This window comes from Mycolicibacter sinensis (assembly GCF_001667945.1).
Taxonomy (GTDB): Bacteria; Actinomycetota; Actinomycetes; order Mycobacteriales; family Mycobacteriaceae; genus Mycobacterium; species Mycobacterium sinense_B.
Map to the genome: position 1 here is coordinate 1 of NZ_LZJK01000029.1, position 49,577 is coordinate 49,577.

Here is a 49,577-nt window from a genome sequence, read left to right on the forward strand (position 1 = left end):
GGTGGAAAAGTAGGACACCGCCGAACACAATTTAAAAGCCCTGTGGCCCCCAAACAACTTGGGGGCCACAGGCATTTACACCGCACGCCCACGAATAGCGGGCGATCATTTGTGCCGACGACCCGCGGGGCAGGCATTCCTGGTCAGCCGGCAGCTCGGCACGCGGTTCGGGGATCGGTGCAGTCGGCGGAGAAATGCCGGCGGCCCGTATCCTTACACGAGGTTTTAGGCGCGAAAGGTTTCCGTGGTCGACAACAGAGCAAGTGGCGGGCGTGGTCAGCCGCGCGGGGGCACCGGAAGTGGCCAACGCGGTCCGCAGCAAAGGCGGGGAGCCGGCGATCAGCGGCGCACACCACCCACCGGCGATCAGCGCCGAACGCCTCGGGGCCCCAGACCGGACCGGGACCGTCGTACCGCGCCTCGGCGTGATCACGACGGCGGTTCACGGCCGCCGCGGCCAGCCGGCGAGGAACCCACCCCGCGCTACGACGACCCGCCGCTTCCCGCCGGGATCGAACCCAAACAGCTGGCCCCGGAAGTGCGTCGGGAACTGAGCACGCTGAGCCGGTCCGCCGCCGACGGCGTGGCCTGCCACCTGGTGGCCGCCGGCATGCTGCTCGACGACGACCCGCAGGCCGCCTTGCGGCACGCCCAGGCGGCCCGGGCGCGCTCGACACGGATCACCGCCGTACGCGAGGCGGTCGGGATCGCGGCCTACCACTGCGGCGACTGGACACAGGCGCTGGCCGAGCTGCGCGCCGCGCGCCGGATGGGCAGCAAATCCGCGCTGCTGCCGTTGATCGCCGACTGTGAACGCGGCCTGGGCCGGCCGCAGCGGGCGATCGAACTGGCCGCCAGCCCCGAAGCCGCCCAACTGGAGGGCGACGAGGCTGACGAACTGCGGATCGTCGTCGCCGGCGCCCGCGCCGACCTGGGCCAGCTGGAGCAGGCGCTGACGGTGCTGGCGGCGGCGCCGACCGACCCCGAACGCACCGGGTCGACGGTGGCCCGGCTGCACTACGCCCACGCCGAGACCCTGGTGGCCCTGGGCCGCGACGCCGAGGCGCTGGACTGGTTCCTCAAGGCCGCGGCAGCCGACACCGAAGGCGTGACCGATGTCGAGGAGCGGATCGCCGAACTGGGCGGCTCCGCCACACTGGCAGACGAATACGACTGTCTGCTACTCGATCTCGACGGCACGGTGTTCCGCGGTGGCGAACCCACCGTGGGAGCCGTCGAGACCCTGGCGCAGGTGCAGAGCCGCGGGCTGTTCATCACCAACAACTCCTCTCGGGGCGCCGCCGAAGTAGCCGAGCACCTGCGTCAACTGGGCTTCACCGCGGCCGCCGAGGACGTGGCCACCAGCGCCCAGATCGCGGCACACCTGCTCGCCGGGCAACTGCCCGCCGGATCGCGGGTGCTGGTAGTCGGCACCGAATCGCTGGCCGCCGAAATCGCCGCCGCCGGTTTGGAACCGGTGCGGCTGGCGGCCGACGAGCCGGCCGCGGTGGTGCAGGGACTGTCCACCGAGACCGGCTGGGCTGAGCTGGCCGAGGCGGCCCTGGCGATCCGGGCCGGAGCGATGTGGATGGCCACCAACGTCGACAAGACCCTGCCGTCCGAGCGCGGCCTGCTGCCCGGCAACGGATCGATGGTGGCCGCGCTGCGGGCCGCCACCGATGCCGAACCCCAGGTGGCGGGCAAGCCCGGCCCGGGACTGCTCACCGAGGCGCTGACCCGCGGCGAGTTCTATGCCCCGCTGGTCGTCGGTGACCGGCTGGACACCGACATCGCCGCCGCCAACGCCGCCGCGCTGCCGAGCCTGATGGTGCTCACCGGCGTCAACTCGGCACGCGACGCCGTCGGCGCCGTAGCCGAGCAACGCCCCACCTACATCGGCCACGATCTGCGATCGCTGCATCTCGACGCCAACCGGGCGGCCATCGGCCCGCAGCCGCAATGGCAGATCAGCGTCGACGGTACGACGATCACCGTCGCCACCGCGCAGCCCGAAGACGACGACGCCGATGGGCTGTCGATCGTGCGTGGCCTCGCCAGTGCGGTGGCCGACGCCGACCTGGCCGGGCGCGCGTTTTCCGTCGAGTCCGCCGACGACACCGCCGGCAAGGCTCTGCAACAGTGGTCCCTGCTCGGCCCCTGGCCGTAAGGGGCCCCACCTGGCATGGTCTAGCGTTGGTGGCACCCATGAACACTGAGATTGATGATGTCCGGGAGCGCATCGCGGCGTTACTGGCCGAGCTGCCCGGGGAAGCCGAGCTGGCCGAACTGCCGGCCCATAGCGATCTCAACGCGTTGGCGCAGCGGCTCGAAGAAGCCCATGAGGTCTTGGTGGCCGCTCTGGAGTCGGTGGAGAAGGGCTGAGGGCAGATGTCGCGGCGCGCTCGCGTTGACGCCGAGCTGGTCCGGCGCGGACTGGCGCGCTCGCGCCAGCAGGCCGCCGAATTGATCGGCGCCGGCAAGGTGACCATCGACGGCATCCCGGCAGTCAAACCGGCCACCGCGGTGACACTCACCGCCGCCTTGGCCGTCGTCGATGATGGCGAACGCAGCTGGGTGTCGCGCGGGGCGCACAAGCTGATCGGTGCCCTGGACACCTTCGGCATCACCGTCGCCGCCCGGCACTGCCTGGATGCCGGCGCATCGACCGGCGGATTCACCGAAGTGCTGCTGGACCGGGGCGCGGCCCGGGTGATCGCCGTCGACGTCGGCTACGGCCAGTTGGCCTGGGCGCTGCGCACCGACCCGCGCGTCGTCGTCGTCGAACGCACCAACGTCCGGGGCCTGACGCCCGAGGCCATCGGTGGCCCCGTCGACTTGATCGTCGCCGACCTGTCGTTCATCTCGCTGGCCACCGTGTTGCCCGCGCTGGCTGGCTGCGCGTCACCGGGCGCCGATATCGTTCCGATGGTGAAGCCGCAGTTCGAGGTGGGACGAGAACAGGTGGGTGCCGGCGGGGTGGTGTCTGACCCGGGCCTGCGCGCTGACGCGGTGCGCGCGGTGGCGCATCGGGCGGCAGACCTCGGGTGGAACACCGTCGCGGTCACGGCCAGTCCGCTGCCGGGCCCGTCGGGCAACGTCGAATACTTTCTGCATCTGCGTGCCGCCGCCGCACCGCTGACCGGTGATGCGTTGGATGCAGCCGTCAAGGAAGCCGTCGCGAAGGGACCCCAGTGACTATCGGGAGCCAACAGCGCACCGTTCTGCTGGTGGTGCACACCGGGCGTGAAGAGGCCACCGACACCGCCCGCCGCGTCGAGAAGGTGTTGGGTGACCACGGCATCACGCTGCGGGTGCTGACCGCCGAAGCCGTCGACAAGGGCTCGCTGCACCTGGCCCCGGACGACATGCGTGAACTCGGCGTCGAGATCGACGTGGTGGACCCGGACACCCGGGCCGCCGAGGGCTGCGAACTGGTGCTGGTCCTCGGCGGCGACGGCAGCTTCCTGCGGGCCGCCGAACTGGCCCGCAGCGCCGACATCCCGGTGCTGGGAGTCAATCTGGGTCGGATCGGCTTCCTGGCCGAGGCCGAAGCCGACCACATCGACCGGGTCCTCGACCACATCATCGCCCGGGACTACCGGGTGGAGGACCGGATGACGCTGGACGTGGTGGTGCGCGCCGACGGGCAGATCATCGACCGCGGCTGGGCGCTCAACGAGGCGAGCATGGAGAAGGGCCCGCGGCTAGGCGTGCTCGGCGTGGTCGTCGAGGTGGACGGCCGGCCGGTGTCGACGTTCGGCTGCGACGGCATGTTGATCTCGACACCGACCGGCTCCACCGCCTATGCGTTCTCCGCGGGCGGGCCGGTGCTCTGGCCCGACTTGGACGCGATCCTGGTGGTGCCCAACAACGCCCACGCTTTGTTCGCCCGGCCGATGGTCACCAGCCCCGAGTCCACGATCGCGATCGAAGTCGAGAGCGATGGGCACAATGCGCTGGTGTTCTGCGACGGCCGGCGCAAGATGCTGGTGCCCGCGGGTGGCCGCCTCGAGGTGCAACGCGGGGTCACCCCGGTCAAATGGGCGCGGCTGGGGCGGTCCCCGTTCACCGACCGGCTGGTGCGCAAATTCCGGCTGCCGGTGACCGGCTGGCGCGGGCAGTAGTCGAGTGCTGACGGAGATCCGCATTGAGTCGCTGGGTGCGATCCGCGCGGCGACCGCCGAATTCGACCGTGGACTGACCGTATTGACCGGGGAGACCGGTACCGGCAAGACGATGGTCGTCACCGGGCTGCACCTGCTCGGGGGCGCCCGCGCCGACGCCACCAGGGTGCGCTCGGGGGCGGCCCGCGCGGTGGTGGAGGGCCGGTTCTGCACCGCCGATCTGGCGCCGGCGGCCGCCGCGCAGATCGACGAGATCCTGGAGGCCTCCGGCGCCGAGCGCGACGAGGACGGCAGCGTGATCGCCGCGCGCTCAGTCAGCGCCGACGGCCCGTCGCGGGCCTACCTCGGCGGTCGCGGGGTGCCCGCCAAGTCGCTGAGCGGTTTCACCGGCGGGCTGCTGACCCTGCACGGCCAGAACGACCAGCTGCGGTTGATGCGCCCGGAGGAGCAGCGCGCGGCGCTGGACCGGTTCGCCGCGGTCGGCGCCCGGCTGGAGCGCTACCGCAGCGCCCGGGAGGCCTGGTTGGCGGCGCGACGCGAACTCGTCGATCGCGGCAACCGTGCCCGGGAACTGGCCCAGGAAGCCGACCGCCTCACCTTCGCGCTGCGGGAGATCGACGCCGTCGATCCGCACCCCGGAGAGGACGACGCACTGACGGTCGAGATCCGTCGGCTCTCCGAGCTCGACGCGCTGCGCGCCGCGGCGTCGGGGGCGCGGGCCGCACTGGACGGCGCCGATGACGAGATGGTGGCGTCCTCGGCCACCGACCGGCTCGGGCAGGCCAAGGCGGCGCTGACCGCCACCGACGACACCGCCCTGCAGGCGCTGGGCGAACAGCTCGGCGAGGCGCTCACGGTGGTCGGCGATGTGGCCCGCGAACTCGGCGGCTACCTCGACGAGCTGCCCACCGGCGCCGACGCGCTGGACGCCAAGCTGGCGCGGCAGGCCGAGCTGCGCATCCTGACCCGCAAATACGCCGCCGACATCGATGGGGTGCTGGCCTGGGCGGCGCAGTCGCGGGACCGGCTGGCTCAGCTCGACGTCTCCGAAGAAGCGCTCGCCGGGCTGGCCCGCCGCGTCGACGAGCTCGCCGAGCAGGTGGTGAAGACGGCCACCGAGCTCAGCGCCGCGCGCGGCAAAGCGGCTCGCGGGTTGGCCAAGGCGGTCAGCGCCGAGCTGTCCGGGCTGGCGATGGCCGACGCGGAATTCAGCATCCGGGTGAGCCACAGCCCGGCCGCCGACGACGACCCGGCCGCCCTGCGGTTGCCGTCCGGGCAGACCGTGCATGCCGGCGCCGACGGTATCGACGACGTCGAGTTCGGGCTGGCCGCGCACCGGGGCATGACGGTGCTACCGCTGGCCAAGAGCGCCTCCGGGGGCGAGCTGTCCCGGGTGATGTTGGCCCTGGAGGTGGTGCTGGCCACCTCGTCGTTGTCGTCGGCGCGCAGCTCGGCCGGCACCACGATGGTGTTCGACGAGGTCGACGCCGGCGTGGGCGGCCGCGCGGCCGTGCAGATCGGGCGCCGGCTGGCCCGGCTGGCCCGCACGCACCAGGTCATCGTGGTGACGCACCTGCCGCAGGTGGCGGCCTATGCCGATGTGCACCTGATGGTGGAGCCCACCGGCCGGGACGGCGCCAGCGGGGTACGGCGGCTGGACGGCGAGGACCGGGTGGCCGAATTGGCCCGGATGCTGGCCGGGCTGGGCGAGACCGACACGGCCCGCGCCCACGCGCGGGAACTCCTCAATGCGGCCCGCGAAGACGGCGACGCGGACCGCGCCACCCCGGCCACAACCGTGTGACTGGTGTGACTGTTCGTAACTAGTGGTGCTGTTGTTACGGCGCGCCTCCCCGATTTCGGGGATTTCCCGGACACAATCGCGGACATGAAGATGCCTGCGCTGCTGTCTCGTAACACCTCCCGGCCTGGTGTCGTCGGCACGGCCCGCGTCGATCACGACATCGACCGGTTGCTGCGGCGGGTGGGGCCCGGTGACATCGTGGTGCTCGACATTCTCGACCTGGACCGGATCACCGCCGACGCCCTGGTGGAAGCCGAGATCGCCGGGGTCGTCAACGCCTCGGCGTCCATCTCCGGGCGCTATCCCAACCTCGGGCCGGAGGTGCTGGTCGCCAACGGCGTCACCCTGATCGATGAAGCCGGGCCGACGGTGTTCAAGAAGATTCGCGACGGCGCCAAGGTCCGGCTGCACAACGGCGCCGTCTACTCCGGCGACCGGCGGTTGGCGCGCGGCGTGGAACGCAACGATGTCGAGATCGCCGACCTGATGCTCGAGGCCAAGACCGGACTGGTGGCTCACCTGGAGTCCTTCGCCGGCAACACCATCGAGTTCATCCGCAGCGAGAGCCCGCTGCTGATCGACGGGATCGGGATCCCCGAGATCGATGTCGACCTGCGCCGCCGGCACGTCGTGCTGGTGGGCGACGAACCCGATGCCGCCGACGACCTCAAGTGTCTCAAGCCGTTCATCAAGGAGTACCAGCCCGTGCTGATCGGGATCGGTGCCGGCGCCGACGTGCTGCGCAAGGCGGGATACCGCCCGCAGCTGATCGTCGGCGACCCCGACCAGATGAGCGCGGAGGTGCTGCGGTGCGGTTCGCAGGTGGTGCTGCCCGCCGACGCCGACGGTCACGCGCCGGGCCTGGAGCGCATCCAGGACCTGGGTGTGGGGGCGATGACGTTCCCGGCCGCCGGTTCCGCCATGGACCTGGCGCTGCTGCTGGCCGACCACCATGGTGCGGCGCTGCTGGTGACGGCGGGGCACACCGCCAACATCGAGACGTTCTTCGACCGGACCCGTCAGCTGACGAATCCGTCGATGTTCCTGACCCGGCTCAAGGTCGGCGAGAAGCTGGTCGACGCCCGCGCCGTCGCCACGCTGTACCGCAATCGGGTCTCCGCGGGAGCGATTGCACTGCTGGTGCTGTCGATGCTGATGGCGGTCATCGTGGCGCTGTGGGTCTCGCAGACCGACGCCGTGGTGCTCGACTGGCTCAGCAACTACTGGCATCACCTGACGCAGTGGCTGCAGCACTGGGTGACCTAAGGGAACTGCGATGATCACCCCGCGCTACCACGCGATGTCGCTGACCGCGGTGCTGCTGGCACTGGTGCTCGGCGTCGTGCTGGGCTCCGGGCTGCTGTCGGGGCGGGTGTTGGGCAGCCTGCAGTCCGATAAGCAGGAGTTGCGCGCGCAGATCGACGCGCTGCACGCACAGCGCAGCGCACTGGACGAGCGGCTCGGCAACGCCAACGATTTCGATGCGGCAATGGCACCCCGGATCGTGCATGACGCGCTGACCGGCAAGTCCACGGTGATCTTTGCGACCCCCGACGCCGCCGCCGACGACGTCGAGGCGGTGGCACGCATCATCGGCCAGGCGGGCGGATCCGTCACCGGCACGGTCGCTCTGACGGAGCAGTTCGTCGGCGGCAACGCCGAGGAGAAGTTGCGTGCGGTGGTGGAATCCGGGATCGTGCCGGCCGGTGCCCAACTGAGCACCACGCTCATCGACCCGGGCGCCCAGGCCGGCGACCTACTGGGTATCGCGCTGCTGATCAACTCGCGCCATCCCGACCCGGCTGCTCGGCCCGGCCCCCCCGTCGATGACGCCCAGCGCGGCACCGTCCTGGCGGCGCTGCGCGACACCGGTTTCATCACCTACCGTGACCAACGGTTCGCGCCGGCCGATGCGGCCGTGGTGGTCACCGGGGGAGCGCTGCCCGACGACGCCGGCAGCAGTGGCGTGAGCGTGGCCCGGTTCGCGGCGGCCCTGGCCCCGCACGGCTCGGCGACGGTGCTGGCCGGCCGGGACGGCTGCGCCTCGGGCACCGCGGCCGTCGCGATGGCCCGCACCGATTCGGCGGTCGCCGAAGCGGTCAGCACCGTCGACGACGTCGACCTCGAGGCCGGCCGGATCACCACCGTCATGGCGGTGAGCAGCCTGCTCAACGGCGGGCACCCCGGGCAGTACGGCATCGGCCACGGCGCCGGCTCGGTCACGCTGGCGCAGTAGAGCACACGGCGCGGCCGGCGTGGCCGGGCGTGGCCGGGCGTGTCAGCGGCCGGGGGCCGCTGACGATGTTAGGGTGAGATTCCGTGGGTCGGCAGGCCCTCAATCCTGCGCCGTCGTCACGGAGGTTGGTGTTGCCACCACTGCGAAAGCATCCGCAAACCGAGCCGAAGCACCTCTTCGTCACCGGTGGAGTTGCATCCTCGCTGGGTAAGGGTTTGACCGCCAGCAGCCTCGGTCAGTTGCTGATCGCCCGCGGCCTGCAGGTCACCATGCAGAAGCTCGACCCCTACCTCAACGTCGACCCGGGAACGATGAATCCGTTCCAGCACGGTGAGGTCTTCGTCACCGAAGACGGCGCCGAGACCGACCTCGATGTCGGCCACTACGAGCGGTTCCTGGACCGCGATCTGCCCGGGTCGGCGAATGTGACCACCGGGCAGGTGTATTCGACGGTCATCGCCAAGGAACGCCGCGGCGAGTACCTCGGCGACACCGTGCAGGTGATCCCGCACATCACCGACGAGATCAAGCGGCGCATCCTGGCGATGTCCGAGCCGGACGCCGAGGGGCGGCGCCCCGACGTCGTCATCACCGAGATCGGCGGCACCGTCGGCGACATCGAATCGCAGCCGTTCCTGGAAGCTGCCCGGCAGGTCCGCCACGACGTCGGCCGCGACAACGTGTTCTTCCTGCACGTGTCGCTGGTGCCGTATCTGGCCCCGTCGGGCGAGCTCAAGACCAAGCCGACCCAGCATTCGGTGGCGGCGCTGCGCAGCATCGGTATCACCCCGGACGCGCTGATCCTGCGCTGCGACCGCGATGTGCCCGAGCCGCTGAAGAACAAGATCGCGCTGATGTGCGACGTCGACGTCGACGGGGTGATCTCCACCCCGGACGCGGCGTCGATCTACGACATCCCCAAGGTGCTGCACCGCGAGGAGTTGGACGCCTACGTGGTGCGCCGGCTCAACCTGCCGTTCAAGGACGTCGACTGGACCGAGTGGGATGAGCTGCTGCGCCGCGTCCACGAACCGCATGAGACCGTGCGAATCGCGTTGGTGGGCAAGTACATCGACCTGTCCGACGCCTACCTGTCGGTGACCGAGGCGCTGCGGGCCGGCGGGTTCACCCACTATGCGAAGGCCGAGATCAACTGGGTTGCCTCCGATGCGTGCGAAACCCCCGCCGGGGCGGCCGCCGCTCTCGGCGAGATGCACGGGGTGCTGATTCCGGGCGGGTTCGGGATCCGGGGCATCGAGGGCAAGATCGGCGCCATCGCCTATGCCCGCACCCATGCGCTGCCGGTGCTGGGATTGTGCCTGGGCCTGCAGTGCATCGTCATCGACGCGGCCCGTACCGCCGGGATCACGCAGGCCAGCTCGGCGGAGTTCGATCCGGACACCCCTGATCCGGTCATCGCGACCATGGCCGATCAGCAGGATGCGGTCGCCGGAACCGCCGACCTCGGCGGCACCATGCGCCTCGGCGCCTATCCTGCTGTGCTGGAACCGGGTTCGATTGTGGCCGAGGCCTATCAAGCCACCGAGGTCTCCGAACGACACCGGCACCGCTTCGAGGTCAACAACGCCTACCGCGACCGGATCGCCGAGAGCGGGCTGCGCTTCTCCGGCACCTCGCCGGACGGGAAGCTGGTGGAGTTCGTCGAGTACCCCCGGGAGATGCACCCGTTTTTGGTGGGCACCCAGGCGCACCCGGAGCTCAAGAGCAGGCCCACCCGCGCGCATCCGCTGTTCGCCGCCTTCATCGGTGCGGCCATCGATTACAAGGCCGCCGAGCGGCTGCCGGTGGAGATCCCCGAGCACCACCACGAACATCACGAGGCCCTCGATGCCCAGAACGGAGCCGATGCGCACGGCGGCAGCGCCCAGCCGTTGACCGACCCGCTGCAAGAAGCCCTGCCGGAACACGTAACCCGTGGCTGACCACGTCTTCGAGACCACCTCGTCGCAGCTGCTGCACAGCGGCAAGATCTTCGCGCTGCGCCGTGACGAGGTGCGGATGCCGGGCGGCAAGACGGCCACCCGCGATGTGGTGGAGCACTACGGCGCCGTCGGGGTGGTGGCCATGGATGAGGCCGGCAACATCCCGCTGATCTACCAGTACCGCCACGCGTTCGGCCGCCGGTTGTGGGAGCTGCCCGCCGGACTGCTCGACGTCCGTGGTGAGGCGGCGCACCTGACCGCCGGACGTGAACTCGTCGAGGAGGCCGGTTTGACGGCGACCACCTGGCGGGTGCTGGTCGACCTGGACTCCACGCCGGGCTTTTCCGATGAGTCGGTGCGGGTGTATCTGGCCACCGGCCTTTCCGAGGTCGACCGCCCGCAGGCCCACGACGAGGAAGCCGATCTCACGCTGCGCTGGTATCCGCTCGCCGAGGCGGCCAGGATGGTGTTGCGCGGCGAGATCGTCAATGCGATTGCGGTGGCGGGGATTCTGGCCGCCTACACGTACCGCCAGGGTCTGGGGACCCCACGTCCGGTGGACGCCGAATGGGTCGACAGGCCGACCGCGTTCGCCGCCAGGCAGAGCCGGTCATGACCGCGGCGGCCCGGCCGGTAGCCCCGCTGACCGGGCAGTTGCAGGGTTATCTGGATCATCTGACGATCGAGCGCGGGGTCGCCGCCAACACGTTGAGCTCCTATCGGCGCGACCTGCGGCGCTACAGCGAGCACCTGTTGGCCCGCGGAGTTGAGGACCTGGCTGACGTCCGGGAGAGCGATGTCACCGAATTCCTGGTGGCGCTGCGGCGCGGTGATCCGGAAAACGGCGTGCCGGCGCTGTCGGCGGTCTCGGCCGGGCGCGCACTGATCGCGGTGCGGGGTCTGCACCGGTTCGCCGCCGCCGAGGGCATGGCGGCTGTGGATGTGGCGCGCGGGGTCAAGCCGCCGGCGCCGGGACGCCGGCTACCCAAGAGCCTGAGCATCGACGAGGTGTCGGCGCTGTTGGCCGGCGCAGGCGGCGACAGCGCCTCGGACGGCCCGTTGACGCTGCGCAACCGGGCGCTGCTGGAGTTGTTGTACTCCACCGGATCCCGCATCTCGGAGGCCGTCGGCCTGGATCTCGACGACATCGACGTGCGCGACCGGTCGGTGCTGTTGCGCGGCAAGGGCGGCAAACAGCGGCTGGTGCCGGTGGGGCGGCCCGCGGTGGCGGCCTTGGACGCCTACCTGGTGCGGGGCCGCCCGGGCCTGGCGGGCCGGGGCCGCGGCACGGCGGCGGTGTTCCTCAACGCCCGCGGCGGCCGGCTGTCGCGGCAGAGCGCCTGGCAGGTGCTGCAGGACGCCGCCGAACGGGCCGGGATCACCGCGAAGGTGTCACCGCACACCTTGCGGCATTCGTTTGCGACCCATCTGCTCGACGGCGGCGCCGACGTGCGGGTGGTGCAAGAGCTGCTCGGGCACGCCTCGGTGTCGACCACGCAGATCTACACGCTGGTCACGGTCAACACGCTGCGCGAGGTGTGGGCCGGCGCCCACCCTCGGGCCCGCTAGCCCAGAAACGTCGACTCCAGCACCAGATCGTGCAGCAGGCGCTGATACTCCACATGCGTCTTGTGTTCGGTGGTGTCCCAGTGCGACCCCTGCTGGGCGCGCATGTATTCGCGGTAGCGCGGCGCGCCCGGCACCTTGACGTTGTCGGCGACCACGACCGATCCGGGGTGCAGCCAGCCCCGGTCCAGAATGCTCTGCAGGTCGGGCAGGTAGGCGTCCTTGTCATGGTCGAGGAACAAGAAGTCCAGGCCGCCGGCGGCAAAGCCGTGCCGTGCGGTCAGGGCGTCCAGCGTGCGTCCGCCGTCGCCGATGGTGCCCACCACGCAGGTGATCCGGTCGGCCACCCCGGCGTGCGCCCAGATCTGCCGGGCGTTGCCGGCGTTGGCCTCGGCGAGCTCGACCGAATAGATCCGGGCCGCCGGTGCGGCGCGCGCGATGCGCAGGGCGCTGTACCCGCAGTAGGTGCCCAGCTCCAGGGCCAGCGTCGGGTTGGCCCGCTGCACGGCGGCGTCGAGCAGCGCGCCCTTCTCGTCGCCGATGTTGATCAGCAGCGACTTCTCATAGGCGAACTCGTCGATGTGAGCCAGCACGTCGTCGATATCGCCGGCCCGGGCGTTGGACAGCACGTAGTCGACGGCGGCTTCTTCGCGGCCGTCGCCGATCTGGCCCGTCGTGGTGATGTTGCGCGCGCCGGTCGCCATCCGCAGGAACGACCACCGCAGGAAGGGGATGTGTCGTTTGAGGCTCATGGGTGGATCTTATGGCGCTCGGCACGCCTGAGGAGTGTTCATGTAGCAGGTGCGGGCGTCGGTCACCCGTTAGACTTCTTCGGATGTCCGCCACCACCTCGCCGAACCGGCCATGAGCGACGACGACACCCCCGGCGTCGGCTTGACCGGGCGTCCACCGCGGAACATCCCCGAGCCGCAGCCCCGTTCGACACACGGCCCCGCCAAGGTCATCGCGATGTGCAACCAGAAGGGCGGCGTCGGCAAGACCACCTCGACCATCAACCTCGGCGCGGCGCTGGCCGAATACGGCCGCAAGGTGCTGCTGGTGGATCTGGACCCCCAAGGCGCGCTGTCGGCGGGCCTCGGGGTGCCGCACTACGAGCTGGCGCACACCGTCCACAACCTGCTGGTGGAGCCGCGGGTCGACATCGACGACGTGCTCATGGCGACCCGGGTGGAGAATCTGGACCTGGTGCCTTCCAACATCGATTTGTCGGCGGCCGAGATCCAGCTGGTCAACGAGGTGGGCCGGGAGCATTCGCTGACCCGTGCGCTGCGCCCGGTGCTCGACCGCTACGACTATCTGCTGGTGGACTGTCAGCCGTCGCTGGGGCTGCTCACCGTCAACGGGCTGGCGTGCGCCGACGGGGTGGTGATCCCGACCGAATGCGAGTACTTCTCGCTGCGCGGCCTGGCGTTGCTGACCGACACCGTCGAGAAGGTCCGTGACCGGCTGAACCCGAAGCTGGAGATCAGCGGCATCCTGCTGACCCGCTATGACCCGCGTACGGTCAACTCCCGGGAAGTGATGGCGCGGGTGGTGGAGCGCTTCGGCGACCTGGTGTTCGACACGGTGATCACCCGCACCGTCCGTTTCCCCGAAACCACCGTGGCGGGCGAGCCCATCACCACCTGGGCCCCCAAATCCGGCGGTGCGCTGGCTTACCGCGCGCTGGCCCGCGAAGTCATCGACCGATTCGGCGCGTGAGTACCGACACCGAGACCGACACCGAAACGGCTGCCACCGGTTTTCGCGTTCGACTGACCAACTTCGAGGGCCCCTTCGACCTTCTGCTGCAGCTGATCTTCGCGCACCGCCTGGACGTCACCGAGGTGGCGTTGCACCAGGTCACCGATGATTTCATCGCCTACACCCGCGACGTCGGCCCGCAGCTGGGCCTGGAGGAGACGACGGCGTTTCTGGTCATCGCCGCCACCTTGCTCGACCTCAAGGCGGCCCGGCTGCTGCCCGCCGGCCAGGTCGACGACGAAGAGGATCTGGCCCTGCTGGAGGTCCGGGACCTGCTGTTCGCCCGGCTGCTGCAGTACCGGGCCTTCAAGCACGTCGCGCAGATGTTCGCCGAGCTCGAAGCTGCCGCGCTGCGCAGCTATCCGCGCGCGGTGTCGCTGGAGGACGGCTTCGCCAACCTGCTGCCCGAGGTGATGCTGGGCGTCGACGCCGAATCGTTCGCCCAGATCGCGGCGGCCGCCTTCACCCCGCGACCGGCCCCGACGGTCGGCACCGAGCACCTGCATCAGGTGATGGTGTCGGTGCCCGAGCAGGCCGGTGTGCTGCTGAGGCTGCTGGAGCGGAGGGGTACCGGACAGTGGGCGTCGTTCTCCGAACTGGTCGCCGACTGCCGGGCACCGATCGAGATCGTCGGCCGCTTCCTGGCGCTGCTCGAACTGTATCGGGCGCGGGCGGTAGCATTCGACCAGTCAGAACCACTTGGTGTGCTCCAGGTGTCGTGGACCGGTGAGTCTCCGGCCGCGGGAGAGCTAGTAGACCTGGTGAAAGCAGAATCGGCCGAGTAGTGCGAGACGAATTGATGACTGACCACATGCCCGAGGTGTCGGAGGATTCCGCGGCTGCCGCCGACGGCTCCAATCTGGGAATCGATGTCGCTGTCGCGCCCGAGCTCGAGGACTCCGAGCTGGGCGCGGTGCTCGAGGCGCTGCTGCTGGTGGTGGACACCCCGGCGACCGTCGAGGCGTTGGCGGCCGCCACCGACCAGCCGGTGTATCGGATCGCGGCCAAGCTGCGCGCGATGGCCGACGAATTCGCCGAACGCGACAGCGGCATCGACCTGCGCGAGGCCGGCGGCGGCTGGCGCCTGTACACCCGCGCCCGGTTCGCCCCGTATGTGGAGCGCCTGCTGCTCGACGGTGCGCGCTCCAAACTGACCCGCGCCGCGTTGGAGACGCTGGCCGTGGTCGCCTACCGGCAACCGGTGACCCGCGCCCGGGTCAGTGCGGTGCGCGGCGTCAACGTCGACGCGGTGATGCGTACCCTGCTGGCCCGTGGTCTGATCACCGAAGCCGGCACCGACGCCGACAGCGGCGCGGTGACGTTCGCGACCACGGAGCTGTTCTTGGAGCGGCTGGGCCTGTCATCGTTATCGGACCTGCCGGACATCGCCCCGCTGCTGCCCGATGTCGACGTGATCGATGATCTGAGCGAATCCCTGGACAGCGAACCGCGTTTCATGAAACTCGGCGGTGCGCCGGCGGCTGATCAGCCGCTGACTTTCGATGTGGACCACGACTGATGGCCTGGCCTGATGAAGAGGGCGTGCGCCTGCAGAAAGTGTTGTCGCAGGCCGGAGTTGCCTCGCGTCGCGTCGCCGAGCGGATGATTCTCGACGGTCGGGTCGAGGTGGACGGGCAGGTGATCACCGAGCTGGGCACCCGAGTGGACCCCGGTGCCGCGGTGATCCGGGTCGACGGGGCTCGGGTGACCGTCGATGACACCCGGGTGTACCTGGCGCTGAACAAACCGCGCGGCGTGCATTCGACGATGTCGGACGACCGCGGCCGGCCCTGCATCGGCGACTACGTCGAGCACCGGGTTCGCGGCGATTCCAAGCTGTTTCACGTTGGACGCCTCGACGCTGACACCGAGGGTCTGATGCTGTTGACCAACGATGGCGAGCTGGCGCACCGGCTGATGCACCCGTCTTATCAGGTGCCCAAAACCTATGTGGCCACCGTGCTCGGGACGGTGCCCCGCGGTCTCGGCAAGAAGCTGCGCGAGGGCGTGGAACTCGACGACGGACCGGCCAAGGTCGACGACTTCGCGGTGGTCGACGCCGTGCCCGGCAAGACGCTGGTGCGGGTGACCCTGCATGAGGGACGCAAGCGCATCGTGCGCCGGATGCTGGCGGCGGTCGGGTTTCCGGTGCAGGAGCTGGTGCGCACCGATATCGGCGCGGTTGCGCTGGGCGGGCAGCGGCCCGGCACCATCCGGAAATTGGGCCGCAAGGAGATCGGCGAACTGTACAAGGCGGTCGGACTGTGAGCACGGATAGCGGCGTCGTGGTGGCCATCGACGGGCCAGCCGGAACCGGAAAGTCCACGGTGGCACGCGGATTGGCGCGCGCCCTGGGGGAACGCTATCTGGACACCGGTGCGATGTACCGCGTCGTCACGCTGGCGGTGCTGCGATCTGGTGTCGCACTGGATGACGCCGACGGCATTGCCCGGGTCGCCGAAGGCGTCGAGGTCGCCGTGGATTCCCACCCGGACGGTGACCGTGCATACCTTGGCGGAGAAGATGTTTCGCGTGAGATCCGCGGTGACGAGGTGACCCGGGCGGTATCGGGCGTGTCGGCGATTCCGGCGGTGCGCTCCCGGCTGGTCGCCATTCAGCGGCAGCTGGCCGGCGAGGCCGGCGGGGTGGTGGTCGAAGGCCGTGACATCGGCACCGTGGTGCTGCCCGACGCCGACGTGAAGATCTTCCTCACCGCCTCTGCCGAGACGCGCGCCCGGCGGCGCAACGACCAGAACGTGGCGGCCGGGCTGGGCGATGACTATGCGGCGGTGCTGGCCGACGTGCTGCGCCGTGACGAACTGGATTCGACCCGGGCGGTGTCGCCGCTGCGGCCCGCCGACGATGCGGTGATCGTGGACACCGGGGAGATGACACAGGCGCAGGTGGTCGACCACCTGCGGGAATTGGTCGAGCAGCGCTGCGGGGCGATCCGATGAGTGAATCCGACGGCACCTGGGTCGACGAAACTGACTGGGAGATCGGTGAAGACGGCGGCTTCGACGAAGTCGTCGAGGACTCCGGGCCGCCGCCGGTGGTGGCCGTGGTGGGCCGGCCGAATGTCGGCAAGTCGACTCTGGTCAACCGTATTCTGGGCCGGCGCGAGGCGGTGGTGCAGGATCTGCCCGGGGTGACCCGCGACCGGGTCTCCTACGACGCGCTGTGGACCGGGCGGCGCTTCGTGGTGCAGGACACCGGTGGCTGGGAACCCGACGCCAAAGGCTTGCAGCAGTTGGTGGCCGAGCAGGCGTCGGTGGCGATGCGCACCGCCGATGCGGTGATCCTGGTGGTCGATTCGGTGGTCGGCGCCACCGCCGGCGACGAGGCCGCCGCGAAGATTCTGCGCCGCTCCGGCAAGCCGGTGTTTCTGGCCGCCAACAAGGTTGACGGTGAACGCGGCGAAGCCGACGCAGCGGCGCTGTGGTCGCTGGGGCTGGGCGAGCCGTATGCGGTCAGCGCGCTGCACGGGCGTGGCGTCGCCGACCTGCTCGACGAGGTGATCGCCAAGCTGCCCGAGGTCGCCGAAACCGCCGGTGGCGGAGGGGGTCCCAGACGGGTGGCGCTGGTCGGCAAGCCCAATGTCGGCAAGAGTTCGCTGTTGAACCGGCTGGCCGGCGATGAACGTTCGGTGGTGCACGACGTCGCCGGAACCACCGTCGACCCGGTCGACTCACTGATCGAGATGGACGGCAAGATCTGGCGTTTCGTCGACACCGCCGGGCTGCGGCGCAAGGTCGGGCAGGCCAGCGGCCACGAGTTCTACGCCTCGGTGCGCACCCACGGCGCGATCGACGCCGCCGAGGTGGTGATCGTCTTGGTGGATGCCTCCCAGCCGCTGACCGAGCAGGATCAGCGGGTGTTGTCGATGGTGATCGACGCGGGCCGGGCGGTGGTGCTGGCCTACAACAAGTGGGATTTGGTCGACGAGGACCGGCGTTACCTGCTGGACAAGGAGATCGACCGGGAGATGGCCCGGCTGGCGTGGGCGCCGCGGGTCAACATCTCGGCCAAAACTGGTCGCGCGGTACAGAAGTTGGTGCCCGCGCTGGAGACCGCGCTGGCGTCGTGGGACACCCGGATATCGACCGGTCAGCTGAACACCTGGCTCAAGGAAGTGGTCGCCGCGACACCGCCGCCGGCCCGCGGCGGCCGGATGCCGCGCATCCTGTTCGCCACCCAGGCGGCGTCGCGTCCGCCGACGTTCGTGTTGTTCTCTACCGGATTTCTGGAGGCCGGGTACCGCCGGTTTTTGGAACGACGGCTGCGGGAGACGTTCGGGTTCGAGGGCAGCCCGATCCGGATCAATGTGCGGGTGCGGGAGAAGCGGGGCGCCAAGCGTTCTCGGTGAACCCCTCGGGTTACCCGGTCTTGGTCAGCTGGAAATCCCACTGCCCGACCACGCCGCCGGCCGGCCCTCGGCCACACTGCTCCAGCGTGGCGGTGGTCCATTGGCCGGTGAGAGTCACCGCGTCGAAGCTGACCGTTTTCGACACGGGCAGCGGGGTGTGGTCCACCGGGCAGTCCATGCTGCCCCGGCCGGTGTACTCCCAGCGGCCACCGTTGAGATGAAATTCGGCGTTCTGCAGCCAGCGTTCCCCGTCGACGGTGGTGCAGGTCGGCCCGCACGGGGTGAAGGTCCACGTCGCTGACCGCTGCGACGGGCCGTGCTGGGCGCTGAAGGCGTACTGGCCCGACGGCACCTCCGGGTCGGCCTGGGCCGTCGGCGCGGCCCCGCCGGCCAATACCAACCCGCAGGCAGCACCGACGGCCAGCTTTCCGGTTGTGCCGATCATCGCATCACCTTTCAACCCGGCTGGTCCTAGTCGTCTGCACGATCAGCGTAGGGTGCAGCAGGTGCCGGTCTCGCAGATGGTGTTGATCATCCTGGCCGGGGTGGGCGCTGGAGCGATCAACGCCCTCGTCGGCTCGGGCACCCTGATCACGTTCCCGACGCTGGTGACGCTGGGGTTTCCGCCGCTGACCGCGACCATCTCCAATTCGGTCGGGCTGGTGGCCGGCGGCATCTCCAGCACCTGGGCCTACCGCCGCGAACTGGGCGGCCAGTGGGACAGGTTGCGCTGGCAGATCCCGGGTTCGCTGCTCGGTGCCATGCTCGGGGCTTACCTGCTGTTGCATCTGCCCGAGCGCGTGTTCAACCGAATCGTCCCCGCGTTGTTGGTCGGTGCCCTGGCACTGGTGGTGATCGGCCCGCGGATTCAGTTGCTGGCGCAGCGCCGCGCGGCCGCCGCCGGCCGCTCGGTCGAGCAGCTCAGCGGTGGCCGCTTGGCGGCGTTGGTGATCGGGACCTTCGCCGTCGGCGTGTACGGCGGCTACTTCGCTGCGGCCCAAGGCATCCTGCTGATCGGTGTCATGGGAGTGCTGCTGCCCGAGTCCATGCAGCGGATGAACGCCGCGAAGAACCTGCTGGTGCTGATCGTCAATGTCGTCGCCGCGGGCGCGTATATCGTGACGGCGTTCGACCGGATCAGTTGGGTGGCAGCGGGATTGATCGCGATCGGCTCTTTGATCGGCGGATTTCTGGGCGGGCACTACGGGCGCCGCCTGTCGCCGAACGCGCTGCGGGCGGTGATCGTCGTGGTCGGCCTGATCGGGCTCTACCGGCTGATCGCGGTCTGAGCGGGTCAGATCGCGTCGCGGTTGCGCCACCGTTCCCAGCGGCTCCGTGGTGTCCGGAACGCGGACATGACCGTACTCATCGGCGCGGCGTGCGAGTGCACCGAAGCGGGGGGCTCGGCGGGCGCCGCCGCCGGCTTTTCGCCGTCCCACCAGATGGGTTCCAGCAGCGCCGAGACCACCGGAATCGCACGTTCGACGCTCTTGCGGCCCCATTGGCAGGCCCGTTCGATGGTGGCGGCCGAGGGCGCCAGGTTCACCGGCGACAGCGTGGGGGAGAACCGGACCAGATGGTCGGCGTAGGGGGCATTGCGCACCATCTGCAGCTGGATCGCCTGGGCGATCGGCACCAGCCACAGATGCTTGGGGTCCCACTGCGGATGGAAGCAGTCGAAGGCGAGGTAGCAGGCGTTGCGGGTGCCCAGCCGGCCGTCGCGGACGCGTTTCCAGGCGAGCTCCAGCGGCACATTGCTGGCCGCGCCCCCGTCGACCAGGGCACCGACGTCGTTGTCGGCCAGCAGCGCGTCGAACAGCGGCTGCATCGCCGGGTCCTTGGTCTCATGGTGCAGCACCCCGGGGATCGCCGAGGAGAACGACGCCGCATCGACGACGTTGACGTCGCAGTCCGGATCGTCGCCACCGATGATGAGTGGGGTGACCACCCGCGGGTCGATGAACGCCGCGGTCTGCCACATTCGCGTCGCCACCTGCGCGCCGAAGCCGATCGACAGGTACGGAAAGGACCGCAGCTGCAGCGCGGCGAGCCGTTGATTGCGATACCGCGCCGGCAGGTGCGCAAACGGCTGCCGGCGTACCCCGGCCACCACCGCATCGAACGGAATGGCCAGATCCGACATCCGCATCGGCTCGCCGTCCTCGCGGCGGAACATGGCGTCGGCGAACTGGTCAAACTTCAGCGAGAACACCCCGGTCAGGCCGTGCCGGCGGCGGCGCCGCTCGGGCCCCAAGATGGCCCGATAGGACACCGTCTTGGCCCACGCGACGTATTCCTCGATGGGTACCGGCAGCGCCCGGCTGACCACCGAGCCCAGCACCGAGCCGAACGACGATCCGATCAGGTAGTCGGGGACCGGCCCGGCCTCCAACAGCGCATTCATGCCGCCGATGTAGACGAAGCCCGCGCCGCCGCCACCGCCGAGCACGGTGACCAACTTCTTGTGGCCCACCTCGGCGTCCAGCTCGGCTGAGGAGAAGTCATTGCCGTGGTGCTCGACCAGCTGGCGGCGCTGCTCGTCCTGGCCGGCGGCGAGGCCGCCCAGCGCGTCGCGGGCCGCGGTCAGCGCGATCACCGGGTCGCGTTCCTCGCGCAGCGGGCCGTAGAGCGTGTCGGCCACCTTGGTGCGCCAGGAGGCCAGCTCGGCGCCGACGGAGACGTCTCCGCGTCCGCGGGTGCCGCCCGGTCCCGCCGCGCCGGGCTCGAAGTCGTCGAGCCGGGCGAAATTGAGCAGGTAACGAAGCCGGCGCAGCTGTTCACTGCTCAAGGCGTCCGGATGGCGCAAGGCGTGCCGGACCAGCCGGTTCTCCATCTTCTGCAGCAACAGCATGGCATCGCCGATGTCCACGGCATCGACGACGTCGTCGGTGACGGCGTCCTCGGTGGTCCCGGGGATGTGCATCGGTTCCGGGCGGCGATCGACCATGCCGAGCAGGGCTTCGACAAAGGGGATCTGCATCAGTCGCGGTTCCTGGTGTTGTGGCGCTGCCGGAGGGGGAGGCAGGCTCGGGTGGCGAGCCTACGCGTTTCTCTTCGGGCGGCCGACGCGGTCCACGCGGGTTCGGCGCGCCCGGCGGCTTGCGGTAGGCTTTCGACCTGCTGCCGGGCTTGCTCGGCGGTGGCGGGCTGTGGCGCAGTTTGGTAGCGCACTTGACTGGGGGTCAAGTGGTCGCAGGTTCAAATCCTGTCAGCCCGACAGAGTTTTAGCAGTTCAGCGGCGGTTTCGAAGGTACGGAGCCGCGTTTTCTGCGTTTTGAGGTGGTTGCAGCGACATCGACCGGGCGGCGGTGATCGGCTCTACTCTCAGACCCCACCGGCTGGTCCAGCATGCGACCGAGTGCGAATCTGACGCAACCGGCCAGGGTGAACCCACCCGGCTGTCAGTCGGCGGCGGTACGGTGCGGCGGTGAAGCGATTGACCCTCGCCGTGCTTGCGGCCTCGGCGTTCATCGTCGGCCCGACCGCGCACGCCGATCCGGCCGGCGACGCGATCTGCCGCCTACTCGCCGCCGGGAACACGCCCGCGGGGCTCGAAAACTCCGTGACCGTACGCCAGGTACTCGGCCCGGATGCCACCAGCGCCGATGCACGCGTCTACATTCGCTCCGTCGTCACCGGACAATGCCCGCAGTACCTGTGGCGGTTCTGACGTCGAAACGACCGCCGATGAAGTTACGGCCCGCACATTAAGGAACACGCTCGATGGATGACAGCGCTTTTCGCCGCCTGTTCGACCTGACCGGCCGCGTCGCGATCGTCACCGGTGGCACCCGGGGCATCGGGTTGGCCATCGCCGAGGGCTACGTGTTGGCGGGTGCGAGCGTCGTGGTCGCCAGCCGCGACGCCGATGCGTGCGAGCGGGCGGCTCATCGCCTGGCCGCGATGGGCGGCACCGCTATCGGGGTCGCCACCCACCTGGGCGATTTGGACAGTGTCGCCAACCTGGTGGAGACCACGGCCGCTCGCTTCAGTGGCATCGATATCGTCGTCAACAACGCCGCCAACCCGCTGGCTCAAGAACTCGGCGCAATGACCGCCGCAGCGTTCGACAAGTCGATGGCGGTCAACCTGCGCGGCCCGGTGTTTCTGGTGCAGCAGGCGTTGCCGTACCTGGAGCGCAGCACACACGCCGCGGTGCTCAACGTGGCGTCTGCGGGAGCCTTCATGTTCTCGCCGAACATCTCGATCTATTCGGCGGCCAAGGCCGCCCTGGTCTCATTCACCAGGTCGATGGCTGCCGCCTATGCCGACCGCGGAATCCGTGTCAACGCGCTGGCACCCGGGGCGGTCGATACCCGGATGGTGCGCAACAACCCGCCCGAGTTCATCGCGGGTATGGAGAACGCAGCGCTGATGCGACGCCTTGCCGGCGCCGACGAGATGGTGGGGCCGGCATTGCTGTTGACCTCGGATGCCGGCAGTTTCATCACCGGTCAGGTGCTGCTGGCTGACGGTGGCCTGGTCGCACACTGATCGGCCGCCCGCTCGTCGCATGCCGCAGGGGCCGCTCGCGTCGACCGGAACGCGGCACAGAACCGTTGGAACTTGGCAGCGGGGAAGTCAGCGGTTTCGGCGGTGATCGCCAACGAGCTCGTCGGAGCTTTCACGGTCATCTACGCGGAGGCTCGCGCCGGCGCCGCACTGTTGAGCGCGGTCGTGGAAGAAGCGCAGCATATTGGCGGCTCGGTGCTACTGATCCTCGAAGATGTGGACTTGTGGTGCCGGGACCGCCGCGGCGGCGACTCCGGTGGCCTATCTGAGCTGCTCATGGCCATGGACACCGACGCGGATGCCCGTGGTTGAGGATCATCTCGCCCGCCCAGAGCCGGCGCAGGATCCCGAAGAAGTCACGCAGCCGCGCCGCGGTCACCACCGGCAACCCGATCGCCGGCCAATACCCGGCCATGCCGCGGCCGAACGCCATGGCGAAGCGGCCCTCGGTCAGGGCGTGCATGGTCGATCCCACGGTCGCGGTCACGGTGGGGTGCCGGGTGTGGTGATTGGTCGACGGGGCGATACCCAAACGGGAGCTGCAGCCCGCTACGGCGCCACTGAGAACCGCCGGGTCTTTAACGGTGAAGCGTTCACCGATGTGACAGGAGCCCAGGCCGAGCGCCTCCGCCGCCCGGGCTTCGGGCAGGACCACGCGAGCGTCGGCGGGGTGCCTGGTCACCGCGTAGTAGCCCAGTTCGTTCAATTGAACGTCGGCGTTCCCCGCGCTCGAATGGTGGGCGACCTGCGGTGCAGCGCGATTCATCACGTGCCTTCCAATGCAATTACACTACGGTAAGTAGCGTTATATAAGCAGACTAGGCGACGCTCGACAAGGCTGATGTCATGGCTGGACCGCGCGGCCGCAACCGCCGGGCGGTGCCGGCGGCGGGAGCGGTGACCCGTTGTCGATGACGCCTTCGGCGCCGTTGGCTCCGTTGCCGTTGGTGCCGAGCAGTCCGTGGTGGATGCCGTAGGGCGGGAGGCCCGTGCACCGCGCGCCCCGCCGTTGACGCCCCACCCCGACTGCTCCTAAGCTGACCCCATATTGACAACGCATGTTGTCCGAAACGCACAACGGTGACTGGGAGTGGGCGCGCGTGACTCAAGAGATGTCGGATAGCTGCCCGGCGGCCAGCGACGCGGAGATGGCTTCGGGCTGTCCGGTGAGCTCCGGGGGCTATGACGCGCCACCGGTTCCGCTTGGCCCCGACTCGCTGACCTGGAAATACTTCGGTCAATGGACGGGCCTGTTTCAGGGCACTTGGGCGGGCTCGATGCAGAACATGCACCCGCAGCTGGGCGCCGCGGTCAAAGATCACTCGATCTTCTTCATGGAGCGCATCCCGCGGCTGATGCGGTCGATCTACCCGATCGGTGGGGTGGTGTTCGACGGCTACCGCGCGCCGCAGACCGGCGCGGAAGTCCGCGATTACCACATCGGGCTCAACGGCGTCGACGAACAGGGGCGCCGCTACAGCGCGCTGAACCCCGATGTCTTCTACTGGGCGCACGCCACGTTCTTCAAGTCCACCCTGTTGGCCGCCGAGAAATTCGCCGGCGGACTGAGCGAGGCCGACAAGCGTCAACTCTTCGACGAGCACATCACGTGGTACCGCATGTACGGCATGAGCATGCGCCCCGTGCCCAAGACCTGGGAAGACTTCCAGGCGTACTGGGATCACATGTGCCGCAACGTCTTGGAGAACACCTGGGCGGCCCGTGAGGTCATGGACCTGTCGACCATGCCCAAACACCCTTCACTGGAATGGATTCCAGACTGGCTCTGGGCGCTGAATCTGAAGGTCATGCAGCGCTTCCTGACGTTCATGACGGTGGCCCTGTATGACCCGCCGGTGCGTGAACTCATGGGCTATACCTGGTCTGCGCGCCAGGAGCGGTGGCACGGGTATCTGTGCAAGGTGATCACGCTTGTCTCCAAGTACGGCCCCAAGCGGGCGTTGATGCATCCCCGCAAGCGTTCGGCGCTGGATCGCGCCTCGGGACGGCTTCCGGTCGATGCGCCTCTGGTGCAGACCCCGGCGCGCAACCTGCCGCCGGTCGAGTACCGCAACAGCCCGCACTTCTACTGCCCGACCGTGGACTGAACCGGCGGCCGACGCCCGCCGACGCAGCTTCAGCTGTTCAGCGACCACACCGAGTAGTTCAGTGCGGTAGCGAACAGGATCCACGCGAAGTACGGCAGCAACATGACCGCTGCGGCGCGGTGAACCTTCCAGAACAACGCAAGGGTGGCTGCCACGGCGACGTCCAGCAGCACGATGTCGACGAGGGCAGGGCCACGCCAGCCGAGCCCGAAGAACAGCGGAGACCACAGCAGGTTCAGGGCCAGCTGGAGGCCGTAGGCGATGATCGCGGGGTTCGTCCACCGCGGGCCCTCCCGCCAGACCAGCCACGCCGCCACGGCCATGAGCAGGTAGAGGCCACTCCATACCGGCCCGAAGAGATAGCTCGGAGGTGCCCAGCCGGGCTGGGCGAGCTTTCCGTACTCGGCTGCGGCGTCGGCGGAGGCGATTCCTCCCAGGGCCGCGACGATGATGACCACGACAAGGGAGACGAGGAACGCGGCCAGGTGCTGCGTACCCGGTAGATGCGTTTTCGGCGAGATCGTCCCCATGGAGCCACACTAAACCGGATCTCCATGGTGCGACCCGAATGCGCCCGAGCTGTCGGTCCTGCACCATAGGCTGCCCGCGTGACCACCCCCACCGTTGACGACCGACGCAGACACATGGCCGTGCTGGCCGCCACGATCAAGGCATGCCGGCTCTGCCCGGGGTTGAACGTCGCCGGCGAGACGGAATCCGCCCCGGGCTACGGGGCGGTGGACTCGCCGGTGGCACTGGTCGGCCAGAGTCTGTGCGGCAAGCTGTGCATGGAATCGCAGATCCCGTTCACCGGCGGCTCCGGGGCCCTGCTCGACGAGAGCTTCAAGCAGGCCGGGATCGCCAAGCGGGATGTGTTCATCACCAACGTCGTCCACTGCCACCCACCGCAGAACCGCGAATCACTGAACAGTTGGGTCAGCAATTGCAGCCCCTATCTGAGCCTGGAGCTGAAGATCGTGCAGCCGCGGGTGGTCATCGGGCTGGGTCAAGACGCCAAGGTGGCGCTGGAGCGGTTGTACGGCCGGCAGGCGCAGAAACTGCAGCGCCCGTGTCAGCCGCTCGGCCTCGGGCCAGCCGATCGCCCAGGCCCGGCGTTGTTGTTCACCGAGCACCCGTCCTGGATCAAACGCCAGCATGATGAGCAGCTGACCGACCAGTACGTGACCAGCCTCGCCGATGCCTACACCGCGGCGTTTCGCGGTGGGGTGACCTAGTCCTCAGTCCAAGTCCGCGAGGGCTTTGCGCGCTGCTTCGAGCTCGGCTTCGAGAACGGCGACCCGGGCGGCCTGTTGCGCGCGGGCCTCGTTCATCAACGCCTCGATCGGCGTGAACAGCTCCTCGTGCAGTTCCTTGGCGGCACGCGACACGGCGGCGGCCGCGACCGCGACGTTGCGAACCAGATAGCTGCTGCCCTGCTTGATCTCGGCGCGCCATTCGCCGTCGGCGCTGCCGGTCACGGTCAGAGTCAACTCGAACGTCTTGGCCTTCTTGCCGGCTGTCTTCTTCTTGGCCGGAGCTGTCGTCTCCTGGATGACAGGTTCAGCGTCGGGCGCCGGCGGGCTTTGCGGCGGGGCGTCATCGGCGACCTGGGCCTCGGGGAGACCGGCGGGGGCGGCGGTAGGGACTTCCATGGTGGAAAGGCCAGCAGTCATGTTGCGGCGAACTCCTTTCATCGGCGCCCGCGACGAGCGGGGCGGGCCTGGGCACCTATTAGAACACACGTTCGACGTGATGGCGCTCAGCGCCACGCGCGTGGACGGAGGCGGTGGGGAGGCCCGCGACAACCCCGGCCAGATGCCAGCCCGCCGCGGCAGCTGTCGCTCAGAGCCGGGCACAACACCCCATGGTCGAACTTCGTGACAGCCCGCCGCCGACGACCGACTCAGTCTGGCGGCGCCGGGGTCATCGACGTGACGAAGTAGGTCTCGTGACCGGTCGGGTAGCCGCCGCCGTTGGTGGCGATGTGCACGTGGTCGTAGTGGTTGGCGGTCTCGTTGCCGTAATCGGACGTCCAGGTGCCGCCGCCGACGCCGGGGTAGATCTTCTGCCGCCAGATCACATGGTTGACACCCCAGCGCTTGGCGTTGGCCAGGGCGTAGCCGGCGATCTGATCGCCGAGCAGGATGCCGGCCTCGCTGTGGTAATCGGGGATCATCACGTCGATGGCCAGCCCGTCGGGATGCCAGTGCAGGGGATCCTGGCGGTATCCGTAGATGGTCTTGATCTCCTGAAACAGCACCCCGATGGTGCGGGCCGCCCAAATGGTCTTGACCTGCAGTCCGTTCTCCGGCGCCACCCCGGGCGGCAGCGGGAAGGCGAACTGTTGGCCTTCGGTCGGCATCGGCACGTTGGCGGCCAGCGCGGCCGCCTCGGCGGGGTCGGCGATGCGTATCCCGCCGGCCGCGGGCGGCGGTGCGGGCGGCGCCGCCGCGTCGGACGTCTGGCTGGGGGCCGGCGCCGGGACGTGGGTGCTCTGCGCCTGGATGAGGGCGGCGGAGACCGCCAGCGACGCCACGATGGCGAGGCCGCGACCGCAGCGCCTGGCGAGCTTCCCTCGGTCCACCAGGAGAACTGTAGTGAATTGACCTCGGATATCGCAGGACGGTGACCAGGTCAGCTAGCGCGTCGCATACTCCGGGGTCCAGCGTGAGCGCTGGATCGCGGCCGCCAGCTGCTCCTCGGAGGCCTCCGGCGCGACCCCGTCGCGCACCGCCTGAACCGCCACCGCGGTCGCGATGCGAGTGGTGATCTCCGGCAGCTCCTGAAACGCCGGCAACAGCGGCTGGTCGGCATCGGACAGCGCCGGGGAGGCATCGCCGAGGGTGGTGGCCGCGGCCCGCATCATGGCGTCGGTGACGCGGGTCGCGCGGGCGGCGGTCACCGCCAACCCGATGGCCGGGAAGATGTAGACGTTGTTGCACTGCGCGATGTGGCGGGTCCGCCCGCCGCGGTGCAGTGGGGCGAACGGTGAACCGGTGGCGATCAGCGCCCGCCTTTCGGTCCATGCGTCGAGTTCGGCGGGGTGCGCTTCGGCCCGGCTGGTGGGGTTGGACAACGGGAAGATGATCGGACGATCGGTCTTGGCCGCCAGGTGGCGAACGATGTCCTCGGTGAAGGCGCCCGCCGCCGTCGACAGGCCCAGCAGGATGCCGACATCGACGTGGCGCACCACATCGGCCAGTCCCCGGCCCCTTACCCGGGATGCGGGTTGAGCGAAGCGGCGCTGGCTGTCCGACAGGTCGGTCCGGTCGTCGGTCAACAGCCCGTCTGCATCGATCGCCCAAAGCCGTTCGGCTGCTTCGGTTTCGGTGAGTCCTTCGGCCACCATCTGTTGGCGGATCATCTCCAGCACGCCGATGCCGGCTGAACCGGCGCCGAACATCACCACCTGCTGCTGCGCCAGCGGGCGCCCCGCGACCCGGACGGCGCCGTGCAACGCGCCGAGGGTGACAGCCGCGGTGCCCTGGATGTCGTCGTTGAACGTCAGCAACCGGCCGCGGTACCGCTCCAACAATGGCAGCGCATGGGCGGTGGCGAAATCCTCCCACTGCAGCAGTACGTCAGGCAGTTCCTCTTGCACCACGGTGACGAACTCGTCAACGAACGCGTAATACTCCTCGTCACTGATCCGCCGATGGCGCCACCCCAGGTACTGCGGATCGGCGAGCAACTCGACGTTGTCGGTTCCAACGTCGAGGACGATCGGCAAGGTGCGGGCCGGGGCGATCCCGCCGATCAGGGTATACAGCGAGAGCTTCCCGATCGGAATGCCCATGCCGCCGATACCCTGGTCGCCCAAGCCCAGAATGCGCTGCCCGTCGGTGACAACGATGACGTCCACCTGCTGCTCACGCCGATTACGCAGTACCTCCCGCAAGCGTTGCCGGTCCGGATACGACACAAACAGCCCGCGCGGCCGCCGGTAGATCTCGCTGAACTGTCGGCAGGCCTCACCGACCGTCGGCGTGTAGACGATCGGCAACATCTCCTCGATGTGTTCACTCAACAGCCGGTAGAACAACGTCTCGTTGCGGTCCTGCAACGCCCGCAGATAGATGTGCTTGTCCAGGTCATCGCGGCGGGTGGAGAACTCGGTGTAGGTGTGAGCGGCTTGCTCGGCAATGGTTTTCACCGCGACGGGCAGCAGGCCCAGCAAGCCGTATTCGCAGCGCTCGTCATGGCTGAACGCGGTGCCCTTGGTGGTCAAGGAATCGAACAGCAGATCCTGCCCCCTGCGTTGCTGATGTGTCACCGCCTCACCTCTCTCATCTCAACCGTCGGCCGTCGACGTAGACGTGGTCGATATTGCGATCATCGCCGCAGTAGATGAGCTTTTCGACGCGCTGCGGCAGCGTCATCGGCTGGTGCCGCGTCCACATCGAATCGTCGACGACGAGCGCGTCGAACGCATATCCCGGTTCGAAACTCCCGGTCTTGCCGAAGAAGCTGCCGCCGCCTTTGGTCGCACAATAGAACGCCTCGGCGGGCGGTACCGGCCGGGAAGCCCGGCCGGTCAGGTAACTCATTGCGCCGGATTGGATTGCGCCGACCATGTTGGCGAACATGTTGAGCGCGTGCCCTGCCGACAGGTCACTTCCGAGACCGACGCGGATGCCCATGTCGTGGTACTCCGCGAGCGGCATCACACCGCTGAGTAGGTTCAGATTCGAGTGCGGACAGTGCGCGACCAGCATGCCGGTGTTACGGATCGCCCTCTTCTCGCGATCGTTGAGATGAATTGCATGGGCCACAACGGCATTGGCGGTGCCGAGCAAACCGGCACGCTGGTAGGTATCAAGGAAGTCGACGCAGTCCGGGTGCTGCTGCAAGGTCGATTCGACCTCGGCGCGGTTCTCGGCCAGATGGGTATGACACGGGATATCGAATTCGGCGGCCTGCTGTGCCAGCCCCTTCATCAGCTTGCGGGTGCAGACCATGGCCGTACTGGGCCCGACTGCCGGCGTCACCAACGGCGACCTGGCCAGCGTCTGCGTCAGAAAATGCCGGACGTCGGCGATCTCTCGGGCGGTGTCCTGGCATGCATCGGCAGGTGCGTTCTGGTCCCGGGATACTTTCGCCACACAGGATCTCAGTCCGGCGGCAATCAGCTTGTCGACCAGAATCGCGGTGCTCTCGGCATGGATCGTTCCCATGACGATCGAACCGGTGATCCCGTTGCGCAGCAGGTCCTCGGCGAACCGGGTGTAGACCGCGTCGGCGTAGGCTGCGTCGACCAAGGCGGCCTCCTGCGGCAGGGCCAGCGTGTGCAGCCAGTCGATCAGCTCGGTGTTGCACTGCAATCCGGTGATCGGCAGTTGCGAAGCATGCAGGTGGGCATCGGTGAAACCGGGCAACACCAGCCGATCCCCGTGGTCGATGACCGGTACGGTGCAATAGCGGTCCGGCAGATCTGCGAGGCACTCGGTGATGACCCCGGCGCCGTCGACGACGACATAGCCGCGGGCGAGCGCAACGAAGTCCTGCGGCGTTGGGGTGAACACGATGTTGCCGCGGTAGATGTGTACGCCGGCGTGGCGCATCGGGCAATCGTAATGGCCGGCGGGCAGGGGAGGCGGCACGGCTCAGCGCCGTGCCCGGTCGACGCGCCTGATCATCCGAGCCGTCGCACGCTCTGCCGCGTGCTGGCGCGCGGCCGTCATCCCCAGCGACTTCGCCCGGTTCAGCGCCGAGCGGATGGTGAAGCCCTGCTCGTAGGCTTCCACCACCCGAGGATCCACGTAGGAACTGCGGGCCACCGCCGGTGTGTTTCCCAATTCCTCCGCGACACAACGCATTACTGCGGCGATTTCACGGCGCCGGACAGTTTTCGAGGTCGGCTCGCGGGCGGCGGCGAAGCTCTCGGCGGCCAGCACGGTGCCATGCCAGGTCCGCAGGTCTTTGACGCTGAACTGTTCATCGGTCAGCTGGCGGAACCGCTCGTTGAGATCGTCGGCCCGCACCTCGCACCAGCCCTCGGGAGTGCGGTACACCAGTAGCCGGGGGATGTCGGTCGGCGCCCGCAACAGGGAGCGCACCGCCCGGACGACCAGCGGGTCGTCCACCGAAACCGTCCGTCGCACTCCGCTTTTCGCCGGATAGTCGAAGTCCACGCAGCCGCTGCGGATCCGGACGTGGTCACGCAACAGGGTCGCCAGGCCAAAGCTGCCGTTCTCCTGGGCGTATTCCTCGCCGCCGGCCCGGAAATAACCCCGGTCGATCAGCTGCTGGGCAACGGCCAGTACCCGGTCGCGCTTCAGCCCGCGGCCGCGCAGGTCGGTCACGACATCGGTGCGCCACTGCGGCAGCATTGCGGCCAGGGTCAGCACCCGGTCGTATTTCTCCTCGGACCGCTCGACCTGCCATTGCGGGTGGTACAGATACTGGCGACGCCCGGCGGCGTCGGTGCCCACGGCCTGGATGTGCCCGTTGGGGTAGGGGCAGATCCACACGTTGCGCCAGGCCGGGGGAATGGCCAGCTCCTTGATCCGGGCGAGCACCTGCGGGTCGTCGATCGCCCGGCGCCCATCGGTGTAGGAGAAGCCGCGGCCCCGACCGACCCGGCGAAACCCGCCGACCCCGATCGTGCTTCTGCGCAGCCTCATGGCACGGAATTACCCGCAGCGCACCCGGCCGACACACCGTGCAGCAGGAACCCTAGGCGCCGGGGCACAGCTCGTGCTGTGCGGCCTCCGCGATGAGTAGGAACTGCGGCCACGCCGGATAATGCGGCTGTTGTACTTCCACGCCCCGGCCGACGCGCAGGTTCTCGCAGATCATGTGCCCGAGCGCGCGCACGCTGGGCTCCGGAATCGGTTCGTCTCCGGCGTAACGGGCGGTGTAGCCGTGGCTGGCGAGGTATCGCATAAAGCCGGCGTCGTCGGCGTGAGCCGGCGCAGGGACTACCAGGGCGCCGGCCCCGGCCGCCGCCGCGAGGCCAGCGGCCGCCAGCGGTGCGGTGAACCCGGCGAGCCAACTCATAGCGGCGATGTTACGTCGCGTCTGTCCGGCGCAGGTTGGCCGGTCGGTGTTCGGCGGCGGCAAGTTCCTTCGGGGCAGGCCGGACAGCTGCTAGCGTCACCGGCGAGAACAGAAAGGCGCTGGACGTGAAATCAACCGCCCTGGCGACAACCCTGGCCGCGAGTGTGCTGGCCGGGCTGATCGGTGCCGCGTCATCGGCTCACGCCGACCCGCTCAATCCCCGGGATCCCGATTACTGCGGCAACAGCCCGGACATTCTGGTGTGCGCCGGCCAGCAGTCGACCTATCCGAATGCGAAGGAGATGGCCTACCTCAACGCCATCCGGCCGCAATTCCCGCCCGGCAGCGAAGCGCCACGGCTGGCCGCCGGACGGACGGCCTGCCTGGAGTTTTCGAAGCATCCGACCAGCCTGATCGTCGAGCAGGTCTCGGTCTACCTCCAGATCCCCAAGCCGACCGCCGGTCAGGTGGTCGACGCGGCCCACGCCAACATCTGTCCGTCGGTGCAGCAGCAGGGCTGAACCGGCTCACCGGCCGTCGGAGCGCAATCCGTCGCGGATCGCGGCCTGCGCCGCGACGTCGCACTCGTTGTACCGCAGGCACCACTGCCGGGCGAGGTCGGCGTCCGGCCCGTGTCCGCGTGCGACGTCAATCGCCAGCTGGGATGCCAGGCCGCCGGCATCATCGACCTCCCACTGGAAACCGAAGTATCCGGCAACACATTTGATCGATGACGAGGTGCGGGCGAAATACTCCGCGTCGAACCACTGGCGCAGGTCGCAGGTCAGTCCGTCGAGCGCGTCTGCGACGGCGGTGAATCTGCGGGTGCTCGACGTCTCGGGATGATGCCAGTGGAAGACCCGCAGAGTTTTGCCCTCCCGTTCGGCCCGGCCGCGCAAACGGCGTATGCGGGAGGCGAATTCGTCTGCCAGCGCGGCTTCGCCGTCGTCATCGAGCGGATCGAATGAGACCACCGGGTCGTAGTAGGCGGTGGTGTCGTCCTGGCCATCGCGAATGCGCAGCCCCCACTGGTAGATCCGGTTGTCGCTATCCCACTCGATGTCGAAGTCGACCTCGATGTCAGCGGAGGGAACAGCCGGCGGATTCGGCCCGCGTCGCTCGTAATCGGCCTGGGCGCAGCTCATTCGGGCGCGACGGACGACGTTCGCCAGCCGGTCTGCAGGCTTCTGGGTGCCCACGGACTGGATGCGAAACGCCTCGACGTGAGCGTCCGCATCGACCTCGGCCAACTGCGCGACGCTCAACGTCATGCCGTCGCCGCAGTTCCGGTACAGGTACTGCCACTCCCGGACGTTGAGATGGCCGGTCTCGATGGCAAAGGACGCGTCATCGTCGCCGGCCACTGCCGCGCAGTGGTCGAACCACAGGCAGGAGTCGCATTCGCCGATCCGGTAGGGCCGCACCAGTTCCCGTCCGGACGCCGCGGCGCGCGCGACTTCGAGGCGAAAGGCGAACTCATGGTCGTAGCGCTGCAGGGCCGAGCGCTTCTTGCGGTGTCGGGGATCGCTGGCGGAATAGGTGGTGATGACCTCGGCTTGCAAGTCATACCAGGTGATGCCGTGCTGGTCGCCGACGAGCCCGGCGAGGTCGGAGCTGCCGATGATGCCGCCGAGATGCACCCCGGGGTGATATCCCAACTCCTGCAGCATCCGGGTGTAATGCGCCAGCTGCATGACATCGTCACGCCAGCGCGCCCCATGATCGCTGTAGCCGGGACAGGTCAGCAGGTCGTCGGGCGCGGAGAGCCTCGACACCGCGACCTCGGAGCGTTTTGCGGTGCTCAAGGTGCGGTGGTTTTTGATGTCGACGGGCAGATAGCCGTTGTGGTACCGGATCAGCACATCGGGCAACCCGGCGCGGCCATTGACCTCCGGTAGGACCGCGCCGACGATCACCTGCACGCCGGCATCCATCGCCGCGAGGGTGCGCCGCCGCTGCTCGGTGCGGCCGCTGCCAGCGTCGAGCACCACCAGCTGCTCCGAATCGCCGTAGTGGTCTCGGAACTGGTCGAGGATCGCCGCCTCGAAGGCGACGCCGGCCTCGCGCAACGCCGCCAGCTCAGGCGAGGGCACGGCCGGCTCCGCGATACCGGGGGTGAACAGGTTATGGGTGACGCGGGCGCACTGCTTGGCGTGATATCCGCCGAGCGTGACCGGTAGTTTCACCCCCGCAGTATCGTCCATCCGATGAGTGCCGACGACCGCGCCCACTGGGACGAGAAATACGCCGAACGGGGCGGGCCGGCGCCGGAGGCGATCGGCCCGGCGGCGGTGTTCGCGGCCCACCGCGACGCCTTTCCGACCGCGGGACATGCCCTCGATATCGCCTGCGGACAGGGGACTGGCGCGGTCTGGTTGGCCCGGCGCGGGCTGCAGGTCCGCGGACTGGACGTTTCCCCGGTTGCGATCGAGCAGGCGCGTTCGCTCGCGGCGCGCAGCGGTGTCGGCGACCGGTGCCACTTCGAGGTCGCCGATCTCGATCACGGGTTGCCCGGCGGGCCGCCCGCCGACGTTATCTACTGCGCCCGGTTCCGCGACCGACGGCTGGATGTGCCGATGATCGGGCGGCTGGCCCCGAACGGCCTGCTGGCCATCGCCGCGCTGAGCCAGGTCGGCGGTAGCGCCGGGCGGTTTCGGGCCCAGCCCGGTGAGTTGCGCGCGGCGTTCGCCGGCCTGGAGATTATCGCCGACGGCGAAGGCCAGGGGCTGGCATGGCTGCTGGCGCGACGCCGCGTCGACCCGGCCGCGCCGATGGCCCGAGGTTATGCCGGGGGCGGTGCGTCGCGGTCGATCGGCTCCGGTCCTGGCTCGGCCGGCGGCTGGTCGGGCGCCGGGCCGTCCATCGGCGGCGCCTCACCGGGCGGGAAGTCCATCGGGGCCTCGAACGGCGGCGCCGGGGGCGGGGCCTCGAACGGCGGCGGGGCCATCTCGAAGCCCATCGGCTCGGCGGGCGGTTCGGGTGCCGGCGGCTCCTCCATAGCGGCGAACTGCAGCGGGGCCTCCATCGGCGGAGCATCGAGCGCGTCGGCCGGCATCGGCAGGTACATGTGGTGGGTGAACTGGGGCTGGTAAGCGCCGCCGCCGCCGATCTTCACCCCACCGGGCTCGCCACTGGACACCGGAGTGCCGTCCGGCAGCGTGACGGCGGTGTGGTGGCTGTTCCAGCCCACCACCAGGGCGCCCGGGGCGGTGCCGTACTGGAAGCCGCGGGCCAGCAGCGCCGACTCCTCGTTGGCGGTGTGGAACCGGTCGCCGAAGGCCGGCCGGCCAGTGGCCACATTGGACACCCACGAGGCCAGGCCCGAGCAGTCCGTACCGGCGGGGCTGTCCCCGCCGGGGATGTACGGCGTTCCGGATACCTGCTGGATGAGCGCCATCAGCGCGTCGAGACCAAACATGACCAGGCACACTAACAATGGCTTTCTGCGGCAACCAAAATCTGTGGCAGGCATCACGTTTGAAGTTCAAGTTGTTAAGCATTACGTCGCAACGGAAAACACCAGGTAGGAGGACGAAAATGTCCTGCGTTGAGCACCTTTCGGCCGTGGATATAGGTTGAAGTGCAGGTAGAAGCTGTCTACGCCCCGTTTGAGAGTGCTTGAAACGGCTTCTATTTCGAATTGATACGAAATCTCCTGGCAAACGGAATAATTGGGTGTACGGCACCGGCGTACCGTCGAGAACTCCAGTTGCACATGGGGTGTCATTTCGGTGCGCGGCCGTGTCGACGGTTCTCGTTGCAGTGCCGCAATTTTCGATCCACTGCGCACCGCGAGTCGCGCTGATACACCAGGGTCTGCGGCGGCCGTGCCACGTCGCCGGGTGCGCTCGGCTAAGCGGCTGGGAGCGGCCGGTGCGACCGGTTAGGCCAGGCCGCTCTTGGCCGGCTCGTTGCCGAGAGCCGAACGCCTCGGCTCCGCCGCGGGGCCCGAGTGAGAAAATAGCGGCGACGCGCACGCTGATCAGCGGCCGTTACAGATCGGGTCGTGAGACGGTATCAAGCTATGCAGAACCTCAACTACCTGACTTACGAAGAGTTCGGGCGGAAGTTCTTCGAGGTCGCGGTTACCGAAGAGCGCGTGGCAGCTGCGTTCGCCGCGATCGCCGGCGACGAGTTCGAGATGCCGCCGATGCGTCAGGGGCCCGGGGGCATCGCCCGGGTCAGCGCCAGGGTGCGGATCCAGCAGCCCCGGGTGGCCCGCGGACTGGGCGACCTGCTCACGTTTGCCATCCACATACCGCTGGTCATCGACCTGCTCATCGACCTGCGGTTGGACAAACAGCGGTTCACCGTCGCCGGTGATATCGCGCTGCGGGCCACCGCGCGGGCCGCTGCGCCGTTGCTGCTGATCATCGACGTGCCCAAGCCGCGGCCCTCCGACATCACCGTGGAGGTCTCGTCGACGTCCATTCGTGGCGAGCTGCTGCGGATCTTCGCCGGCGTGGATGGGGAGATCCGACGGTTCATCGCAAGTTACGTCGCCGATGAGATTGAGAGCCCGCAGTCTCAGCAGGCCCAGATCATCGACGTGGCCGACCGCTTGGACGCGGCCTGGACCGGACCCTGATCCGGCGACGCACCTGATCGTCGGCACACCCAAAACCCGACACCGCACACCCGATGAACACCGCCGGGTGGCTATCGCGGTTACGGGTAGGGGATCGCGGGGATGGCCGGAATCGCGGGGATGGCCGGAATGGCCGGAATCGCCGGGATCGCCGGAATGGCGGGGACAGCCGGGGCCGACGGAACCCGGGGTGCCGCCGGCGCCGGCGCCAACGTCGCCTGGCCTTGCTGAGCGGGGCGCTCGACGGCCGGTGCGGCACTGGTGAGCGGGGCATCCGGCACGGCGGTCAGATCCGGGACAGTGGCGGCTTCACCGGGGGCAATCGGCGCCAGCGGGACGGCCGGGGCAACGGTGGCCTCGCCGACCACACCTTCGTCGGCATCGTCCTCGCAGTCACCGCAGGCCGTCGCGACCGCGCCGACGGCGAGTCCGGTCACCACCATTGACAGGACCGACTTTCCGATACCGCGACTGCGCATGGATTCCCCCGTTGCTCGGTTGGTTGGATCTACCCTACGACGGCCCGGTCGGCCGGCGCCTACGGCGTCTGTCGGTGCCCGAAGCACACTGCCGCGCAGCCCGGAAACGTTAAGTGGCTCAACGGCTTCGAATTCGTTGTACAGCCCCGGCGGTGCTGGGTAGCTGAGCGGTTCGTCGCCGAAACGCAGTGCGGGCCGGCCTTATCGGGCCGGCCCCCACTGCGTCCAACGAGCCTCAGATGGTCTGGTGGCGGCCGAAGAACTTGTGGTCTTCGCTGTAGCCGCCATGGCCGCTGCCGATCTCCTTGTAGCTCTCCACGAACTCGATGCCCTTGATCCACTTGACCAGCTTGTAGCCGTGCTGCAGCTCATTACGCAGCCGCAGCGGCCGGCCGTGCATGTAGGGCAGCGGTTGGTCGTTCATGTTGTAGGCGAGCATCGACATGTGGTGCCACATCTGGTCGACGGGGTGGGCGTTGTAGTAGATGCCGCCGGTGGCGCCCAGGCCCATCGAGTAGAAGACGGCCCACTTCGCCTGTGGCAGCGGTTTGACGATGTCCATGATCGTCGACATCTGCACGCCACCCCACTTGGCCACCCCGGACCAGGCCTGCACACACATGTGCTGGGTGATCTGGTCGTGGTAGGGCAGCGCCTTGAGGTCTTCCAGGGAGAACTCCATCGGGTTCTCGACCAGCCCGTAGACCTTCAGCCGCCAGTCCTTGAAGTCGCCAGCCTCCAACTCCTTGTACTCGACGGTCTCCGGCAGCCGGCCGTTGCGCCAGTGGAACGGCGAGATGTCCGCCTCGGTGAAGGTGCCCGGCTCGGGGTTGAGCTTCTCCAGCGCCCGCTGGAACGGCCCGATCAGGGCGTAGCCGACCTTCTGGACCACTCGCGGGTACTTGAGCGTCAGCGGGGTGGCAACGAGCCAGCCGACGAGGCAGATCACCGCCGCCACGCAGAACACATAGAACCCGACGGGGCTGTGGCATTCGGGTCCGGCGCCTTCCGCGCAACCTCGGGCGGCGAACATATGGTTGAGGTTGTCGAAGGCATCCGTGGCGAACACCATCGTGACGTGCACCAGGATGAACAGCAGGAAGTAGCACAGCACCAGGAAGTGCAGGGACCGGGCGACCTGGAGGTTCAGCCGCATGTGCTTGCTGATCAGCCCGAGCCGCTGCGACAGCGCCGGCGACATGCCCAGCGCGGTGATGAGCGCTGCCGGGGCGGCGATGAACACCGTGACGAAGTACGAGATCAGCTGCAGCGCGTTGTAATTGACCCAGGTGTGGTCGTCCGGCCAGTCCAGCGATGCGTACTGGATCATCACTGAGGCCGCGTGCGGGATGACGTCCCAGCTGGTCGGCACGATGCGCCGCCACTGCCCGGTGGTGAACAGCAGGACGTAGAAGATGGCGCCGTTGAGCAGCCAGAGAACCCCGGTGCCCATGTGCCACCAACGGGCCAGGCCGATCGAGTGCCGGAAGCCGGGCAGGCCGAACTGCGCCGGCAGCGCAACGGTGTCGGCGTTGGCGGTCCAGTACGGGTCGTCGGGAACCGGCGGCCCGACCCGCAGCCATTCATCTTTGCCAGGGGTGGAGTTGCGGCTGAAGTACAGCCGAGGGTGGTCACAGAGGATCTGAATGCCGGCCCGGATGATGAAGATCATCATGAACAGGTTGAAGAAGTGCGTCCAGCCGGCCCAGGCGGGAAGACCGCCTTCGACCGCCGACGACGGGCTGCTCCCCGGGTATTGGGCGATGAAGTCCTCGACGCCGGGGATGTTGCGGACGCCCTTGCCGATCGCGATCGTCGCGACCAGCCCGACGAAGCCGATCGGGATCAGCCACAGCAGGTTGAACCACTTGTCCCGCCCGACGCGCAGGTGCGGGGCGACCGCACGCCGGGACAGGTCGAAGCCACCGCCATAGGTCTCTACGTCGACGGTGTCGTCGTGATTCTTATGAATCTCGGTGCGGTAGCCCTGTTCCAGCTCCAATTCGACGTCGACGACGTCGGTGGAGTACTTGACCTGGTGGGTTGTCTCGTCCGTGGCTGGTGAGGTGGCAGGACCCCGGGGGTCGAGCTGTCCTTCAGCACCCTGTCCGTCGATCGTTGTCACGTCGCGACAGTACAACCGGGAGGCTCTCGCTCTGCCGCTCTGACACCAAATGCACAGGGTTCTGGCAGGAAGCTCAGGTATTGCAGATGCGGATGAAAACGGCAGATGCATCCGAGAGTGCGGAATGGGTCTATCGGGTCCTGCCGGGCCGGGGAGGTGTTCGGCTCGACGCGATTATTTCCGGGCGAACACCGCCGTTGGTAGCCGGGGGCAGCCCGTCGCGCCCAGGCGAATCTCGCGCGTAACTGACCGTTTACCTAATGCGTCCATAATTCGAGGCAGAATCGGCGAACCGAATTCGCCATCGCCGCCGGATTGCACTCCGCGCGGCAGGCGGGGGCTGCGCAACACGGCTAGCATGCGCAGTGGAGAAGCTTGCGATCAGGCAGGGGTAGATGACGACCAAAAACGCACCGAACCGGCCCCGTAGCCGGGCAGTGCAACGGGCGGGGGTTGGGACGGACCGTGGCTGACGAAAACCGGGGGCCCGGTTACGGCCTGGGGTTGTCGACGCGCACCCAGATGACCGGGTACCAATTCCTGGCGCGTCGAACCGCGATGGCGTTGACCCGCTGGCAGGTGCGGATGGAAGTCGAGCCGGGCCGGCGGCAGGCGCTGGCCGTGGTCGCCTCGGTCTCGGCGGCTTCGGTGATCTGTCTCGGCGCGCTGCTGTGGTCGTTTCTGAGCCCCTCGGGCCAGATGAACGAATCGCCCATTATCGCCGACCGCGATTCGGGGGCGCTGTACGTCCGGGTCGGCGACACGTTATATCCGGCGCTGAATTTGGCCTCGGCCCGGCTGATTGCCGGTCGCCCCGACAATCCGCACAAGGTGCGCTCCGCGCAGATCGCCGAGCAGCCGCACGGCCCGCTGGTGGGCATCCCGGGGGCGCCGTCGGACATTCAGCCGACGTCGCCCACGTCGTCGTCGTGGTTGATCTGCGACACCGTCGGCAACGTCCAGGGTGTCGGCGCGCCGTCGCCGGTGACGGTCACGGTGATCGACGGCAGCCCGGACCTCAGCTCGCGCCGCCGGGTGCTCGACGGCCCGGACGCCGTGGTGCTGCGCTACAACGACGAATCGTGGGTCATCCGTCAGGGCCGGCGCTCGCGCATCGACGCCGCCGACCGGGCGGTGCTGTTGCCGCTGGGACTCACCCCCGAGCAGGTCGAGCATGCCCGGCCGATGAGTCAGGCACTGTTCGACGCGGTGCCGGTCGGGCCGGAGTTGGCGGTGCCGTTTGTGCCCGATGCCGGCCGTCCGCCGGCCTTCCCCAATGCGCCCGGCCCGGTGGGGACCGTCTTCACCACACCGCAATTGGCTGGGCCGCAACAGTATTCGGTGGTTCTGATGAACGGCGTGCAGACCGTGTCGCCGGTGGTGGCGCGTATTCTGCAGAATGCCGGGGCGACCGCGGGCGGTGCTCCGATCGTGGTGGCGCCGCCGGAGCTGGCGAAGATGCCGGTGGTCACCGGGCTGGACCTGTCGGCCTACCCGGAGGGGCCGCTCAAGGTCGTCGACATGAAGGAGAACCCGTCCACCTGCTGGTGGTGGGAGCGCTCTAACGGCGAGAGCCGAGCCCGGGTGCAGGTGGTGTCCGGTCCCACGATCCCGGTGCCGCAGAAGCAGATCAACCGAGTGGTGTCACTGGTGAAGACCAACGACAAAAGCATGCCGCAGGCCGACCGGGTCTACTTCGGACCGGGCTACGGCAACTTCGTCGCGGTGACCGGCAACGACCCGGACGCCTCCACCCGGGAATCGTTGTGGTGGCTGTCCGCCTCGGGCGTGCGATACGGCGTGCCGGGCGACGACGAGCGCAAGGCGCTGGGTCTGGTCACTGAGCCCGCGCTGGCGCCGTCGGTGGCGTTGCGCTTGCTGGCGCACGGTCCGACGCTGTCGCGCCAGGATGCGCTGGTACGCCACGACACCCTGCCAACCGATATGAACCCTGCAGAATTGGCGGTGCCCAAGTGAAACGTGGATACGCCCGGCCGACGCCGGAACGCGCCCCGGTGGTCAAGCCGGAGAACATCGTATTGCCGACGCCGCTGAGCGTCCCTCCGCCGGAGGGCAAGCCGTGGTGGCTGGTGGTGGTCGGCGTGCTGGTGGTGGGCCTGCTGGTCGGCATGGTCGCGATGACCGTGGCCAACGGCTCCCGGATGTTCCTGGGTGCCGGTGCCATCTTCCCGATCTTCATGATCGGTGGCATCGCGATGATGATGTTCGGCGGCCGCTTCGGCGGTGGCGCCCAGCAGCTGAGCCGGCCCAAGCTCGACGCGATGCGCGCCCAGTTCATGCTCATGCTGGACCGGCTGCGGGAGTCGGCCGCGGAGTCCGCCGACAGCATGGACGCCAACTACCGGTGGTACCACCCGGCGCCGTCCACCCTGGCCGCCGCGGTGGGATCGTCTCGGATGTGGGAGCGCCAGCCCAACGGTAAGGACCTCAACTTCGGGCTGGCCCGCGTCGGGGTCGGTATGACGCGCCCGGAAGTCACCTGGGGCGAGCCGCAGAACATGCCCACCGACATCGAACTCGAACCGGTGACCGGCAAGGCGCTGCAGGAGTTCGGGCGCTATCAGAGCGTGGTCTACAACCTGCCGAAGATGGTCTCGCTGCTGGTCGAGCCGTGGTATTCGCTGGTCGGCGATCGCGAGCAGGTGCTCGGGCTGATGCGCGCGATCATCTGCCAGTTCGCGTTCTCGCACGGACCCGACCACCTGCGCATGGTGGTCGTCACCTCCGATCTGGAGCAGTGGGACTGGGTGAAGTGGCTGCCGCACTTCGGCGACCCGCGCCGCCAGGACGCCGCGGGTAACGCCCGCATGGTGTACGGCTCGGTGCGCGACTTCGCCACCGAACACGCCGATCTGTTCTCCGGGCGCGGATCGTTCATGCCGCGCCACGCCAGCTCCTCGGCGGAGACGCCCACGCCGCACCACCTGATCATCGTCGACGGCATCGACCCGCAGTGGGAGTACGTCAACACCACCGAGGGCATCGACGGGGTGACGTTCTTCGACCTGACCGGCGCTGCCGAGTGGCGCGGTGTCGCGCAACGGGTGCTGCGCTTCGACGACAAGGGCATCATCAACGCCCTGCCGCGCGACCGCGACACCTGGATGGTCATCGACGACAACGAGTGGTTCTTCGCGCTGGCCGACCAGGTCAGCCGGACCGACGCCGAGCAGTTCGCGCAGCGGATGGCGCACTGGCGGCTGGCCGAGGCCTACGAGGAGATCGGTCAGCGGGTGACCCATCACATCGGGGCCCGCGACATCCTCTCCTACTACGGCATCGAGGATGCCGGGCGGATCGACTTCGACAGTCTCTGGACGAGCCGGCAGAAGGAGGGCAGCCGGGCCCGGCTGCGGGTGCCGTTCGGCAACCGCTCCGACAACGGTGAGCTGCTGTTCCTCGATATGAAGTCGCTGGACGAAGGCGGCGACGGCCCGCACGGCGTCATGTCGGGCACCACGGGTTCGGGTAAGTCGACGCTGGTGCGCACGGTGATCGAGTCGCTGCTGCTGGGGCACTCGCCCGAGGAACTGCAGTTCGTGCTGGCCGACCTCAAGGGTGGATCGGCGGTCAAGCCGTTCGCGGGTGTGCCGCACGTGTCGCGCATCATCACCGACCTGGAAGACGACCAGGCGCTGATGGAACGCTTCCTGGAGGCGATGTGGGGCGAGATCGCCCGCCGCAAATCGATGTGCGACAGCGCCGGTGTCGACGGCGCCAAGGAGTACAACGAGATTCGGTCCCGGATGGCCGCCCGCGGTGACCACAGCCTGCCGCCGCTGCCGATGCTCGTCGTGGTGATCGACGAGTTCTACGAGTGGTTCCGGATCATGCCGACCGCGGTGGAAGTGCTGGACTCGATCGGCCGGCAGGGCCGCGCCTACTGGGTGCACCTGATGATGGCGTCGCAGACCATCGAGAGCCGCGCCGAGAAGCTGATGGAGAACATGGGCTACCGGCTGGTGCTCAAGGCGCAGACCGCCGGCGCAGCCCAGGCCGCCGGCGTGCCGAATGCGGTGAACCTGCCGGGCAAGGCCGGCTTGGGCTACTTCCGCAAGAGCGGCGAAGAGGTGATCCGTTTCCAGGCCGAGTTCCTGTGGCGCGACTACCACCGCGGCGGGATTCTCGACGACGAGCAATTGCCGCAGGTGCACTCCATCGACTACATCCGGCCGCAGCTGTTCACCACCGCGTTCACCCCGCTGGAGGTAAGCGTCAGCGGCACCGAACTCGAGGCGGCCGAGGAGACGCCGGCCATCACGGCCACACCGGCCGAGGAGCCCCCGGTCGAGGAAGAGGACGCGATCCGGATTCCCAAGGTCGGCACGGTGATCATCGACCAGCTGCGCCAGATCGACTTCGAGCCCTATCGGCTGTGGCAACCGCCGCTGGACGTTCCGGTGGCCATCGACGAGCTGGTGAACCGCTACCTGGGCCACCCGTGGCAACAGGACTACGGCACGCGGCGCGATCTGGTGTTCCCGATCGGGGTCATCGACCGCCCGTTCAAGCATGACCAGCCGCCGTGGACGGTGGACACCTCCGGGCCGGGCGCCAACGTGCTGATCCTGGGCGCGGGTGGTGCCGGCAAGACGACGGCGTTGCAGACGCTGATCTGCTCGGCGGCGTTGACCCACACTCCCGAGCAGGTCCAGTTCTACTGCCTGGCCTACAGCGGTACCGCGCTGACCACGGTGGCCAGCCTGCCGCACGTGGGCAGCGTCTGCGGGCCGACCGATCCCGACGGCGTGCGCCGCACGGTCGCCGAGCTGCTGGCGCTGGTGCGGACCCGCAAGCGCAGCTTCCTCGAGAACGATGTGGCCTCGATGGAGGTCTTCCGGCGGCGCAAGTTCGACGGGGCCCCGGGAAATGTCCCCAACGACGGCTTCGGCGACGTCTACCTGGTGATCGACAACTACCGCGCGCTCTCGGAAGACAACGAGGTGCTCGTCGAGCAGGTGAACCAGATCATCAACCAGGGCCCGTCGTTCGGTGTGCACGTGGTGGTGACCGCCGACCGCGAGTCGGAGTTGCGCCCGCCGGTCCGCAGCGGCTTCGGCTCCCGGGTCGAGTTGCGGCTGGCGGCGGTGGAGGACGCCAAGCTGGTGCGGTCCCGGTTCGCCAAGGACGTCCCGGTCAAGCCGGGCCGGGGCATGGTCGCGGTCAACTACGTGCGGCTGGACAGCGATCCGCAGTCCGGCCTGCACACGCTGATCGCGCGCCCGGCGATGGCCGACACCAACGAGCGGGTTTTCGAGTCCGACAGCGTCGCTGCCGCGGTCAGTCAGGTCGCGGTGGGCCGGGTGCGCCCGGTGCGGCGGCTGCCGGCGCGGTTCGGTCTGGACGAGGTGCGGGCGGTCGCGGCCAACGACCAGCGCGAGGGTGTGGGTGCCGGCGGCATCGCCTGGGCCATCTCCGAACTCGACCTGCAGCCGGTCTATCTGAACTTCGCCGAGAACGGGCACCTGATGGTGACCGGGCGCCGGGAAGCAGGCCGCACCACCACGCTGGCCACCATCATGAGCGAGATCGAGCGGCTGTACGCGCCCGGTGCCAGCACCGCGCCGCCGACTACGCAACCGTCGGCGCAGGTGTGGCTGATCGACCCCCGTCGGCAGCTGTTGACCACGTTGGGCTCGGACTACGTGGAGAAGTTCGCCTACAACATGGACGGGGCCGTCTCCCTGATCAACGAGTTGGCCGCCACGCTGGCCAACCGGGAGCCACCGCCGGGTCTGTCGGCCGAGGAGCTGCTCTCGCGCACCTGGTGGAGCGGGCCGGAGATCTTCTTGATCATCGATGACATCCAGCAGTTCCCGCCCGGCTTCGACTCGCCGTTCCAGAAGGCCGCCCCCTGGGTGACCCGCTCGGCGGACGTCGGCTTGCACGTGATCGCCGCCAGGACCTTCGGCGGCTGGTCGTCGGCCGGCAGTGATCCCTTGCTGCGGGCCCTGCACCAGGCCAATGCGCCGCTGCTGGTGATGGACGCCGACCCCGACGAGGGCTTCATCCGCGGCAAGATGAAGGGCGGTCCGCTGCCCCGTGGCCGTGGCCTGCTGATGGCCGAGGACACCGGCGTGTTCGTGCAAGTCGCCGCAACGGAGCTGCGGCGCGCGCCGGCGAACGAACGCGCGGCCACCCCGGTCCGCTGAGCCTGTTCCACCAGCGGCCGCGGTGATGCGCCTAACAGCGGCGTCGTGGTTGCTGGGGGTGTCACATCCGGTGCGGGCGGGAAGCTTTCGCCGCGGCCAGATTTTAATCGCAGGCACCGTTGCGACCGCCTCGGCGGGGACTTCGGCCCGCCACCGCAGCGGCGAATAACAGAACTGTGTTTCGGCAGGCTGGCCCGGTTTCCACGGCCCAGAACCAGCCATCGGGTTACTCCGCTGTTACCCCAAGTGAACAGTTGCTGTCCCCAGATGAACACTGAGCGTCATCGGCTGTATCGGCCGTCAGGACCCCTTACGCTCAGTGGCAGAAAGATTGCTGAAGGCGATCCGAGGAGGAAAGTCGAATGTCGTTCGTCAACGCGCAGCCGGAGGCGCTGGCCGCGGCTGCCGGGAACCTGAGCGGAATCGGTTCGGCGTTGAACGCGCAGAACGCCGCTGCTGCCGCCCCGACCACCGGCGTGGTGCCGGCTGCTGCCGATGAGGTCTCGGCGTTGACCGCCGCCCAGTTCGCCGCCCACGCGACGATGTACCAGCAGGTGAGCGCCCAGGCCGCGGCGATCCACGAGATGTTCGTCGCCACCCTCAACAGCAGTGCCACTTCCTACGCCGCCACCGAGGCCGCCAACGCGGCTTCGGCGGGCTGATGGGAGGAGAGCCGTTCTTTTGTGCACAGCCGGACATGACCAGCGGCTCTATCCGGTGACCAGGTAACTACCAGAAACAACAACCAACGAACTTCAAGACAAGGAGAGACAACAGTGGCAACACGTTTTATGACCGATCCGGATGCGATGCGGGCGATGGCGGGGCGTTTTGATGTGCACGCCCAGACGGTGGAGGATGAGGCCCGGCGGATGTGGGCGTCGTCGACCAACATCTCCGGTGCGGGCTGGGGTGGTCTGGCCGAGCGGACGTCTTACGACACGATGGGTCAGATGCAGACGGCGTTTCGCAACATCGTGAACATGTTGCACGGGGTGCGCGATGGTCTGATTCGCGACGCGAACCACTACGAGCAGCAGGAAGCTGCTTCCCAGCAGATCCTGTCGAGCTAGGAGGAGAACTACAGATGAGCATTAACTACCAGTTCGGTGATGTGGATGCCCACGGTGCGTTGATCCGCGCCCAGGCCGCTTCGTTGGAGGCCGAGCACCAGGCGATCGTGCATGACGTGTTGGCTGCCGGGGACTTCTGGGGTGGCGCGGGTTCGGTGGCCTGCCAGGAGTTCGTGGCCCAGCTCGGCCGCAACTTCCAGGTCATCTACGAGCAGGCCAACGCCCACGGTCAGAAGGTGCAGACCGCCGGCAACAACATGGCCAACACCGACGCCTCGGTCGGGTCCAGCTGGGCCTGACCGACCGCAACTCGCAGCGCGGCAGCACACCGATCCACCGGTGTGCTGCCGCGTGCTGCAATGGGTGGGGTAGTGGCAAGCGTGACCTGACCGCTGCGTGATCCAATAGCCAAGTACATCGGCAAGGTAGAGGAGGGTAGTGATGGACCCGAGCACCCGCACCGACATCACCGTCAACGTCGAGGGCTTCTGGATGCTGCAGGCGCTGCTGGATATTCGCCACGTCGCGCCCGAGTTGCGTTGCCGACCTTACGTTTCCACCGATTCGAACGACTGGCTGTCGGAACACCCCGGCATGGCGGTGATGCGTGAGCAGGGCATCGTCGTCGACGACGAGGTCAACGAGGTGGTGGCGGCCCGGATGCGGGTGCTGGCCGCGCCCGACCTCGAGGTGGTCGCGCTGCTGTCACTGGGCAAATTGCGCTACGGCGTGATCGATGACGAAGACCAGCCACCTGGCACCCGCGACATCCCCGACAACGAGTTCCGGGTGCTGCTGGCGCGGCGCGGCGAGCACTGGGTGTCGGCGGTGCGGGTCGGCACCGACATCACCGTCGACGACGTCGCCGTGACCGATGCCGCATCGATCGCCGCCCTGGTGATCGACGGCATGGAATCGATCCACCACGCCGATCCGGCGCAGATCACCGCGGTCAACGTGCCGATGGAGGAGATGCTGGAGGCGACGCAGAGCTGGCAGGACTCCGGCTTCAACATCTTCACCGGGGGAGACCTGCGCCGGATGGGCATCAGTGCCGCCACCGTGGCCGCGCTGGGGCAGGCGTTGTCGGAGCCGGCTGCGGAGGCCGCCGTGTACGCGCGGCAATACCGTGACGACGCCAAGGGCCCCAGCGCCTCGGTGCTGTCGCTCAAGGACGGGTCCGGCGGCCGGATCGCGCTGTATCAGCAGGCGCGCACCGCGGGATCGGGCGAAGCGTGGCTGGCGATCTGCCCGGCCACCCCGCAGCTGGTGCAGGTTGGTGTAAAGACGGTTCTGGACACCCTGCCCTACGGCGCCTGGAAAACGCATCGGAGGGTCTAGCCGGCCGACCGGGGGGTTGACGCGCACCGAAATGTCGTGTGCCGCACCGGGAAATTGCCGGTAAACGCGAATCGTGCGAATTGCATGCATTGGCTTTAGAATTGGACGGACTTTGAAATGACAAATTGCGAGGCGGCACCCATGGGTTCTATGGCGTCAGTGTTCGTCGATCAGGTGGTGCGACCATGACCACGGCTATCGAGTCGGCGCAGCCGGGCGGTGAAGTCGCGCCGTCGGCGCCCCGGGCCGTGGTGGTGGGGATCATGGCCGGCGACGGCGTCCAGATCGGGACGCTGCTGGACGCCGACGCGCCGGTGTCGGTGATGCTCGACCCGTTGCTGAAGGTGATCAACAGCCGGCTCGCCGAGCTCGAGGAGCCGACCCTGCAGGCGCAGGGACGCGGTCGCTGGGTGCTGTGCCTGGTCGACGGCACCGCGCTGCGGCCGAACCAGTCGCTGACCGAGCAGGACGTCTACGACGGTGACCGGCTGTGGCTGCGGTTCATCGAGGACGGGGAGCGGCGGTCGCCGGTCATCGAACACATCTCCACCGCGGTCGCGGTGAACCTGTCCAAGCGGTTCGCCCCGGTCGATGCCGCAACCGCCGTGCGAGTCGGGGTATCGACCCTGGCGATCGGGGTGCTGCTGGCGACCGGACTGCTCGCCGCCTGGCGCTACGGGCACGACGACTGGCTGGCGGCCGGGTTCAGCGCGGGGCTGGCCCTGCTGGTGCTGATCGCTGCCGCGCTGATCCTGCTGCAGGCCCGCAATGCGTCTGACCGGCGTGTCGGTGACATTCTCCTGGCCAGCGGCCTGGCGCCACTGGTGGTGGCTGCCGCCGCGGCGGTGCCCGGCCCGGTGGGAGCCGCCCAGGCGGCGCTGGGCTTCGGTGTCGCCGGTATCGGTGCGCTGTCGGTCATCCGGCTCACCGGGCGGCAGTTGGCCGCCTACACCGCCGTCGCCGTCATCAGTGTGGCGGTCATGTTCGCCGGGGTGCTGCGGATGCTGTTCCTGACCGGCGCGGTGACCCTGATGGCCTGTGTGTATCTGGCCTGTGTGCTGGCCTACCAAGGCGCTCCGTCGTTGTCGCGGTGGCTCGCCGGCCTGCGACTGCCGGTCTTCCCGTCGGCGACCAGCCGCTGGGTGTTCGAGGCCCGTCCCGACCTGCCCACCACGGTGGTGACCACGCCCGGCGCCCCGCCGGCCCTGGAGGGTCCGGAGTCGGTGCGCGAGGTGGTGCTGCGCGCCGAACGGGCCCGCTCGTTCCTGACCGGTCTGCTGTCCGGTCTGGGCGTGCTGATCGCGGTGACCGTCACCGGTTTGAGCGACCCCCGTTCGGACCGGTCCTGGCTGCCGGTGCTGCTGGCGGCTCTGACCGCCGGGTTCCTGGTGCTGCGCGGCCGTTCCTTCCGGGACCGCTGGCAGGCGGTCACGGTGACCCTGACCGGTCTGGTCATCGTCGCCGCGGTGGTGGTGCGCTTCGTGGTGGTGCAGTGGACGCCCACGACGCTGGTGATCGGTGCGGCGCTGCTGGTGCTGGTCCCGATGTTCGGGCTGCTGTCCGCGGTGATCGTGCCCAACACCATCTACAGCCCGCTGTTCCGCAAGTTCGTCGAATGGATCGAATACCTGTGCCTGATGCCGCTGTTCCCGCTGGCACTGTGGTTGATGAATACCTATGAAGCCATCCGGTACCGCTAGGGGCGTGCGTCGGCTGCAGCGCACCGCGGCCGCCGGCGCCGCGATGATCATGATGACGAGTGGCTCGCTGGCCGGGATGCCGGTGGCCGGCGCAATCGATCCGCCGCGGATCGATCCGGCCGCGCTGCCGCCCGACGGCACGCCGGGACCGCCGCAGACGATGCGGCAGACCTCGTACTGCACCGAGGTCGGCGTCCTGCCGAACACGGACTTCCGGGTACAGCCGGCCTACATGGACATGCTCAATCTGCCCGAGGCGTGGAAATTCAGTCGCGGGGGCGGGGTGACCGTCGCGGTCATCGACACCGGCGTGACGCCGCACCCGCGGTTGCCGAACCTGATCGGCGGCGGCGACTACGTGATGGGCGGCGGCGATGGGCTGTCGGACTGCGACGCGCACGGCACCCTGGTGGCATCGCTGATCGCCGCGATGCCCGACAACGGGGTGACCCCGCTGCCGCCGCCACGCCAGACCCGCCGGCCCCCGTCGGTTCCTACCAACGAACCGCCGCCGCCGACGCCGGCGCCGCAGACCACGATCGTGGTAATGCCGCCGCCCCCACCGCCGCCGGCTCCGCCACCCGTCGAGGGTGAGGAACCGGCGCCCGGTGCCGGGCGCGGGACCGGGGACGGGCGCCGGGGCAGGGGCGGGCGCGGGGGCCGGCGCCGGTGCGCC

General features: G+C 68.6%; 47 protein-coding genes, 1 tRNA gene and 3 pseudogenes. 35 read left to right on the forward strand and 16 right to left on the reverse strand.

Features of this window, described 5'->3' with window-relative positions; translation table 11 throughout:
* Window positions 1–244: 244 nt before the first annotated feature.
* From A5694_RS24445 to xerD, 11 genes and pseudogenes are all read left to right on the forward strand, one after another.
* Window positions 245–1,141 (forward strand): annotated as a pseudogene (locus A5694_RS24445) (tetratricopeptide repeat protein); the annotation flags it as partial.
* A gap of 36 nt (window positions 1,142–1,177) precedes the next feature.
* Window positions 1,178–2,167 carry an HAD-IIA family hydrolase gene (locus A5694_RS24450; protein WP_267887734.1) on the forward strand — a complete coding sequence of 330 codons (990 nt, stop codon included), beginning with the start codon at window positions 1,178–1,180 and terminating at the stop codon, window positions 2,165–2,167.
* A gap of 38 nt (window positions 2,168–2,205) precedes the next feature.
* Window positions 2,206–2,382: a hypothetical protein gene (locus A5694_RS23875; protein ID WP_165604348.1), complete on the forward strand. Its 177-nt coding sequence runs from the start codon at window positions 2,206–2,208 to the stop codon at window positions 2,380–2,382.
* Window positions 2,383–2,388: 6 nt separating this feature from the next.
* Window positions 2,389–3,195: a TlyA family RNA methyltransferase gene (locus A5694_RS02675; RefSeq protein WP_064920304.1), complete on the forward strand. Its 807-nt coding sequence runs from the start codon at window positions 2,389–2,391 to the stop codon at window positions 3,193–3,195.
* A gap of 2 nt (window positions 3,196–3,197) precedes the next feature.
* On the forward strand, window positions 3,198–4,124 hold the full coding sequence (locus A5694_RS02680) for an NAD kinase (protein WP_064920341.1): 927 nt from the start codon (window positions 3,198–3,200) through the stop codon (window positions 4,122–4,124).
* 4 nt (window positions 4,125–4,128) lie between these two features.
* On the forward strand, window positions 4,129–5,928 hold the full coding sequence (recN, locus tag A5694_RS02685; RefSeq protein WP_064920305.1) for a DNA repair protein RecN: 1,800 nt from the start codon (window positions 4,129–4,131) through the stop codon (window positions 5,926–5,928).
* Between the two features lie 84 nt (window positions 5,929–6,012).
* The gene (steA, locus tag A5694_RS02690; RefSeq protein WP_064920307.1) at window positions 6,013–7,194 is read left to right on the forward strand and encodes a putative cytokinetic ring protein SteA; all 1,182 of its coding nucleotides are present in this window, start codon (window positions 6,013–6,015) and stop codon (window positions 7,192–7,194) included.
* A 10-nt stretch (window positions 7,195–7,204) separates the two neighbouring features.
* A complete protein-coding gene (locus A5694_RS02695; protein WP_064920308.1) occupies window positions 7,205–8,164 on the forward strand; it encodes a copper transporter in 960 nt (319 codons plus the stop codon).
* Between the two features lie 140 nt (window positions 8,165–8,304).
* Window positions 8,305–10,107: a CTP synthase gene (locus A5694_RS02700; protein WP_082952477.1), complete on the forward strand. Its 1,803-nt coding sequence runs from the start codon at window positions 8,305–8,307 to the stop codon at window positions 10,105–10,107.
* On the forward strand, window positions 10,100–10,723 hold the full coding sequence (locus tag A5694_RS02705) for an NUDIX domain-containing protein (protein ID WP_064920309.1): 624 nt from the start codon (window positions 10,100–10,102) through the stop codon (window positions 10,721–10,723). Before A5694_RS02700 ends, A5694_RS02705 begins: the two co-directional genes overlap by 8 nt.
* Window positions 10,720–11,676, forward strand: coding sequence for a site-specific tyrosine recombinase XerD (gene xerD / locus A5694_RS02710; RefSeq protein WP_064920310.1), 957 nt, complete (start codon window positions 10,720–10,722; stop codon window positions 11,674–11,676). The genes A5694_RS02705 and xerD overlap by 4 nt, the downstream gene beginning before the upstream one ends.
* Here xerD and A5694_RS02715 read toward each other — a convergent pair.
* Window positions 11,673–12,425, reverse strand: coding sequence for an O-methyltransferase (locus A5694_RS02715; RefSeq protein ID WP_064920312.1), 753 nt, complete (start codon window positions 12,423–12,425; stop codon window positions 11,673–11,675). The two genes, xerD and A5694_RS02715, sit on opposite strands and share 4 nt — an antisense overlap.
* Window positions 12,426–12,537: 112 nt before the next feature.
* On the opposite strand from A5694_RS02715, the gene A5694_RS02720 reads away from it, so the two are divergent.
* The 6 genes from A5694_RS02720 to der are packed head-to-tail and all read left to right on the forward strand — an operon-like array spanning window position 12,538 to window position 17,803.
* Window positions 12,538–13,395 (forward strand): ParA family protein, encoded by an 858-nt coding sequence (locus A5694_RS02720; RefSeq protein ID WP_064920313.1) that lies wholly within the window; start codon window positions 12,538–12,540, stop codon window positions 13,393–13,395.
* On the forward strand, window positions 13,392–14,222 hold the full coding sequence (locus A5694_RS02725) for a segregation/condensation protein A (RefSeq protein ID WP_064920314.1): 831 nt from the start codon (window positions 13,392–13,394) through the stop codon (window positions 14,220–14,222). Before A5694_RS02720 ends, A5694_RS02725 begins: the two co-directional genes overlap by 4 nt.
* Before the next feature lie 14 nt (window positions 14,223–14,236).
* Window positions 14,237–14,956, forward strand: a complete 720-nt coding sequence (gene scpB / locus A5694_RS02730; RefSeq protein ID WP_064920343.1) for an SMC-Scp complex subunit ScpB — start codon at window positions 14,237–14,239, stop codon at window positions 14,954–14,956.
* Complete coding sequence (locus A5694_RS02735; RefSeq protein WP_064920315.1) at window positions 14,956–15,705, forward strand: pseudouridine synthase; 750 nt, start codon at window positions 14,956–14,958, stop codon at window positions 15,703–15,705. The genes scpB and A5694_RS02735 overlap by 1 nt, the downstream gene beginning before the upstream one ends.
* Window positions 15,702–16,394 (forward strand): (d)CMP kinase, encoded by a 693-nt coding sequence (gene cmk, locus A5694_RS02740; RefSeq protein ID WP_064920316.1) that lies wholly within the window; start codon window positions 15,702–15,704, stop codon window positions 16,392–16,394. Before A5694_RS02735 ends, cmk begins: the two co-directional genes overlap by 4 nt.
* On the forward strand, window positions 16,391–17,803 hold the full coding sequence (gene der / locus A5694_RS02745) for a ribosome biogenesis GTPase Der (RefSeq protein ID WP_064920318.1): 1,413 nt from the start codon (window positions 16,391–16,393) through the stop codon (window positions 17,801–17,803). The genes cmk and der overlap by 4 nt, the downstream gene beginning before the upstream one ends.
* Window positions 17,804–17,813: 10 nt before the next feature.
* Here der and A5694_RS02750 read toward each other — a convergent pair whose 3' ends face one another.
* The gene (locus tag A5694_RS02750) at window positions 17,814–18,248 is read right to left on the reverse strand and encodes a hypothetical protein (RefSeq protein ID WP_064920319.1); all 435 of its coding nucleotides are present in this window, start codon (window positions 18,246–18,248) and stop codon (window positions 17,814–17,816) included.
* A 61-nt stretch (window positions 18,249–18,309) separates the two neighbouring features.
* On the opposite strand from A5694_RS02750, the gene A5694_RS02755 reads away from it, so the two are divergent.
* Complete coding sequence (locus A5694_RS02755) at window positions 18,310–19,092, forward strand: sulfite exporter TauE/SafE family protein (protein ID WP_234786485.1); 783 nt, start codon at window positions 18,310–18,312, stop codon at window positions 19,090–19,092.
* A gap of 5 nt (window positions 19,093–19,097) precedes the next feature.
* Here the strand turns inward: A5694_RS02755 and A5694_RS02760 are convergent, their stop codons facing one another.
* Window positions 19,098–20,783 (reverse strand): patatin-like phospholipase family protein, encoded by a 1,686-nt coding sequence (locus A5694_RS02760; protein WP_064920320.1) that lies wholly within the window; start codon window positions 20,781–20,783, stop codon window positions 19,098–19,100.
* Between the two features lie 163 nt (window positions 20,784–20,946).
* Between A5694_RS02760 and A5694_RS02765 the strand changes: the two genes are divergently transcribed.
* The 4 genes and pseudogenes from A5694_RS02765 to A5694_RS02780 form a co-directional block, all read left to right on the forward strand.
* Window positions 20,947–21,020, forward strand: a tRNA-Pro gene (locus tag A5694_RS02765).
* Between the two features lie 210 nt (window positions 21,021–21,230).
* Entirely contained in the window at window positions 21,231–21,473 is a 243-nt protein-coding gene (locus A5694_RS02770; protein ID WP_064920322.1) for a DUF732 domain-containing protein, read from the forward strand.
* A 53-nt stretch (window positions 21,474–21,526) separates the two neighbouring features.
* Window positions 21,527–22,297 (forward strand): SDR family NAD(P)-dependent oxidoreductase, encoded by a 771-nt coding sequence (locus A5694_RS02775; RefSeq protein WP_064920323.1) that lies wholly within the window; start codon window positions 21,527–21,529, stop codon window positions 22,295–22,297.
* An 81-nt stretch (window positions 22,298–22,378) separates the two neighbouring features.
* Window positions 22,379–22,621 (forward strand): annotated as a pseudogene (locus A5694_RS02780) (AAA family ATPase); the annotation flags it as partial.
* Here A5694_RS02780 and A5694_RS02785 read toward each other — a convergent pair.
* Window positions 22,590–23,081, reverse strand: coding sequence for an LLM class flavin-dependent oxidoreductase (locus tag A5694_RS02785; protein WP_234786489.1), 492 nt, complete (start codon window positions 23,079–23,081; stop codon window positions 22,590–22,592). The pseudogene A5694_RS02780 and the gene A5694_RS02785 overlap by 32 nt on opposite strands.
* 78 nt (window positions 23,082–23,159) lie before the next feature.
* Entirely contained in the window at window positions 23,160–23,336 is a 177-nt protein-coding gene (locus A5694_RS23880) for a hypothetical protein (protein ID WP_165604350.1), read from the reverse strand.
* Between the two features lie 91 nt (window positions 23,337–23,427).
* On the opposite strand from A5694_RS23880, the gene A5694_RS02790 reads away from it, so the two are divergent.
* Entirely contained in the window at window positions 23,428–24,423 is a 996-nt protein-coding gene (locus tag A5694_RS02790) for an oxygenase MpaB family protein (protein WP_207515907.1), read from the forward strand.
* A 29-nt stretch (window positions 24,424–24,452) separates the two neighbouring features.
* Here the strand turns inward: A5694_RS02790 and A5694_RS02795 are convergent, their stop codons facing one another.
* On the reverse strand, window positions 24,453–24,953 hold the full coding sequence (locus A5694_RS02795) for a TspO/MBR family protein (RefSeq protein ID WP_064920325.1): 501 nt from the start codon (window positions 24,951–24,953) through the stop codon (window positions 24,453–24,455).
* A gap of 78 nt (window positions 24,954–25,031) precedes the next feature.
* On the opposite strand from A5694_RS02795, the gene A5694_RS02800 reads away from it, so the two are divergent.
* Entirely contained in the window at window positions 25,032–25,658 is a 627-nt protein-coding gene (locus A5694_RS02800) for a uracil-DNA glycosylase (protein ID WP_234786490.1), read from the forward strand.
* Window positions 25,659–25,661: 3 nt separating this feature from the next.
* Here the strand turns inward: A5694_RS02800 and A5694_RS02805 are convergent, their stop codons facing one another.
* The 6 genes from A5694_RS02805 to A5694_RS02830 form a co-directional block, all read right to left on the reverse strand.
* Window positions 25,662–26,075, reverse strand: a complete 414-nt coding sequence (locus A5694_RS02805; RefSeq protein WP_221740355.1) for a DUF6319 family protein — start codon at window positions 26,073–26,075, stop codon at window positions 25,662–25,664.
* A 251-nt stretch (window positions 26,076–26,326) separates the two neighbouring features.
* Window positions 26,327–27,007, reverse strand: coding sequence for a hypothetical protein (locus tag A5694_RS02810; protein ID WP_064920327.1), 681 nt, complete (start codon window positions 27,005–27,007; stop codon window positions 26,327–26,329).
* Between the two features lie 54 nt (window positions 27,008–27,061).
* Complete coding sequence (locus tag A5694_RS02815) at window positions 27,062–28,696, reverse strand: NAD-dependent malic enzyme (RefSeq protein WP_082952475.1); 1,635 nt, start codon at window positions 28,694–28,696, stop codon at window positions 27,062–27,064.
* A 13-nt stretch (window positions 28,697–28,709) separates the two neighbouring features.
* Complete coding sequence (locus tag A5694_RS02820; protein ID WP_165605180.1) at window positions 28,710–29,801, reverse strand: amidohydrolase family protein; 1,092 nt, start codon at window positions 29,799–29,801, stop codon at window positions 28,710–28,712.
* A 225-nt stretch (window positions 29,802–30,026) separates the two neighbouring features.
* Window positions 30,027–31,046, reverse strand: a complete 1,020-nt coding sequence (locus A5694_RS02825; protein WP_064920329.1) for a DNA topoisomerase IB — start codon at window positions 31,044–31,046, stop codon at window positions 30,027–30,029.
* A gap of 52 nt (window positions 31,047–31,098) precedes the next feature.
* On the reverse strand, window positions 31,099–31,422 hold the full coding sequence (locus A5694_RS02830; RefSeq protein ID WP_064920330.1) for a DUF732 domain-containing protein: 324 nt from the start codon (window positions 31,420–31,422) through the stop codon (window positions 31,099–31,101).
* 125 nt (window positions 31,423–31,547) lie between these two features.
* Here A5694_RS02830 and A5694_RS02835 point away from each other — a divergent pair, with 125 nt between their 5' ends.
* Window positions 31,548–31,943, forward strand: coding sequence for a hypothetical protein (locus A5694_RS02835; protein ID WP_064920331.1), 396 nt, complete (start codon window positions 31,548–31,550; stop codon window positions 31,941–31,943).
* Between the two features lie 6 nt (window positions 31,944–31,949).
* Here the strand turns inward: A5694_RS02835 and A5694_RS02840 are convergent, their stop codons facing one another.
* Window positions 31,950–33,608: a recombinase RecB gene (locus A5694_RS02840; protein WP_234786491.1), complete on the reverse strand. Its 1,659-nt coding sequence runs from the start codon at window positions 33,606–33,608 to the stop codon at window positions 31,950–31,952.
* 21 nt (window positions 33,609–33,629) lie between these two features.
* On the opposite strand from A5694_RS02840, the pseudogene A5694_RS22350 reads away from it, so the two are divergent.
* Window positions 33,630–34,169 (forward strand): annotated as a pseudogene (locus tag A5694_RS22350) (class I SAM-dependent methyltransferase); the annotation flags it as partial.
* Window positions 34,170–34,204: 35 nt separating this feature from the next.
* Here A5694_RS22350 and A5694_RS02845 read toward each other — a convergent pair.
* Window positions 34,205–34,840 (reverse strand): hypothetical protein, encoded by a 636-nt coding sequence (locus A5694_RS02845; RefSeq protein ID WP_064920349.1) that lies wholly within the window; start codon window positions 34,838–34,840, stop codon window positions 34,205–34,207.
* A 606-nt stretch (window positions 34,841–35,446) separates the two neighbouring features.
* On the opposite strand from A5694_RS02845, the gene A5694_RS02850 reads away from it, so the two are divergent.
* Window positions 35,447–36,010 (forward strand): hypothetical protein, encoded by a 564-nt coding sequence (locus A5694_RS02850; protein ID WP_064920332.1) that lies wholly within the window; start codon window positions 35,447–35,449, stop codon window positions 36,008–36,010.
* Between the two features lie 80 nt (window positions 36,011–36,090).
* On the opposite strand, the gene A5694_RS02855 is transcribed toward A5694_RS02850, so the two are convergent.
* Window positions 36,091–36,447 carry a hypothetical protein gene (locus A5694_RS02855; RefSeq protein ID WP_125225991.1) on the reverse strand — a complete coding sequence of 119 codons (357 nt, stop codon included), beginning with the start codon at window positions 36,445–36,447 and terminating at the stop codon, window positions 36,091–36,093.
* A gap of 277 nt (window positions 36,448–36,724) precedes the next feature.
* Window positions 36,725–38,491, reverse strand: a complete 1,767-nt coding sequence (locus A5694_RS02860) for a molybdopterin-dependent oxidoreductase (protein ID WP_064920350.1) — start codon at window positions 38,489–38,491, stop codon at window positions 36,725–36,727.
* 588 nt (window positions 38,492–39,079) lie between these two features.
* On the opposite strand from A5694_RS02860, the gene eccB reads away from it, so the two are divergent.
* From eccB to A5694_RS02900, 8 genes are all read left to right on the forward strand, one after another.
* A complete protein-coding gene (eccB, locus tag A5694_RS02865) occupies window positions 39,080–40,591 on the forward strand; it encodes a type VII secretion protein EccB (RefSeq protein ID WP_064920351.1) in 1,512 nt (503 codons plus the stop codon).
* Window positions 40,588–44,787, forward strand: a complete 4,200-nt coding sequence (gene eccCa / locus A5694_RS02870) for a type VII secretion protein EccCa (RefSeq protein ID WP_064920334.1) — start codon at window positions 40,588–40,590, stop codon at window positions 44,785–44,787. The genes eccB and eccCa overlap by 4 nt, the downstream gene beginning before the upstream one ends.
* Before the next feature lie 362 nt (window positions 44,788–45,149).
* Window positions 45,150–45,449, forward strand: coding sequence for a PE family protein (locus A5694_RS02875; RefSeq protein WP_064920335.1), 300 nt, complete (start codon window positions 45,150–45,152; stop codon window positions 45,447–45,449).
* Between the two features lie 114 nt (window positions 45,450–45,563).
* Window positions 45,564–45,860 (forward strand): WXG100 family type VII secretion target, encoded by a 297-nt coding sequence (locus tag A5694_RS02880; RefSeq protein ID WP_064920336.1) that lies wholly within the window; start codon window positions 45,564–45,566, stop codon window positions 45,858–45,860.
* Window positions 45,861–45,874: 14 nt separating this feature from the next.
* Window positions 45,875–46,159, forward strand: a complete 285-nt coding sequence (locus A5694_RS02885; protein ID WP_064920337.1) for a WXG100 family type VII secretion target — start codon at window positions 45,875–45,877, stop codon at window positions 46,157–46,159.
* A gap of 142 nt (window positions 46,160–46,301) precedes the next feature.
* Window positions 46,302–47,201 (forward strand): ESX secretion-associated protein EspG, encoded by a 900-nt coding sequence (locus A5694_RS02890; RefSeq protein WP_064920338.1) that lies wholly within the window; start codon window positions 46,302–46,304, stop codon window positions 47,199–47,201.
* A 185-nt stretch (window positions 47,202–47,386) separates the two neighbouring features.
* Window positions 47,387–48,901: a type VII secretion integral membrane protein EccD gene (gene eccD / locus A5694_RS02895; protein WP_064920339.1), complete on the forward strand. Its 1,515-nt coding sequence runs from the start codon at window positions 47,387–47,389 to the stop codon at window positions 48,899–48,901.
* Window positions 48,879–49,577, forward strand: a 699-nt coding sequence (locus A5694_RS02900; protein ID WP_234787895.1) for a S8 family serine peptidase, incomplete at its 3' end; no start/stop codon positions are given. The genes eccD and A5694_RS02900, both read left to right, overlap by 23 nt.

Excerpts from the sequence above, each read along its gene's own strand:
- A5694_RS02830 (WP_064920330.1), bottom strand. The coding sequence starts at position 31,422 with ATGAGTTGGCTCGCCGGGTTCACCGCACCGCTGGCGGCCGCTGGCCTC.
- A5694_RS02875 (WP_064920335.1), top strand. The coding sequence starts at position 45,150 with ATGTCGTTCGTCAACGCGCAGCCGGAGGCGCTGGCCGCGGCTGCCGGG.
- A5694_RS02885 (WP_064920337.1), top strand. The coding sequence starts at position 45,875 with ATGAGCATTAACTACCAGTTCGGTGATGTGGATGCCCACGGTGCGTTG.
- A5694_RS02790 (WP_207515907.1), top strand. The coding sequence starts at position 23,428 with ATGTCGGATAGCTGCCCGGCGGCCAGCGACGCGGAGATGGCTTCGGGC.
- A5694_RS02750 (WP_064920319.1), bottom strand. The coding sequence starts at position 18,248 with ATGATCGGCACAACCGGAAAGCTGGCCGTCGGTGCTGCCTGCGGGTTG.
- A5694_RS23875 (WP_165604348.1), top strand. The coding sequence starts at position 2,206 with ATGAACACTGAGATTGATGATGTCCGGGAGCGCATCGCGGCGTTACTG.
- A5694_RS02825 (WP_064920329.1), bottom strand. The coding sequence starts at position 31,046 with ATGAGGCTGCGCAGAAGCACGATCGGGGTCGGCGGGTTTCGCCGGGTC.
- A5694_RS02715 (WP_064920312.1), bottom strand. The coding sequence starts at position 12,425 with ATGAGCCTCAAACGACACATCCCCTTCCTGCGGTGGTCGTTCCTGCGG.
- A5694_RS02775 (WP_064920323.1), top strand. The coding sequence starts at position 21,527 with ATGGATGACAGCGCTTTTCGCCGCCTGTTCGACCTGACCGGCCGCGTC.
- A5694_RS02720 (WP_064920313.1), top strand. The coding sequence starts at position 12,538 with ATGAGCGACGACGACACCCCCGGCGTCGGCTTGACCGGGCGTCCACCG.
- A5694_RS02695 (WP_064920308.1), top strand. The coding sequence starts at position 7,205 with ATGATCACCCCGCGCTACCACGCGATGTCGCTGACCGCGGTGCTGCTG.
- A5694_RS02785 (WP_234786489.1), bottom strand. The coding sequence starts at position 23,081 with ATGAATCGCGCTGCACCGCAGGTCGCCCACCATTCGAGCGCGGGGAAC.
- der (WP_064920318.1), top strand. The coding sequence starts at position 16,391 with ATGAGTGAATCCGACGGCACCTGGGTCGACGAAACTGACTGGGAGATC.
- steA (WP_064920307.1), top strand. The coding sequence starts at position 6,013 with ATGAAGATGCCTGCGCTGCTGTCTCGTAACACCTCCCGGCCTGGTGTC.
- A5694_RS02805 (WP_221740355.1), bottom strand. The coding sequence starts at position 26,075 with ATGGAAGTCCCTACCGCCGCCCCCGCCGGTCTCCCCGAGGCCCAGGTC.
- A5694_RS02890 (WP_064920338.1), top strand. The coding sequence starts at position 46,302 with ATGGACCCGAGCACCCGCACCGACATCACCGTCAACGTCGAGGGCTTC.
- A5694_RS02845 (WP_064920349.1), bottom strand. The coding sequence starts at position 34,840 with ATGTTTGGTCTCGACGCGCTGATGGCGCTCATCCAGCAGGTATCCGGA.
- eccD (WP_064920339.1), top strand. The coding sequence starts at position 47,387 with ATGACCACGGCTATCGAGTCGGCGCAGCCGGGCGGTGAAGTCGCGCCG.
- A5694_RS02735 (WP_064920315.1), top strand. The coding sequence starts at position 14,956 with ATGGCCTGGCCTGATGAAGAGGGCGTGCGCCTGCAGAAAGTGTTGTCG.
- A5694_RS02675 (WP_064920304.1), top strand. The coding sequence starts at position 2,389 with ATGTCGCGGCGCGCTCGCGTTGACGCCGAGCTGGTCCGGCGCGGACTG.
- A5694_RS02760 (WP_064920320.1), bottom strand. The coding sequence starts at position 20,783 with ATGCAGATCCCCTTTGTCGAAGCCCTGCTCGGCATGGTCGATCGCCGC.
- A5694_RS02850 (WP_064920332.1), top strand. The coding sequence starts at position 35,447 with ATGCAGAACCTCAACTACCTGACTTACGAAGAGTTCGGGCGGAAGTTC.
- scpB (WP_064920343.1), top strand. The coding sequence starts at position 14,237 with ATGACTGACCACATGCCCGAGGTGTCGGAGGATTCCGCGGCTGCCGCC.
- A5694_RS02795 (WP_064920325.1), bottom strand. The coding sequence starts at position 24,953 with ATGGGGACGATCTCGCCGAAAACGCATCTACCGGGTACGCAGCACCTG.
- xerD (WP_064920310.1), top strand. The coding sequence starts at position 10,720 with ATGACCGCGGCGGCCCGGCCGGTAGCCCCGCTGACCGGGCAGTTGCAG.